Source organism: Streptosporangium sp. NPDC048886 (genome assembly GCF_055586905.1).
Genome location: NZ_JBVJHH010000001.1, coordinates 170,863 through 226,036, shown reverse-complemented (window position 1 = coordinate 226,036; position 55,174 = coordinate 170,863). Strand labels below are relative to the sequence as shown.

Sequence of the window (55,174 nt, the reverse complement as noted above, 5' to 3'; positions counted from 1 at the left end):
CACGTACTGGCCGATCTGGGCTACTTCGACTCCCGCGACGAGCTGTTCAGGATGGGCGGTCAGACCTTGTGCCCGCCGGTCCGTATCGTCGCGGACCTCGTCATGAGCCGTCGGGCGGCCTGAGCGCCGGGTCGGCGGGGGCGGTGCGCGCCCAGGCGTCCTCGGCGGGTCCGTGGCGACGGTCCCTGTCCTGAGCCGTGCCGTCGTCGCCCTGTCGGGAGGATCCGTCAGCGGCCGGGGGGTGCGGGGCGGAGCGGTTATCCGGCGGCCGGGTCGGGTCGGACGCCGAAGGTGACCGAGGCGAGCTCCCGGCCGTCGACCTCCAGGGTCCAGGTGTAGCGGCCGGGCCCGAGCGAGAGCGAGTGCACGTTGATGGCGAAGCTGGAGTGGATGTCGAGGCTCCTGGCCAGTCCGTCGAGCTCGGCGTCGGCCGGGTTGACCGCGAGCTGCCCGCTGAAGCGCAGCGGCCGCTCCTCCTCTGCCGCGGGCACCATGACCGGCTCTCCGTCCTCGTCGACCAGGCCGAGCGTGAAGTCGAGGTCTGCCCCGGCCTCCTCCCAGGGCACGCGGAGGAAGCCCGCGATGGCCGTGGAGGGCAGCTCCGGCCCGGTCAGCGACCATCCGGCGCCCAGCATGCTGATCTTCCCGGTCGCCCGGTCGGTGCTCGCCGAGTCGCAGAGCACCAGGAACCCCTGCATCAGCCGGCCGCCTGCGTGAGGTCCAGGCTGACGACCCCGCCCGTCGCGCCCCGGGCGGCCGTGGTGCCGCCCGCGCCGTCGAGGTGGATCCGGGCGGGGGCGGCCTGGGTCTGCGTCCGCGGACCACCCGGGGTCCGGACGAGGTGGGCGATGTCGGCGCCGACGGCCAGGGCGTAGCGGCGGACCGTGGACAGGTGGGGGTCTCCCCCCAGACGCTCGAAGTCCGAGACCGCCGGCTGGCTGCGGCCCATGCGCTCGGCGACCTGCGCCTGGGTGAGCCCCTGCGCCTTGCGCAGCCGTACCAGGGTCTCGATGAGCCGCATGTCGCGCTCGATGGCCTCGTTCTCGCGCCGCACCTCGGGATCGTCCAGATCGATGCCGAGCAGTTCGGCGACCTGCGGGTCGGTCACGGTGCGCCCCCTCGTATCGGTTCAACCTTATATCCTCCGCAGCCAGTCGGCCAGCCGCCTCCCGGCAAGCTCCTTGGCCCGGTCCTGAGCGCCCCGCCCGCCCTTCTTGTGGAAGGCGAGCCCGAGCAGCACGTGCTCCCGCTGCCGGCCGAGGGCGTAGTAGAGCCGGTATTCCGTCCCCTCGTGGCTCAGCCGGGCCTCGTACAGCCCCCCGCCCAGGGAGCCGGTGTCGCGGGGCAGCGCCCTCCCGAGCTGGATCCGCGTCATCAACGCGCCGAGCTCCTTCAGCGGAGGACCGCCCTCCAGGACCTTGCGGACCTCCTTGCTGACCACGGGCTCGCCGGAGGCGGACGCGTACAGCAGCCAGGTGGCCTCCGGCCTGTCCACACCCACCCCCGCCTCATGGCCGCGCCGATCAAGACCGAGGTGCCGAATGTAACGCTCCGCTCCGGCCACGGCACGCATCGACGCGTCACCGGCCCGGCAGGCCGACGCGACAGCGGGGACGGCGGCACAGGGCCGGTCACCGGCGGCGGGGCGTCCGCCGGGGGCTACCCCGGCAGTTTGGCGGCGATGACGTTGGTCCTGATGATGTTCGGCGCCTTCTCGAAGAGGTCCGGAGCCTTCTCCATGAGGGCCTTGGCGACCTCGCCGGACAGGTGGGTCTCACGGCCGGACTCGTCGGGGAAGAAGTCGACGATGGCGTAGAGCGACGGGCTCAGACGGATCGCGAACCAGGCGACGGTCTCGGGCTCCGCCTCGGCGAGGTGGAGCGCCTCGTCGAGGAAGCGCTCCACCTCCGCCTCCTTGCCGGGCTTGGCTTCGAGCGGAACGAGAAATCCCAGGCTGACCATGCATCCTCCTGCCGGATCCGGGAAGGTTCGGCTGTCTCCCCTGAGCGTCTCCGGCGCTGGGTCACGGCTACACCGCGCGCTGTCCCGGGACCTCTACGCAAAAGGGCGTGACCGTCCCCGCCAGGTCACGCTCCGGCCCGTGATCGCAAGACTTCCAGGGCCCGGTCGGCGTGGGCCTGCATGCCGGTCTCACTGTGGATCACTTCGAGGAGACGGCGGTCCACATCGACGACGAAGGTCATGCGGCGGGTGAGGAAGGGGCCCACCGCGATGCTGCGCCGGGCGCCGAACCGCCGGGCGACGGTGCCGTCGGGGTCCGACAGCAGGGGGAAGCCCAGCTCGTAGGTCTCGGCGAAACGCCGCTGCCGGTCGACCGCGTCGCGGCTGATCCCGACCCGGACCGCCCCCACCGCGGCGAACTCGTCGGCCAGGTCCCGGAAGTGGCAGCTCTCGGCCGTGCACCCCGACGTCATGGCGGCCGGGTAGAAGAACAGCACCACCGGCCCGTCCGCCAGGAGATCGGTGAGCCTGCGCGGGGTCCCGGTCTGGTCGAGAAGCTCGAAATCCTCGACCACGTCTCCGACCGCGGGACTTCCACTCACGACATTTCCTCCTGTGTCACCGAAGAGCCTCCCCGCCCGGAAACTGCGCGGGCGGCGGGACCGGGGCTGGTGTCCCGACCCCCCATTGTGGGAGAGATCGTCACTCCAGGAACAGTTCTCCGGCGTTCTCACCGCGGCGGGCCCGTCCGGTCGTGCCGTAGGCGGGCATCGCGGCGGACGGCGGCCGGGGCGCGCCGCGCCCGCCGCCGGACCCGGTGCGGGTCCGGCTCAGGCCGTGCCGTCGATGGCGCACGCCCGGCACGGGGGCCGCCCGCAGATGCACTGCATGATGGCGTCGAGGACATCGTGGTCGTGGTACAGGCACTGATCCCTGCAGGTGTGGCGCGGAACGAATCCCGGCTGGATCTCGTCGGGCCACGGCTCCTCACCGTCGCGGCAGCGGACGAACCGCTCGGGATCGGCCGAGTGCAGCCCCTCCATGCTCGTCCGGGCCTGGCTCTCCAGCACCCGCGCCTCCGCCACCATGGTCTTGATCTGAGCGGCGAGGCCGGAGTACCGGTCGTCACCGGTCCGTACGTGCGCGGCCCGCAGCGCCATCACCGCATTGCCGAGAAACCGGCCGGCGTCCTGGAGGTCTGTGGTGTGGTGCAGTTGTATGCCCGTTACGCCCCGTACCCACACGGCGTCGTTGTTCATTGATCGACCTTTCGATGGCAGGCACTGTCACCTGTTTTGATTTGCCCCGATTCGGTTGACATATCAAGATTTTCTAATACACGAAAGCATAACTGCCTTTTGCGTGTTCTTGAGTTTCCGCCGACCCCCACGCCCGGCGGGACCGGGTGGCCGCCGGCGGCACGGCCGCGGGCCGCGAAAACCTCCGATGGAGCCGGACACCGGTCCATTAGGGCTTCTGACCTGGCCCGGAAGGTACTTCGAGCGATCATCCGCCACACCGTCGGGACGGAAGATATTTGACGATGAATTTGCCGGAAAATTAATCAGATAAAACGGTTCCGCGCGCCAGGTGGTCGACACCACTCCGGGTCTCGCACGGTACCCGATCCGGCGGGGCCGTTCTCCGCGGCGGGCCGCCGCCCCGCCCGCGCGCCCAGGCGACGCGGCGCAAAGTGACGAATACATTGATGATCGTTATGATCACTCGCATTGGTCACAGGAGAATCCCGTGCGTCACCAGCTTCTCGCAATCCTTGCCACCACCCCTCTGATCGCCTCCGGCGCCGCCGCCGAACCCGTCGCGGCGGAGCACTACGCGGCTCTGGGAGATTCCTTCTCCTCCGGTTCCGGCGCCGGGGACTACGACCCCGACAGCGGGCTGTGCCGTCGCAGCGCCAACTCCTACCCGGTCCTGTGGGCCCGCGCCCACCGCCCCGACACCTTCGAGTACGGCGCCTGCGGCGGCGCGGTGACCGACGACGTGGTGTACCGGCAGATCCCCGACGCCCTGAGCGATGACACCACTCTGGTGACCCTCACGATCGGCGGCGACGACGCCGGCTTCGAGGCGGCCGTCGTCGACTGCGTCGTGGCCGACGGCGACGCGGAGGACTGCGAGCGCGCCCTCGGCGACGCCGACCGGTTCACCGAGCAGGAGCTCCCCGGCAAACTCGCCTGGACCTACCGGGCCGTCCGTGCGGCCGCCCCGGAGGCGGAGGTCCTCGTCGTCGGCTACCCGCGGCTGTTCGAGCCGGACCACACCCCTGACTGCGCCGTCGCCGAGTGGCGGCGCAGGGGTGTGAACCAGCTCGCCGACCGCGTCAACGCGGTCATCCGGGAGCAGGCCGACAGCGCCGGCTTCCACTACGTCGACGTGCGTGAGGCCTTCGCCGGGCACGGGGTGTGCGCCCTCGGCGGGATCGGCCGGGAGTGGGTCACCCGCATCACGCCGGACGACGCCTGGCAGTCCTACCACCCGAACAAGCGCGGGCAGTCCTCAGGCTACCTGCCGGCCGTCGCCTCCGCGGCGGGCTGACCGGCCCGCCGCGACCGTGGCGAGCGCGAGGAGCGTGAACAGCAGCGGCAGCGCGCCCGCGCAGAGCGGCGCGAGGCGCAGCAGGAGCGCGGCGCAGAGCGCGCCGGCGACGAGGGCCAGGACGACCACCGCGCGGCGCGCGGCGTCGACGGTGCTGCGCCCGGCCAGCGAGCGCATCAGCGAGGTGAGGGTGCCGGTGACGAAGGTGGCGGTGATGCCGGCGACGTCGACGCGCCGGGCCGCGGCCGCCTGCAGGCCCATGGCGCAGGAGGCCACCGCGATCAGCGGGAGCGTCCAGGCCGCTCCGGGTACGGCGTCGCAGAGCATCCAACCGGCGAGGAAGACGGCGTGCAGCGCGAGGCAGGCCCGGAGCAGGACGGTGACGGCCGGCGGCCACGCCTCGCCCGCCCTGCCGCGTCCGGGCGCCGCGAAACCGGCGAGGAGGCCGATACAGAAGATCACGCACGCGGTGCCCGAACGCACCGCGCGGAGCTGCCAGTCCTCGCCGCCGACGAGGGCCACGAGGATCAGGTTGCCGGTCATGTTGGCGGTGAAGACGCCTCCGAGCGCCAGGAAGGCGACCGCGTCCATCGCGCCCGCCGCCAGGGTCAGCAGGACCAGGACGGCGTAGCTCCACCGCCGCGCCGGCGCGGCCGCTCCGCCGCCGATGGTGGTCACCGGGGGTCAGAAGACCGGGATGATGTCCTCGGGGTCGAGGAAGTCGACCTCGACGCCTTCGATGTCGAGCTCGGGGATGGCGGGGAACTCGATGCCCCAGCGCTCCACGATGGCGCGGATCCGGGCCATCGCCACGCGCCAGTTGTCGGCCTGCTCCTCGTAGGAGAGCACGCCGAGTCCGGCGTCGCGGGCGTGGTCCATCAGGACGCGGTGGTTGTGCAGGAAGTAGGGGGGAAGCTCCCAGAAGCCGCCCGGCGGCTCCCAGAGGATCATGGAGAGGAAGACGAACCCGGCGCGGAGCTGGCGGGTGATCAGCGTGCGGGTGTCGTCGGTGAGGCCGGGCCACTCGTTCTCCAGGATGGTCATGCAGATCTGGAGATGGCGCGACTCGTCACGGCCGATGCGCTGGAACATCTCGCCGAAGACCGGGTGGGTGGTGCCGGTGGCCATCCCGCGGAACAGGGTGGAGGCGGCCATCTCGCCCATCATGAAGCTGGTGAACAGCACCGGCAGGGTGTATTTGCCGACCGCGCTGTTGTAGCCCGTCCAGTAGCGGCCGCCGTTGTGGTAGAGCCAGCCGATGTTGTTGTGGGCGGCCCTCTCCAGGTCGGTGGCGGGGCTCCAGTCGAGCGGCCCGCCCGGCCAGAGTTTGGCGATGGTGCGCTGGCAGCACTCCTCGTGGTTCATCTCGTCACGCGTGATCGAGAAGAAGCACTTGCGGACCGGATCCTCCTCGTGCTTCTCGAACGCCTGGATGGTGGCCCGGGCGAAGACGGCCGGGCCCGAGGCGTCGAAGTTGGCCAGCACGGCGAACCAGTACATGATCCCCAGGCGCTGTTCGGGGGTGAAGTCGCTCGGGTCGAGGCCGTCCCAGGGCAGGTCGGCGGGGTTCCAGACCATGCGCTTGGACTTCTCGTAGATGGCCGCCAGCTTGTCCGTCTCGACCCGCCACTCCATCGGGTAGATGTTCGGCTGGGGGATCTCCGGAGCGGGCCAGAAGCCACCTTCGGGAATCGATAGGTCCGCCATGCTTTCACCCCTTTTGTGACAGCTACAGCTCACATCCTGCGCCTGGATGTCACATCCTTCAAGAGCGTGCCCGCTGGCTCATGGCGACACACACGAGCACGGCCAGCGCGGCCGCGACCGTCACCGGGCCGAACCGCTCCTCCAGCAGGAGCCACGCCCACAGCAGCGTCAGCAGCGGCTGCACGAGCTGGGTCTGCCCGGCCCGGGCGATCCCGCCCGCGGCCAGGCCCGCGTACCAGGGGATGAAGCCGAGGAACATCGAGACCAGCCCCACATAAGCGAATCCGGCCAGCGACACCGCGCTGGGCCGCGGGTCCGTGGTCAGCGCCAGCGCGACCGTCAGGGGGACGGTGAGCGGCGCGGCGACGACGAGGGCGTAGGAGATCACCCGCCAGCCGGGGGTCTCGCGGGCCAGGCGGCCGCCCTCGGTGTAGCCGACCGCGGCCGACAGCAGCGCGCCCACCAGGAGCAGGTCGGCCCCGGTGACGTGGCCGCCGCCGCGGCTGACGGTGAAGGCCGTGATCGCCACGGCCCCCAGGCCGCAGGCCACCCAGAACAGCGGCCTGGGCCGCTCCCCGCCCCGCAGGACGGCGCAGGCGGCGGTGGCGGCGGGCAGGAGCCCGATGACCACCGCGGCGTGGGAGGTGCTGGCCCCGGCGTCGAGCGCCAGCCCGCTGAAGACGGGGAAGCCGAACACCACGCCGGCCGCGATGACGAGATAGGACCGCAGGTGGGACCTGGGCGGCAGCAGCGGCCCCCGGGCCACCAGCAGGAAGGCCAGCGCCGCCGCCGCGGCCAGCGCGGCGCGGCCGATCGCCACGAGGTAGGGGTCGAACCCCTCCATCGCGAAGACCGTCGCCGGGAAGGATCCCGAGAACGACAGCACGCCGAGGCCGGCCAGCAGGGTCCCGCGCCACGCCGTACCCGGAGAGGCGGACGGACCGGTCCCGACGCCCGCAACCGGGGCGACCGCTACTCGATTCGGGACAATAGCGCTACTCTTATCCATCATGAATGACGATAGCAGTATCGTCCGTCTGGCGGCCATCATCCGGGAGGTGACGGAGCGTCTGCGGCCCGGGGACAGGCTGCCGTCGAGCCGGGAGCTCATGCGGCTGCACGGCGTGAGCCCGGTGACGGTCTCACGGGCGCTCGGCCAGCTCGCCGCCGAGGGACGGGTGGTCATCAGGCCCGGCAGCGGCACCTACGTCGCCTCCGCGGCCCCCCGCTCCGGCGACACGGCGGACCTGTCCTGGCAGACGGTGGCGCTGGGCGACCGGGTGGTGGACGACGCCACGGTGAGCGGCCTGCTGACTCCCCCGCCGGACGGCGTCATCCCGCTCACCGGCGGCTATCTCACCCCGGCCCTGCGCCCCGCCAGGGCCCTTTCCGCGGCCGCCTCCCGCGCGCTGCGCCGCCCCGGCGCCTGGGAGCTGCCGCCGCTGACCGGCCTGGCCGAGCTGCGCGGGTGGTTCGCCCGGGAGGTGGGCGGCGGCGTCACCGCCTCGGACGTCCTCGTCGTCAGCGGCGGCCAGTCCGCCCTCACCCACGCCTTCCGCGCCCTGGCCGCCCCGGACACCCCCGTCCTCGTCGAGACCCCGACCTACCCGGGCGCGCTCGCCGCCGCCCGGGCGGCCGGACTGCGGGCGACGGCCGTGCCGATGGACCGCGACGGGGTCCGGCCCGAGCTGCTGGCGGAGGCGTTCGCCGTCACGGGCGCGCGGGTCTTCTTCTGCCAGCCGACCCTGCACAACCCCACCGGCGCGACCCTCACGCTCGAACGGCGCCGGCAGGTGCTCGCGATCGCCCGGGCGGCCGGGGCGTTCGTCGTCGAGGACGACTACGCCCGGCACTTCACCGCCGCCCCCGCCCCGCCGCCGATGGTCACGCTGGACGCCCACGGCACGGTCGTGCACGTCAACTCGCTCAGCAAGGTCCTGTCGCCCAGCATGCGGGTCGCCGGGGTCGTCGCCCGGGGCCCGGCGGCGCGGCGGCTGCGGGCGAGCCAGGTGGTGGAGTCGTTCTTCGTGGCCAGGCCGCTGCAGGAGACGGCGCTGGAGTTCGTCGGCTCGCCCGCCTGGCGGCGCCACCTGGCCGCGCTGGGCGCCGAGCTGACGGTCCGCAGGGACGCGCTCGCCACCGCGCTGGCCGCCCGGCTCCCCGCCGCCGAGATCCATCTCGTCCCCAGGGGCGGCCTGCACCTGTGGGTACGGCTGCCGCCCGACCGTGACGAGGACGCCGTGGTGGAGACGGCCCGGCGGGCGGGCGTGCTGGTGAGCCCGGGACGCATCTACTACCCGGCCGAGCCTCCGGGCCCCCACATCCGGGTGACCCACTCCTCGGCCGTCCACCTGGCGGAGCTGGCCGAGGGGGTCCGGCGGCTGGCGACGGCGATCGAGCAGACACCACTCAAAGCATTATGACGGTGTCTCACTGAACACCACCCCCTAATGGCATACAGTGGTTGCGGAGAGGTGACCGAACAGATGAACAGCCCTTCCGACCTGGTGTGCGACTTCGTCAACAGCTACGACGTCGAGAGCGGGGCCGACGCGATCCCGTCCCCCGCCGCGCTGGCCGCGTGGCTCGGCCGGCGGGATCTGATCGGCCCGGGAGAGACGGCCGACGACGCCGACCTCGCCCTGGCCGTCGACCTGCGCGAGGCCCTGCGCGAGGCCCTGCGCCGCAACCACGACGGCCGCGACCGCGCCGACCGCGACCACGAGGGCTCCGAAGGCCACGACCACGGCGCTCGCGCCCGCGACCCCGAGCCGCCCCCCTCCTTCGCCGCCCTCCCCCTGCGGGTCACCCTGACGGCCGCCGGCCCCGTCCTCGAACCGGTCTCGGCCGGGGTCCCCGGCGGGCTGGCCAGGATCGCGGCCGCGGTGATGGGCGCGCACGCCGACGGGATGTGGCCGAGGCTGAAGGTGTGCACCGAGAGCACCTGCCAGTGGGCGTTCGTCGACTCCTCCAAGAACCGCTCGCGGTCCTGGTGTTCCATGAGGGTCTGCGGCAACCGCACCAAGACTCGGGCATATCGGGCTCGCCGTCAGACCGAGACGGGCTCGCGTCATCTCTGAGTCGGATTCCCCGATACGGTGTAGGGGCCTGTCTCGGGGATCCACCCGCCTGATGCCCGCTCGCGTGGCACGAGACCCGCGAGACAGTGCTTCTGAGGCGACGGCAGACGGCAGAGAAGGAGCGGGCCGAGATGGCAGACGTAGGCGTGCGGGCGGCTCGGCACGATGATGTCGCCGCGGTGACGAGCACCCAGATCCGCGCCTGGAAATACGGCTATCGGGACTTCCTGCCCGAGGGGCCGCTGGAGCAGATGACCGGCCCGGCCGCCGAGGAGATGTGGCGGCGCCAGTGGGACGAGGCGATCATCACCCCGCCGTCCTCACGGCACCGTGTGCTGGTCGCGGTGGAGCAGGTCGTCCTCGACACCGACGCCTTCCCCGCCCTCGGCCCCGGCGGGATCGAGGCCGCCGCGGCGATGCGGGGCGCCGAGCGCGTGGTGGGCCTCGCCTCGCACGCCCCCGCCGAGGATCCCGACCTCGACCCGACCACCACCGCCGAGATGCTCACCTTCCTGGTGGACCCCGACCACATCCGGCGCGGGCACGGCAGCCGCCTGCTCAACGCGACGGTCGACTACCTCCGTGACGACGGCTACCACACCATCGTGACGTGGGTGTTCGCCGACAACCACGGCCCGCTCGGCTTCCTGGAGTCGGCGGGTTGGGGCGAAGACGGGGCCGAACGGGTCCTCAACATGGGCCGGCCGGTGCGGATGATCCGCCTGGCCACCGACATCAGCTAGCGCCGCGGCCGTCGGCCGGAGCCAGCGCCATCGGCTGGCCACCGGCCCGGCGGCGGCCGTCCGAGAGGAACCCGCAACACCATGGCCACCCCGAGCCAGTGGATCGCCGGAGCCCGTCCGCGCACCCTCCCCGCCGCCGTCGTCCCCGTCGCCGTCGGCACCGGCCTCGCGGCCGGATACGGCGGGGCGGTCTGGTGGCGGGCCCTGCTCGCCCTGTTCGTGGCGCTCGCCCTGCAGGTCGGCGTCAACTACGCCAACGACTACAGCGACGGCGTGCGCGGCACCGACGACGAGCGGGTCGGCCCGATGCGCCTGGTCGGCTCGGGGGCGGCCGCGCCCCGGGAGGTCCTGACCGCGGCCCTCGGCTGCTTCCTGGCCGCCGCGGCGGCCGGGCTGGTGCTGGTCGTGGCCACCGGCGCGTGGTGGCTGCTGCTGGTCGGCGCGGTGTCGATCGCGGCGGCCTGGTTCTACACCGGCGGCTCCAGGCCCTACGGCTACCGCGCGCTCGGCGAGATCTCGGTGTTCGTCTTCTTCGGCCTGGTCGCGGTGGCGGGCACCGCGTTCGTGCAGCTCGAATGGCTGCCCTGGACGGCTCTGGTGGCCTCGGTCCCGGTGGGTCTGCTGGCCTGCGCGATGCTGGTGGTCAACAACCTGCGCGACATCGTCACCGACGGCCCGGCCGGCAAGCGCACCATGGCCGTGGTGCTCGGCGACAGCCGCACCCGGACGCTCTACACCCTCTGCCTGGTCCTGCCCCTGGTCATCGCGGCGGCCATGACGCCGTGGCAGCCGTTCGCGGCGCTGGCCGTGCTCTCCGCGCCGCTCGCGATCACCCCGGTGCGGGCCGTCAGGCAGGGCGCCACCGGCCCCGCCCTGATCGCCACGCTCCAGCAGACCGGCCGCTTCCAGCTCGTCTACGGCCTGCTGTTCACCGCCGGCCTGGCGCTCCAGGCCCTGTAGAACGATCACCTTGGAGACCGCTACAGACGGGCTCCCCCAGACTCGTGCTCTTCGACAACAGGAGCACGGCCTCCCCTTTGGTTCACTGAATGTGAATGTTCAATGACAAAGTTGGAGGCTCCGTGGCCGTCGAGCAACGCGGGATCGAGCTGGTCTCGCCGTCGGAGAGGTACGGCCGGCCGCGTGATCTGCTCTTCCTCTGGAGCGGCACCACGCTCGGCATCTTCACCCTGGTCTACGGCACCGTCGTCGTCTCCCTGGGCCTGAGCTTCCCGCAGGCCGTCATGGCCATCGTGATCGGCAACCTGCTGGCCTTCCCGCTGGTCGGCCTGACCAGCCTGCAGGGGCCGGAGGTCGGCACCTCCACGATGGCGGTCTCCCGTGCCGCGTTCGGCCCCAAGGGCGCCCGGGCGCTCAGCTTCTTCGGCTGGATCAACATGGTCGGCTTCGAGGCCGGCGGCATGGTGCTGATCACCTTCGCCTCGCTGGCCCTGCTCGACCAGGCCGGGATCACCGACCAGAGCGCCGCCCTGAAGATCGCCGTGATCGTCGTCGCGGCGCTGATCCAGCTCGTGCTGCCGCTCATCGGGCACGCCGCCGTGATGAAGGCGCAGAAATACTTCACCTGGGTGTTCGTCGCGATGTTCGCCGTCATGGGCGTGCTCATCGGGCCGAAGGTGCAGATCGCCCCGGGCGACAGCGCCGACTTCGCCACGTTCACCATCGCGGTGGCGCTGGTCATGTCGGCCGGCGGGCTGTCGTGGGCCCCGCTGGGCAGCGACTACTCGCGCTACCTGCCGGCGGACTCCAGCAAGAAGGCCGTCTTCGGCTACGCGATGTTCGGCGGGCTCGTGCCGTACATCCTGCTGATGACGCTCGGCGCGGCCGTCGCCACCGTGGTCAAGGACGCCGGCGACCCGATCTCCGGCCTGCCCGGCGCGCTGCCGTCCTGGTTCGTGGTTCCCTACCTGCTGCTGGCCATCGTCACGCTGTTCGCGGTCAACACCACCGACCTCTACTCCTCCGGCCTGAACCTGCAGGCCTCCGGGATCAAGCTGAGCCGGTCCGTCGCGGTCGTGCTCGACCTGGTGATCTGTGTCGCGATCACCTGTGTGGCGGTGTTCTCCGACTCCTTCAACACGATGCTCAACACCTTCCTCGGCCTGCTGATCATCTGGCTGGCCCCCTGGGCGGGCATCTACCTGACCGACTGGCTACGGCGCCGGGGCCGCTACGACGCCGAGGGCCTGTTCGCCGACGGCGGGCCGTACCACGGCAGCGGCGGCATCCGCTGGAGCGGCATCGCCGCGCAGGTCACGGGCATGGTCGCGGCGGCGCTCTGGATCAACTCCACGGCCTTCACCGGGCCGCTCTCCCAGGCCACCGGCGGCTCCGACTTCAGCATCTTCGCGGGCTTCCTCGTGGCGGGCCTGGTGTACGCCGCGCTCGACCGCCGTCCCGTCCCCGTCCCCGTCGCCGCCTGACCCGATCCGATCCGAAAGGCATCACAGCCAAAATGGTCGACCGCACCCTGCTCGACGTCGCCTACGGGCGGCGTCCCGCCGACACGATCATCACCAACGGCGTCCTCGTCAACGTGCTGACCGGCGAGACCTACCCCGCCGAGATCGGCATCAGCGGCACCCGCATCGCCGCCGTCGGCCCCGACCTCCCCCGGGGCCCGGAGACGGAGATCATCGACGCCGCGGGCGGCTATCTCGTCCCCGGCCTGATCGACGGCCACCTGCACATCGAGTGCAGCAAGCTCTCGGTGACGAGCTTCGCCGACCTGGTCGTCCCCTACGGCACCACCAGCGTCGTCTCCGGCCTGGACCAGATCCTCGTGGTGGACGGCCTGCCCGGCGTGCGGGGCTTCCTGGACGAGGCCGCCCGGACCGGCATGCGCGTCTGGTGGGGCGCGCCCGCCAAGGCCCCCTACACCGTCCCGGAGTCGACCGTCGGGCACACCTTCGGCCCGGCCGAGCACCGCCAGGCCCACGAATGGCCCGAGTGCGTCGGCATCTGGGAGACCGTGCAGGAGTTCGTCGAGCACGGCGACGAGGCCGTCATGGAGGCGCTCGACCTGGCCGAGCGGCACCGGCTGCCGGTCTTCGGCTGCGCCCCGCTGTCGGACCCGCGCCGCATCAGCGGCCTGGCCGCCGCCGGGATCCGCCTGGACCACGAGTCCTACTCCGCCGAGGAGACGCTCGACAAGCTCCGCCGGGGCATCTACGCCATCGTGCGCGAGTCGAGCGTCGCCCACTTCCTGGAGGAGAACATCAAGGTCGTCTCCCAGGTCGGCGCGCGCCGGGTGGCCTTCTGCACCGACGACGTGCACGCCGCCGACGTGCTCGCCGGGGGCCACCTGGACAAGCTGGTCCGGATGGCGGTCAAGGCGGGCGTGGACCCGGTGACCGCCATCCAGATGGCCACGGTCAACTGCGCGGAGATGTACCGGATCGACCACCTGGTGGGCAGCATCGCCCCCGGCCGGTACGCCGACGTGCTGATCGTGGACGACCTGGCGGACTTCCGGGTGCGCGAGGTCGTGGCGGGCGGCGCCCTGGTCGCCAGGGACGGCGCGATGATCACCCCCTCCACGCCCCCCTCCCGTGGCGAGGTGCGGCCCTTCCCCGTCCCCGAGCTGACCGCCGGCGACATCGTGCTGCGCGCCCCCGAGGGCGCCACCGAGGTCACCGCGCTGACCATGAGGATGACCCCCGAGCAGGTGTTCGTGCGCAAGCGGCACGACGTCACACTCCCGGTCTCCGGCGGGATCGTGGAGCCGTCCGTGGAGCAGGACGCGCTCTACATCACGGTCGTCGAGCGGTACGGCAAGACCGCCAACCGGCCGGTCGCCCTGGTCAGCGGCTACGGCATCACCAGGGGCGCCATCGCGACCAGCGCCGCCCCCGACGACAACAACATCATCTGCGTCGGCGCCTCCCGCTCCGACATGGCCCTGGCCGTCAACACGGTCGCCGGGGCCGGCGGCGGCCAGGCCGTCGTCGTGGACGGCGAGGTCCGGCAGTTGCTGCCGCTGCCGGTCGGCGGCATCGTCTCCGACCTGCCGGCCGTGGAGATGGCCGAGGCCGAGAGCCGGCTGGACGACCTGGCCCGCGAGCTGGGCTGCGCGCTGCCCTCCCCGCTCATGTATCTGTTCTTCCTGTCGATCACCGCGATCCCCGACTACGCCATCACCGACCTCGGCCTGGTGGACTGCGTCAAACTTGAGGTCATCGACCCGATCCTCTCCTGGAGCTGACAATGACGGATTTCATCGCGGGCCTGCCCAAGTGTGAGCTCCACCTGCACATCGAGGGCACCCTGGAACCGGAGCTCAAGTTCGAGCTCGCCGGGCGCAACGGCATCGAGCTGCCCTACGCCTCCGTCGAGGAGATCAAGGCGGCCTACTCCTTCGACGACCTGCCGTCGTTCCTGAAGATCTACTACGAGGGCATGGACGTGCTCCGCACCGAGCCCGACTTCTACGACCTGGCCATGGCCTACCTGCGCAAGGCCGCCTCGCAGAACGTCCGCTACGCGGAGATCTTCTTCGACCCGCAGGCCCACACCTCGCGCGGCGTGCCGTTCGACCTCGTGATCCGCGGCCTGCGCCGGGCGCTGATCGACGCCGAGACCCAGCTCGGGGTGAAGGCGCAGCTCATCATGTGCTTCCTGCGCGACTTCCAGGCGGAGTACGCCATGGCGACGCTGCTGGAGTCCCTTCCCTACCGCGAGTGGATCGTGGGCGTCGGCCTCGACTCCGACGAGAAGGGCAACCCTCCGGTCAAGTTCAAGGCCGTCTACGAGCGGGCCCGGCAGGAGGGCTATCTGCTGACGATGCACTGCGACGTCGACCAGGAGAACTCCACCGAGCACATCCGCCAGGCCATCGAGGAGATCGGCGTCAACCGCATCGACCACGGCGTCAACGCCCTGGAGGACCCCGCGCTCGTCGAGGCGATCAAGGCCAGGGGCCTCGGCCTGACCGTGTGCCCGATCTCCAACGGCTACGTGACCGACTCGATGAAGGCCGACGCCGTCCGCCGGATGCTCGACCTCGGCCTGCGCGTCACGGTCAACTCCGACGACCCGGCCTACTTCACCGGCTACGTCCAGGAGAACCTCATCGCCCTCGCCGACGCGCTCGACCTCTCCCGGGAGGACCTCGTCCAGCTGGAGCGGAACGCCTTCGAGATCACCTGGCTCCCCCGCCACCTGAAGGACGCCTACCTCGCCGAACTCGACGCCTACGCCGCTCCCTGAGGCTCCGGCCCCGCACCCTGGGGTCTGCCCCGCCCCCGCGCCCTGAGCGCCGCCGCCCAGGGCGCTCAGGACGCTCGGGACGCGCCGTGAGCGGCTAGCGCATCCTGAGCGCCAGCAGGAAGTCGACCCGCTCGTCCAGGGCGTTGAGCGAGCGTCCGGTCAGCTCCTCGATCCGCTTCAACCGGTAGCGCAACGTGTTGACGTGGACGTGGAGCCGGTCGGCGGTCGCCGCCCACGAACCCGACTCCTCCAGGAACGTCTCCAGCGTCTCGACCAGGTCCGTCTGGTGGGCCGCGTCATACTCCTCCAGCGGCCCCAGCAGCCGCGTCCGGAACGAGCGGCGCAGCTCCCCCGGGATCGCCGCGATCAGCGAGCGGTGGGAGCTGACATCGGCGCCGGTGATCGCCGACACCCGGCCCTCGCCCAGCTCGGCCAGCGTGCGGGCGTGCCGGGCCTCCTCGATCAGGCTGCTCAGCGCGGCCGGTCCCGTGGTGACGCTGCTGACGCCGATCGTGATCCGGGCCTGGCCCAGCCCTGCCTCCAGCGTGGCCGCCCCGGCCAGCATGTGGGCGGTCAGCTCGGCGGCGGTGTTGCCCGCCAGCGGGACGAGCGCGACCGCCTCCCGGCCCACCGCCGTCGCCACCCCCGGTGCCAGCGGGCGCAGCAGCTCGTCGAGCACGGCGACGCCCACCTCCTCGGCCCGGTCGGCCCCCTCGACCGCGAGCGCCACGGCCAGCAGGCCGTGCTCGGTCTCGATGTGCAGGGTGTGCAGCCGGGAGACCACGCCCGGCAGGTTCGCGTCGCCGGAGGCGAGCAGTCCCAGGAGCTGGTCCAGCACCCGTCGCTCGATCCGCTGCGCCGCCTCCAGCCGGGAGCGTTCCAGGGCCACCAGCGCGGCCAGCTCCACGATCAGGTCCTCGTGCTCGCCGCCCGCCCGCACCTGCTCCCCGGCGTAGGCCAGGAACCAGTTGGCGATCCGGTGCGGCGCCCCCTTGCTGACCGGGAACACCGACAGCACCGTGCCGTCGGCCTGCGCCGCCGTACCGGGCAGGAAGCGCGCGGACAGGAACGCGTGCGCCAGCCGCCCGCCCGCCCCGGCCGGCAGCGGCTGCGAGCCCACGACCACCCGGCCGGTCGCCGACATCACCCAGCAGGGCACGTCCAGCTCCCCCGCCACCGTGGTGACGACCTTGCTCAGGCTCCCGCCGTCCACGAGCGTGCTGGCCAGCCTCCTGCGGGAGCCGTAGGGCCGGGCCGGGGCGGAGCCGAACTCGTCGATCAGGGCGCGCAGCACGTATTCGGTGAGCGCGCTGAAGGAGACGTCGACGCCGAGCGCCAGCATCGGCAGCCCCGCGTCGGCACAGGCGTCGATGAGATCGGCCGGCGGGACCTTCAGCGCGGTGCCGGAGCAGAGCGCGGCGACCCCGGCCTCCACCAGCGCCGCCACGAACCGCCCGGCGGACTCGGGGCCGTCATGCCAGGTCAGCTCGGTCAGGACGAGCTCACCGGCCTTGAGGAAGCGGCCCGGCTCGATCAGGTCGGTGGTCGCGACGCCACGGACCCGGCGGTCGAGCAGATCGTGGCCGCTGAGCACCTTCAGCCCCAGGTGATCGACCTGGCACAGGTCCCGCAGGCGCATACCAGTAGGTTAGCCGCGGCTCAGACCGGCCAGGACTCCCGTCGCCAGGCCGCGTCCCAGAACAGCCACTCGTAGCGCGCGGTGGTCAGCGCGTGCTCGCACAGCCTCCCCCGGTCGGTCTCGGGCAGCTCCGCGGCGACCCCGTCGAGCAGGTCCAGCACCCCGGCGACGGTCTCCTGGTAGTGCTCGTTGCCGTAGGTCTCGATCCACCACGCGTAGAGCGGGTCGGGCGACGACTGCTTCAGCAGCTCCTCGCCGACCTTCGCGTAGATCCAGTAGCAGGGCACGATCGCGCCCAGCGCCTCGGGGAAGGTGCCCAGGTGGCAGGCTCGCAGCAGGTAGGAGCCGTAGCCGATGGTGGTGGGGGTGGCCCCCTCGCCGAGCGCGTCGCCCTCGTCCATCCCGAACGCGGCCAGCAGCTCGACGTGGAGGCTGTGCTCCACCTCGACCGTGCGCGCCGCGTCCGCGGCGAAGCGCTGCACCACGGCCGGGTCGGCGGCCCGCGCCCCGCAGGCCGCCAGCGCCCGCGCGTAGTCGGGCAGGAAATGCGTCTCCTGCACCACGAAGTGCCGGAAGACCTCGCGCGGCAGTGTCCCGTCGGTCAGCCCCGTGAGAAACGGGTGGACCAGGATCTCGCCGTAGACACCCTCGACGACCTGCCACAACTCATCACGGAACCGGCTCACGCCAGCGATGCTACCGGCATCGCCGCCGCGGGGTTGACTTAACCAATACGGTCGTCCATATTGGAGGGGTGGCCAGACCATCGAAGAAGGAACAGATCCTGCGCGAGGGCCTTGAGGTGGTGCGCCGCCGGGGGTTCAACGCCGCCGGAGTGCGCGACATCACCTCCGCGGCGGGCGTACCGCAGGGCTCATTCACCAATCACTTCACCTCCAAGGAGGCGTTCGGGCTGGAGATTCTCGACCGCTACTTCGCCGACGTGCACACGACCATGACGGCGACCGTGGAGGGGGCCGGCAGCTCGCCGCTGGAACGGCTGCGGGCCTACTTCGACGCGATCAGCGACCGGCTGGAGGACCGCGGCTGGCACCACGGCTGCCTGATCGGGAACATGAGCCTGGAGGCGACCGAGCACAGCGAGGCGATCCGCGCCAGGCTCACCGAGATCTTCACCCAGTGGCGGGAGCCTTTCGCGCGGTGCCTGCTGGAGGCCGAGGCCGCCGGTCAGATCCGGCTCGACGTGCCGGCCGTGGAGCTGGCGGACTTCCTGATCACCTCATGGCAGGGCGCCATCCTCCGCATGAAGGTCGAGCGGACCCCCGAACCCCTGGAGCGGTTCAAGCGCATCGTGTTCGCCACAGTGATCCATCCCTGACGAGCACGGTCACCCCTCCCCGAGAACGAGAGAAGAGAGCTCGATGACATCCCCCCAGACTCCGCGGATCGACGCCGCCGACCCCCATCCCCGCAGGCGGATCCGCGTCCTGGACACCGAGATGAGCCACGTCGACACGGGCGACGGCGACCCGATCGTGTTCCTGCACGGGAACCCGACCTCCGCCTACCTCTGGCGCAACATCATCCCCGCCGTCCACGACCTCGGCCGGTGCCTGGCCCCGGACCTGGTCGGCATGGGCCGCTCCGGCCCGGCACCCGACGGCGGCTACCGGTTCGGCGACCACGCACGCTATCTCGACGCGTGGTTCGACGCCCTGGGCCTGACGGAGAACGTCACGCTGGTCCTGCACGACTGGGGATCGGCGCTCGGTTTCCACTGGGCGGCCCGTCACCCGGAGCGGGTCAAGGCGATCGCCTACATGGAGGCGATCGTCCAGCCCCGGCTCTGGTCGGACTTCCCGCACGGCCGCGAGGAGCTGTTCCGCGCGCTCCGGTCCGACCGGGGAGAACACCTGGTCATGGAGGAGAACTTCTTCGTCGAGACGGTCCTGCCCAAGAGCGTCATGCGCACGCTGACCGACGAGGAGATGGCGGCCTACCGCGCGCCGTTCCGGACGCCCGCCTCCCGCCTGCCGACGCTGGTGCTCGCCCGTGAGCTGCCGATCGACGGGACTCCCGACGACGTCGCCGAGATCGTCGAACAGTACGGACGCCATCTCTCGCGGAGTCCCGTCCCCAAGCTGTTCGTGGCGGCCGAGCCCGGGGCCCTGCTCGTCGGCCGGGCCGCGGAGTACGCCCGGAGCTGGCCGAACCAGCGTGAGGTGACCGTCAAGGGGGTCCACTACATCCAGGAGGATTCCCCCGTCGAGATCGGAACCGCTCTCCGCGACTTCCTCAACGATCTCTGACGCCTCCCCGGCGGTTTCTGGCCCGCGGGCGCGGACGGCCTCGCACGGCCTCGCGCGGCTCCCGCGCGGCGGGACGGGCGGGGCGGGCACACCGCCGCTCAGAGGGCGCGGCGCATCACGACGCGGGGCGCGAGCTCGATGCCCAGCTCCCGCTCGTGGGCCACCAGCGCGGCCAGCTCCGGCCCCCACTCGGCCGGATCGAGCACGGCGAAGCCCCGCCGGGCGTACCACGGCCCGTTCCAGGGCACGTCCCGGAAGGTCGTCAGCGTCACGGCCGCCGAGCCCACCGAGGCCGCGTGGTCGCAGACCGCCTCCAGCAGGCGCCCGCCGATGCCCTGCCGCCCGTGGTCGGGGTGGACGGCGAGCTGGTCGAGGTGGACCAGTCCGTCCACCCAGCCGATCATCGCGAACCCGACCGGCGGGGTCCCGGCGACCAGGACCCGCGACGGGTCGTCGGTCTCCTCGACCATCGTGGTCCCCTCCGGGAAGGTGATGCCCACCTGGGCGAACACCCCGTCGGCGGCGACCTCCACCGCCGCGAGGCCGGGCAGCTCCCCGGCCACGGCCCAGCGGACCTCAGTCGAAATCGAAGATCGAGTGCTTGTCATAGAACTGGAGGATATAGCGGCACCGCACGCAGATCATCAGGGTTATCCGGTGGGAGGTGATCCCCCACCGGCTGTCGACCCTGCCGTGCTCCTGCTGGAACTCCGTGCCCTGACAGAGGGGACAGACGAGCTCGGATCGCGTCATATCCGATAGACGGACAGGCCGCCTCCGGAGTTCCTCGGCCAGTCCGGAATATCTCGGCTACAGGTCGAGCAGGGGCTCCAGGCCGACGGTCAGTCCGGGTGTCTCCCCGACCCGGCGCACGCCCAGCAGCACGCCCGGCGTGAACGACGAGCGGCTCATGGTGTCGTGGCGGATGGTGAGCGTCTCCCCGTCGCCGCCCATGAGCACCTCCTGGTGGGCGACCAGCCCGGCCAGCCGCACGGAGTGCACGCGGACCCCGTCCACCTCCGCGCCCCGCGCCCCCTCCAGCTCGGCGCTGGTGGCGTCGGGCATCGGCCCCACCCCGGCCTTGTTCCGCGCCTCGGCGACCAGCTCCGCCGTACGGCGGGCGGTGCCGGAGGGCGCGTCGGCCTTGTTCGGGTGGTGCAGCTCGACGATCTCGACGGAGTCGAAGTATCGGGCGGCCTGCTGGGCGAAGTGCATCATCAGCACGGCGGCGATGCCGAAGTTGGGAGCGATCAGCGCGTTGACGCCGGGGTTGTCGTCCAGCCAGCCCCTGACGGTCGCCAGCCGCCCGGCGTCGAAGCCGGTGGTGCCGACCACCGGGTGGATGCCGTGGGAGATGCACCATTCGAGGTTGCCCATGACCACGTCGGGGTGGGTGAAGTCGACCACCACCTCCGAGCCCGCGAGACCCTCGATCGGGTCGCCCTTGTCGACCGCCGCGACCAGCTCCAGGTCGTCGGCCGCCTCGACGGCCCTGCACACTTCGATACCGACACGCCCGCGGGCGCCGAGAACTCCAACCCTGATCACGGCCCAAGGCTATACCGTCCGCCTCCGCGCGGACCCGCCAGCCATGCCCTGACCTCGCACGCCGCACCCGGAGGCCCGGTGAGCCCCGCACCGGCCCGCCGGGTTCCGGCCGCGGGCCGCGCCCCCGGGTCTCCGGGACGGTCGTGGGCCGCCTCCGGAGGTCCCCGCCGGCCACGCCCGGACGGACAACGGCCCCGGCGCACGGGGCGCCGGGGCCGTTGGCGACAGGACGGCTAGCCGTTCACGGCCCAGCTGAAGTCCTTGTCCTCGTAGGGGCCGATCACCGCGAGGGTCATCGGGCGGTTGAGGACGTCGCGGGCGACCTCGGTGATCTCCTCCGGCGTCACCGCCTCGATCCTGGCCAGGACGTCGTCGACCGAGAGCAGTTCGTCGTAGACGAGCTCGCCCTTGCCGATCCTGGACATCCTGGAGCCGGTGTCCTCCAGCCCGAGCACCAGACCGCCGCGCATCTGTCCCTTGCCACGGACGATCTCCTCCTCGGTGATGCCGTCGGCGATCACCCGGAGGACCTCCTCACGGCAGATCTTCAGCACGTCGTCGGTCTTCGACGGCAGGCAGCCGACGTAGATGCCGAACTGGCCGGTGTCGGCGTGGGCGGAGGTGTAGGAGTAGGCGGAGTAGGCCAGCCCCCGCTTCTCCCTGATCTCCTGGAACAGCCGCGAGGACATGCCGCCGCCCAGGGCCGCGTTGAACACGCCCAGCGCGAAGCGGCGCTCGTCGGTGCGGGTGAGGCCGGTCGTGCCGAGGACCAGGTTGGCCTGCTCGGTCGGCCGGTGCACCACCCGGACCCCGGAGCGGGTCCCGACGCCGGGGCCGGACAGGCGCGGAGGGATGGGCGAGGCGTCCCCGCCGAGCGCTCCGGCCCGCTCGTAGGCCGCGGCGACCAGCGCGACGACCTGCTCGTGGCTGACGTTGCCGGCCACCGACACCACGGTGTGCGTCGGCAGGTAGTAGCGGCGGTAGTACTCGGCGATCCGGTCACGGCTGACGGCGTTGATCGACTCGACCGTGCCGAGGATCGGCCGGCCGATGGGCGTGTCGCCGTACAGCTCGGCGGAGAACTGCTCGTGCACCATGTCGGAGGGGTCGTCGTCGTGCATGGCGATCTCCTCCAGGATCACGCCACGCTCGGCCTCGACGTCCTCCGGGGTGATGAGCGAGGAGGTCACCACGTCGGCGAGCACGTCGATCGCCACCCGCAGGTCCTCGTCGAGGACCCGCGCGTAGTAGCAGGTGTATTCCTTGGCGGTGAAGGCGTTGATCTCACCGCCGATGCCCTCGATCGCCGCGGAGATCTCCAGTGCGTCCCGCGTGGGGGTGCCCTTGAACAGCAGGTGCTCAAGGAAGTGGGAGGCCCCCATGTGCTCGGGAGCCTCGTCCCGCGATCCGATGCCGACCCACATGCCGACCGCGACGGAACGCACGGTCGGCATGGACTCGGTCACCACCCGGAGCCCACCGGGGAGGACGGTGCGCTGCACCACCCCGGCACCGTCCTTGCCGGGGTGCAGAGTGGTGGTCATCACGAGTTGCGGTCTTCTCCCCCACGGCCGCCGCCGCTGGTGCGGGTGCGGGTGCGACGGGGCCGCTCCTCGCGGGGCCGCTCGTCGGCGGCGGGCGCCGCGGGCTCCTCCTCGGGGGCGCCGCCCTCGGCCTTGGCCGCGGCCTCCTTCTCGATGACCTCGACGGGCACCAGGGAGAGCTTGCCGCGCGAGTCGATCTCGGCGATCTCCACCTGGACCTTCTCGCCGACGTTCATGACGTCCTCGACGTTCTCGATGCGCTTGCCGCCGTGCAGCTTGCGGATCTGGGAGACGTGCAGCAGGCCGTCCTTGCCCGGCATGAGGGAGATGAAGGCGCCGAAGGCGGCGATCTTGACGACCGTGCCCAGGTAGCGCTCGCCGACCTCCGGCATGTGCGGGTTGGCGATGGCGTTGATCGCCGACCGGGCCGCCTCGGCGGACGGGCCGTCGGTGGCGCCGATGTAGATGGTCCCGTCGTCCTCGATCGTGATCTCGGCGCCGGTGTCGTCCTGGATCTGGTTGATCATCTTGCCCTTCGGGCCGATGACCTCGCCGATCTTGTCCACCGGGACCTTGATCGTGATGATGCGCGGGGCCGTCGCGTTCATCTCCGCCGGGGAGTCGATGGCCTCCTGCATCACGTCGATGATGGCCAGGCGGGCGCCCTTGGCCTGCTTCAGCGCGGCGGCCAGGACCGAGGCGGGGATGCCGTCGAGCTTGGTGTCGAGCTGGAGGGCGGTGATGACATCCTTGGTGCCGGCGACCTTGAAGTCCATGTCGCCCATGGCGTCCTCGGCGCCGAGGATGTCGGTCAGCGTGACGTACTGGTCGCCCTCGTTGATCAGGCCCATCGCGATGCCCGCGACGATGCCCTTGAGGGGGACGCCCGCGTCGAGCAGCGCCATGGTCGAGGCGCAGACCGAGCCCATGGAGGTCGAGCCGTTGGAGCCCAGCGCCTCGGAGACCTGGCGGATCGCGTAGGGGAACTCCTCGCGGGCCGGCAGGACCGGGACGAGCGCCCGCTCGGCGAGCGCGCCGTGGCCGATCTCGCGGCGCTTGGGCGAGCCCACCCGGCCGGTCTCACCGGTGGAGTAGGGCGGGAAGTTGTAGTTGTGCATGTAGCGCTTGGTGCGCTCCGGGTTGAGCGTGTCGATCATCTGCTCCATGCGGAGCATGTTCAGCGTGGTGATGCCCAGGATCTGGGTCTCGCCGCGCTCGAACAGGGCCGAGCCGTGCACCCGGGGCACGACGTGGACCTCGGCGTTGAGCTGCCGGATGTCCTTGACGCCGCGGCCGTCGATGCGGACGCCCTCGGAGATGACCCGCTCGCGCATGAGCTTCTTGGTCAGCGAGCGGAACGCCGCGCCGATCTCCTTCTCGCGGCCTTCGAACTCGGAGCCGACCTTCTCGGCGGCCAGGGCCTTGACGCGGTCGAGCTCGGTCTCGCGCTCCTGCTTGCCGGCGATGGTCAGCGCCGCGGCCAGCTCGCTCTTGACCGCGCCGGTCACCGCCTCCAGGACGTCGTCCTGGTAGTCGAGGAACAGCGGGTATTCGGCGGTCTCCTTGGCGGCGACCTTGGCGACCTTGGACTGCGCCTCGCACAGGACCTTGATGAACGGCTTGGAGGCCTCCAGGCCCTGGGCGACGGTCTCCTCGGTCGGAGCCACGGCGCCGTCGGCGACGAGCTTGAGCGTGTCGCGGGTGGACTCGGCCTCGACCATCATGATCGCGACGTCGCCGTCCTCCAGGACGCGGCCGGCGACCACCATGTCGAAGGTGGCGTTGGCCAGCTCCGCGTGGGTCGGGAAGGCGACCCACTGGCCCTCGATCAGCGCGACGCGGACGCCGCCGATCGGGCCGGAGAAGGGCAGCCCGGCGAGCTGGGTGGACAGGGACGCGGCGTTGATCGCGACCACGTCGTAGAGGTGGTCGGGGTTGAGCGCCATGACGGTCGCGACGACCTGGATCTCGTTGCGCAGCCCCTTGACGAACGACGGGCGCAGCGGCCGGTCGATCAGCCGGCAGGTGAGGATGGCGTCCTCGGAGGGACGGCCCTCACGGCGGAAGAAGGAGCCGGGGATGCGGCCCGCGGCGTACATCCGCTCCTCGACGTCCACCGTGAGGGGGAAGAAGTCGAGGTTCTCCTTGGGATTCTTGGAGGCGGTGGTCGCGGACAGGACCATCGTCTCGTCGTCCAGGTAGACGACGGCGGAACCCGCCGCCTGGCGTGCGAGCCGGCCGGTCTCGAACCGGATGGTACGCGTGCCGAAAGAGCCGTTGTCGATGACGGCTTCACTGCTGTGGACACCCTCCACGGGGGACCTCCTTGTAACTCGGTCGCCCGCGCCCACTCAGGCACGCGTCTCGCGCCTGAGTCGTCTGCTTGCCGGCTCCCCGTAGGTGCAGCGCCGGTCTTCGATCGAAGCGCCCGGTTCCGTACGGCTCACGCCATGATGACCGGGGGCCACTACCGAGGACCGGCCCTCCGACGCCGTGGGGCGCGCTTGCTGGCGGACGCGGGGCACTGTCTCGGCTATTCAGTTTGCTCACTGGGACGGCGTCTGCATGGCGCGACGCGCCGACACCGGCCCATATGAGATCCATATGAGATGAGGGAGCGGCGCGGACGCCACTCCCTCACAACTCTATCGGCGCAGGCCGAGCCGCTCGATGAGCGAACGGTAGCGCGCGATGTCCTTGCTCTGCAGGTACTTGAGCAGACGGCGGCGGCGACCCACGAGCAGCAGCAGGCCGCGGCGGCTGTGGTGGTCGTGCTTGTGCGTCTTCAGGTGCTCGGTGAGCTCGCTGATGCGCTTGCTCAGCAGCGCGATCTGCACCTCGGGGGAACCGGTGTCGGTCTCACCCTTGGCGTACTCACCGATGATCTGCTTCTTGGCGGCGGTGTCGAGCGACACGTCTCTCCTTGAACTCCTACGGGCACGCGTGATGTACAAGATGCCCGAGCGACCGTGCGTGCCTACAGTCGCCGTGGCGGGATCAGCGCCGGGGCTGTGACACCGCCGGTTACAGAGCTGACATGCCAGGTTACCATCAGCCCTCCCGTCATCGCACATCCACGGGAGCGCCGGGGCCGTCAGCCCCTCCGGTGGACGGTCCGGCCGTCGACGATCACCGTCTCGGCCCGGACCTCGGGGATGCGGGCGGCCGGGATCTCGAAGAGGTCCTCGGACAGGATCACCAGGTCGGCGAGCTTGCCCGCGGTCAGCGAGCCCCGGTCGTGGTCGCAGAAGTTGGCGTAGGCCGAGCCGAGGGTGTAGGCGCGGACGGCGGTCTCCAGATCCACGCACTCCTGCGGCATCCAGGCCGGGCCGCCGGCGAGGCCCTGCCGGGTGACGGCGGTGTAGATGCCGACCATCGGGTCCATCTCGGCCACGTTCCAGTCGCTGGAGAAGGCCAGCACCGCTCCCGCCTCGTGCAGCGAGCGCATCGGCCAGGCCTTGCCCCACCGCTCCGGGCCGACCGCCGAGGCCCAGTCGTGGCCGGGACCGGCGATGTCGGGCGAGCAGTGCCGGGGCTGCATGCAGGCCACCACGCCCAGCGAGGCGAAGCGCGGCACGTCCGCCGGGTCGAGGCACTCCACGTGGACGACCTGGTGGCGGGCGTCACGGCGGCCATTGACCCGGAAGGCGTGCTCGACGGCGTCCAGCACGGTGCGGATGCCCCGGTCGCCGGTGGCGTGCACGAACGCCTGGAAGCCCGCGGCGTCCAGCTTGGCCAGCAGGCCGGCGAACTCCTCCGGCGGGTAGAAGGTCTCGCCGCGGTGCGAGTGCCCGCAGTAGGGCTCCAGGAGCGCGGCGGTGTGCGGCTCCACCACGTCGTCGATGTAGAGCTTGAGGGGCCCGACCCGGAACCACTCGTCGTCGTGCTCGGCCGCCGCGGCGGCGAAGTCCGCCAGGTCCGCCTCGCCGGTCCCGCGGGGGTGGAACAGCGCCGCGATCACCCGGGAGCGGAGCCGTCCCTCGGCCCTGGCCCGCCGGAACAGGGCCAGGTCGTCCAGCGAGTTCTGCGGTTCGACGATCGTGGTGACGCCCAGGGCGGTGGCCATGTCGAGGCTGGCCAGCAGGCGGGGGTAGGCGCGGTCCTGGCCGGCCCACGGCACGCCGAGATCGGCCAGCGCCCGCTGCCCGGCGCGGGAGAGCCCGCGCACCGCGAACTCGGTGACGAATCCGGTCGGCTCTCCCGACCCGTCGGTCTGGGCCACCCCGAACGGCAGGTCCGTGTGGTCGCGGTCGATGCCGAGCACGCCCATCGCGGCGGTGTTCAACCACATGGTGTGCACGTCGTAGCTGAACACGAAGGCGGGCAGGCCCTCGGTGAGCGGGTCCAGGTCGGCGGCGCGGGGCATCCGGCCGCCGGGGATGGCGGAGTACTCGAACGCCTCGCACTCGATCCACCGGGCCCGCGGGTTGGCCCGCCGCCACCGCGCGATCCGCCGGCCGACCTCCTCCAGCGAGCCGGCGCCGGCGAGCTGGACGCACGCCTCGTCCGAGCCCAGCCGGACGTGGTTGTGCGCGTCCACGAAACCGGGCAGGACCAGCCGGCCGCCGGCGTCGAGCGTCTCGGCGGCGGCGGGGGCGTCGGCGTCGGCCCCCACCCAGGTGATCCGCCCGTCCCGCACGGCCAGCGCCTGCGCCCGCGGCAGCGCGGGGTCGACGGTGTGGACACGGGCGTTCCGCACGACCAGATCGTTCATCGCTCAGTCCTCGGTGGTCGTCACGACCCAGCGGGTCAGCGGGCGGGGGCGCAGGTAGAACAGGTAGTAGGCGGTGAAGAGCACCACGATGACACCCGCGATGGCCAGGTCGGCCCACGACTGCTCGGCCAGGGCGTAGGCCAGGGCGGCGATCACCGCGACCGGGATCGCCGGCCACAGCGGCATCCGCCACGCGGCGACCCCGCGGTGCCCGGCCGACCGGGCGCGCAGCGCCGCCACCGCGATCAGCAGGGAGACGACCGTCAGGACGACCGACGTCACCCCGAGCAGCCCTTCGATGTCGAACAGCGCGGCCATGAGCGCGCCGGGCAGGCCGATGGCCAGGGTGCTCACCCAGGGGGATCCCCACCGGGGGTGGAGCCTGGTCAGGGCCCGGTTGACCGGCTCGGGCCAGGCCCGGTCGCGGCCGGAGGCGAAGATGACCCGGCCGTTCTGCAGGGCCATGACCAGCACCGCGTTCAGGATGGCGATGGCGATGCCCAGGTTGATGAAGACCGCGAAGCCGGGGCCGGCCCAGGCCCGCACGTAGTCGGGGAAGGTGCCGTCGACCAGGTCGCCGAGCGAGCCGACGCCGAGCACGGCGGCCGCCGTGGGCACGATGATGACGACGCCGGCCAGGCCGAGCGCCCAGAAGACCGTGCGCGGCACGTTCCGGCGCGGCTGCTTGATCTCCTCGGTGAGGTAGACGGCGGACCCGAAGCCGTTGAAGGAGAACATCGTGACGGTGAGCCCGGCCATCAGGATCGCCAGGGAGAACGCCGACAGGCCGCCCTGTCCGTCCGGCACCACCGGGGAGACGAGCACCGACACGTCACGCTGGGCGTGGGCGAAGCCGAGCCCGGCGACCACCATGGCGGCGACCACCTCGATGGCCAGGAAGACCCCGGTGATGAAGGCGTTGGAGCGCACGTCGAGCACCGCGAACAGGGTGGCCAGCAGCATGACGACCGCACCGGCCAGCGAGCGGTCCACGGCGAACAGGTCGGAGAGGTAGTCGGCGGTCCCCAGCGCGATGATCGGCGGAATGATGATCAGCAGGACGGCCGACAGGCCGAAGGTGAGCCATCCGGCGAAACGTCCCAGAAGCGTGGTGACCATGGCGTACTCGCCGCCGGAGCTCGGCGCGAGCGTGCCCAGCTCGGCGTAGCAGAAGGCGATGCCGACCGAGACCACCAGGCCGGCGATGAGCGCGATGACCGCTCCGCTTCCCTGACCTGCGAGAACCTCGGGGACGATGATGAACAGCGATGAGGTGGGCGTGATGCACGACAGGGTCAGCATGACCGCGCCGAAGAGGCCTAGCACCCGGGGCAGGGAGGGTGCCACTTGTTGCTTGAGCACGGGGGACATTCCTCACATGGCGATCATTTGAACGGCATTCAAATATTTGAATGCCATTCAAAATGCACTGCCGTACAGTCGGACGTCAAGAGTGCGCCAGGACCCTTTACCGGAACGGGGCGAAATGGCACGACGGCGGCTGGAACGTCCACGCGAGCAGATGCTCGAGGCGGCGATGGAGGCGATCACCGAACACGGGCTGGCCGAGCTGACGATGGCGGCGCTGGCCCGGCGGCTGGGCACCAGCGGCGGCCACGTCCTCTACTACTTCGGCAGCAAGGACCAGGTCCTGCTGGAGACCCTGCGCTGGAGCGAGGACAGGCACACGAGATCCAGGGCGGCGCTGCTCACCGCCGGAGGCGGCGCGCTGGAGCGGCTCGGCGACTACGTGTCGATCTACCTGCCGGAGGGGGCGGGCGACCCGCGCTGGCTGCTCTGGGTGGACGTCTGGAGCCGCACCCCGGCGGTGCCCGCGCTGCGCGAGGGCCAGGTGGAGATCGACCTGGGCTGGCACCGCGACCTGGTCGCGCTGCTGGAGCAGGGCGCGCGCGGGGGCGAGTTCGCCGGCGTCGACCTGGAGTCCTTCTCGGTACGGCTCCGCGCCATGCTGGACGGCTTCAGCACCCAGATCGTGATCGGCGTGCCCGGGGTGAGCCGGGAGGGGGCCACCGCCCACGCCCTGGCCTACGCCCGGCAGGCGCTCGGAGCCGCCCCCGCGCCCACCGGCTGAGCCGCCTGCGGCCCCGGGGGCGCAGGGGCGGCCCGTCCGGGCCGTCCGGGCCCTCCGGGCCGGGGCAGCGGGTTCAGGAGGTGAGGCGGCGGGCCTCGTCGACGTCGGCGCGCATCTGGTCGATGAGCGCCTCGACCGAGTCGAACCTGACGTTGCCGCGGAGCCGGGGTCCGAAGTCCACGGCCATGTGGGCGCCGTAGAGGTCGAGGTCGTCACGGTCGAGCGCGTAGGCCTCGACGGTGCGCGGCACCCCCTCGAAGGTGGGGTTGGTGCCCACCGAGATGGCCGCGGGCCAGCGCTCGCCGCCGTAGACGGCCGGCAGGTTGCCCGTCGAGATGCCCTGCAGCCAGCCGGCGTAGACGCCGTCGGCGGGGATCGCGGTGAAGTCGGGGGACTCCACGTTGGCCGTCGGGAAGCCCAGCTGACGGCCGCGCTGGTAGCCGCGGACGACCACGCCCTCGACCCGGTGCGGGCGGCCCAGCGCCGCGGCGACGGCCTCCATGTCCCCGGCGGCGAGCCGCTCGCGGATGAGGGTGGAGGAGATTGTCTCCCCGTTGCTCACCAGCGGGACCGCCTCCGCCACGAAGTCGTACTTCTCGCCGAGGGTCTGCAACGTCTCGACGTCACCGGACGCCTTGTGCCCGAAGCGGAAGTTCTCCCCCACCACGACCCCGCCCGCGTGGAGCCGGTCGACCAGCACGGTCTGCACGAACTCGTCCGGGGTCATCCGGGAGAACTCCAGCGTGAACGGCAGCACGCACACCGCGTCCACGCCGAGCGCGGCGAGCAGCTCGGTGCGGTGCCGGGCCGTCGTCAGCCGGGGCGGGTGCGTGCCGGGCCGCACCACCTCCTCCGGATGCGGGTCGAAGGTCACCACGACCGAGAGCAGCCCGAGCTCGTCGGCCATCTCGACGGCACGGGCCACCATCTGCTGGTGGCCGCGGTGAACCCCGTCGAAGACGCCGATCGTGATGACGGACCTGCCCCAGTCTTCGGGCACGTCGTCCAATCCGTGCCAGCCTCGCACCGCAGCCTCTTCCCCTTGTAGCGGATCGACCCCTAAAGCCTGCCATGCTTGCCCGCCATCTCTCCAATCGGGGAGCTCATTGGAAAGTGACAGGCCACCTGACGTCCCCCGACGCGGCCCAGCGCGGGACGTTCGGTACGGCAGCGCTCCTGGGCGATCGGGCAGCGGGGATGGAAGGAGCACCCCGTGGGCCGGTCGATCGGGCTGGGCACGTCGCCGGTCAGCACGACGCGCTCGCGGCGCGGCGCCCCGGACCCGTCGTCGATCTCCGGGACCGCCGACAGCAGCGCGTGGGTGTAGGGATGCGAGGGCGCGGCGTACAGCGCCTCGGCCTCGGCGACCTCGACGATCTCCCCCAGATACATCACCGCGATCCGGTCCGACACGTGCCGCACCACGCCCAGGTCGTGCGCGATGAAGACGTAGGTGAGCCCGAGCTCGTCCTGCAGGTCCGCGAAGAGGTTGAGCACCTGCGCCTGCACCGACACGTCGAGCGCCGAGACCGGTTCGTCGGCCACCACGAGCTTGGGCGACAGGGCGATGGCCCGGGCGATGCCGATCCGCTGGCGCTGGCCGCCGGAGAACTCGTGCGGGTAGCGGTCCAGGTGGGTCCTGGCCAGCCCGACCAGGTCGAACAGCTCGCCGACCCGCCTCCGGACCGCGGCGGCGTCGCCGTGGCCGTGGATCCTGAGCGGCTCGGCGACCGCGTCGCCGGCCGTGCGGCGCGGGTTGAGCGAGGCGTAGGGGTCCTGGAAGACGAGCTGCAGGCCCCTGCGGACCGGGCGGAGGGCGCGCCGGGACAGGGCGGTGATGTCCTGCCCGTCGAACTCCACCCGGCCGGTGGTGACGTCGGTCAGCCGGACCAGGCAGCGGCCGAGCGTGGACTTGCCGCACCCGGACTCGCCGACCACGCCGAGGGTCTCCCCGGTCCTGACCTCCAGCGAGACCCCGTTGACGGCCTGCACGCCGCGGCCGCCGCGCGCCTTGAAGTGCTTGACCACATCGGTGGCCCGCAGCAGGGTGCTCATCGTCGTGTCCGCTGTGTTCACGGGTCGCTCACCGCTCCTCATCCGCCGCGTGGGCGGTCCGTCGTGCCGGGGTCGTCTCCGGGGCGCTCCGGTCACCACGCCGGATCCGCTCCCGGTCCTCCCCGGGCAGCCAGCAGGCGTCCAGGTGACCGGCGCCGCCGGTGAGCGGGGGGACCTCGTCGCAGGCCGCGTGCCGGTGGGAGCAGCGGCCGGCGAAGGGACAGCCGCCGCCCGAGGCGCCGGGGGTGCCCGGGATCGTGGGCAGCCGCCGGACGCGCGGCCCGCCCACCCGGGGCACCGAGTCGAGCAGGCCCCAGGTGTAGGGATGGCGGGGAGTGCGGAAGACGTCCCCGCGGGGGCCGCGCTCGACCGCGCGCCCGCCGTACATGACCAGGACCTCGTCCGCGATCTCGGAGACCACGCCCATGTCATGGGTGATCATGACGATGGCCGAGCCGTGGTCGGCGCGCAGGCGGCGCATCAGGTCCAGGATCTGCGCCTGGGTGGTGACGTCGAGCGCGGTGGTGGGCTCGTCGGCGATCAGCAGCCCGGGGTTGCACGACAGCGCCATGGCGATGACCACGCGCTGGCGCATGCCGCCGGAGAACTCGTGCGGGTAGGAGTCGACCCGCCTGCCCGGCGCCGGGATGCCGACCTCGTCGAGCAGCCGGACCGCGCGGTCGCGGGCGGCCTTCCTCGAGATCCTCTCGTGGGCGCGGATCTGCTCGGCGATCTGCCAGCCGACCGTGTAGACGGGGGTGAGGGCGGTCATCGGGTCCTGGAAGATCATGGCGATCTCCCGGCCCCGCACGGCCCGCATCTCCCGGTCCTTCAGGGCCAGCAGATCCCGCCCTCGAAAGATTACTTTTCCGGAAATTTCAGCATTAGGGGTGCGGATCAGGCGGAGCACGCCGAGCATCGACACGCTCTTGCCCGAACCCGACTCCCCCACCACGCCCAGCACCTCGCCCGGCCGTACCGAGAACGACAGGCCGTCGACGGCGGTGAAGTGGCCGGTGCCGGAGCGGAAACGCACCCGCAGGTCGCTGACTTCGAGGAGGGGCTCGGCGGGCGGTTCGGAAAGGGATCGGTCAGGCACGGCGCACCCTCGGGTCGAGCCGGGCGTACAGGACGTCCACCACGGCGTTGGCCAGCACGACGAAGAAGGCGGCGTAGAGGACCGTGCCCATGATCACGGGCAGGTCGAGGTTCTGCAGCGCCTGGTAGGTGAGCTTGCCCACGCCCGGCAGGCCGAAGACCACCTCGGTCAGCAGCGCCGCGCCGCCGACGAGGGCGCCGAAGTCCAGTCCGAACAGCGACACGATCGGGATCAGCGAGCAGCGCAGGGCGTGCCTGATCAGAATGCGCCGCTCCGACAGGCCCTTGGCGCGGGCGGTGCGCACGTAGTCCTCGTTCAGTGCCTGGATCAGCTCGCCGCGCAGCAGCCTGGCGTAGATCCCCGCGTACAGCAGGGCCAGGGTGAGCCAGGGCAGCAGCAGGTGCAGCGCCCACTGGCCGGGGCTCTGCGAGAACGGCACGTAGCCGAGCGGCGGCACCCACGAGAAGACAGACCCGTGCAACTCCTTCTGGGTGATCAGGTTGACCACCTCGCCCAGCCAGTAGACCGGCAGCGAGACGCCGAAGACGCCCAGCAGCATGACCAGCGGGTCGACCAGGGTGCCGCGCATGGCCCCGGCGAGAGTGCCCATCGCCACGCCCAGCACCATCCAGATCACCGCCGCGCCCACCACGAGCGAGAGCGTGACCGGGACCGCCTCCATGATCTGCGGGATCACCAGCGTGCCCCGGTTCACGAACGAGGTCAGGTCATGGCTGACGAACAGGTGCTTCATCATCATCAGGTACTGCACGGGCAGCGGCCGGTCGAAGCCGAACGACGCGCGCACCTGCTCCAGCGTGGCCGGGTCGGCGTTCTTGCCCGCGATGCGGGCCGCCGGGTCCACGCCGGGGGTGGCGAAGAAGATCAGGAAGACCAGCACGCTGATCGCGAACAGGACGAGCAGCGCGGCGCCGAGCCGCCGCAGGATGTATCCGGCCATCAGGCGCCTCCCCGCAGCCGGGCGTTCGGGTCGAGCGCGTCGCGCACGCCGTCGCCGAACACGTTGAGCGCGACCGCGGTCAGCGCGACGGAGAGTCCGGCCGCGATCGTGATCATCGGCCGGGTGTAGAGCAGGGCCAGGCCGTCGTTGATGATCGTGCCCCAGCTCGCGTCGGGCGACTGGACGCCGACCGACAGGAACGACAGCGCCGACTCGGTGAGCATGTTGAGCGCGGTCATCAGCGGCAGGAAGACCACCACGGTCGGCAGGACGTTCGGCAGGACCTCGCGGCGCATGATCCGCAGGTCGCTCGCGCCCAGCCCGACGGCGGCGTGCAGGAACTCCTTGCCGCGCAGCGCCATCACCTGGCCCCGCAACGGCCTGGCCACGTAGGGGACGTAGATGAGCGCGATGATGACGACCGGCAGCGCGAGACTGCCCGCGTCGATGTGGACGGGTCCCAGGTGCAGGCCGCTGGTCAGCAGCACGACCGACAGGCAGATGGCCAGCAGGTAGACCGGGAAGGCCCAGACGACGTCGAACAGGCGGGAGAGCACGGCGTCGATCCAGCCGCCGAAGTATCCGGCGACCACGCCGAGGACCGTCGCCAGCGCGCAGCACAGCAGCGCCGAGGAGACGCCGATCAGCAGGCTGTTGCGCCCGCCGTACAGGATCCTGGCCATGACGTCGCGGCCCTGGTTGTCGGCGCCGAGCAGATAGTGGCCGGGGTCGCCGGTGGGGCCGATCGGGGTGACGCCGAGGCCGAGGCCCTCGGTGCTCTGCTGCAGGACCTGGACCTCCTGGCCGCCCACGACCGTGGTGCCGGAGACGTTGGAGACGAACGGGTCGGTGTGCGCGATCGAGCCCGCGTAGACCGGGGCCAGCAGGCAGACGAGCACGATGAGCAGCAGCCCGGCCCCTGCGGCCATCGCCGAGCGGTTGCGCAGGATCCGGGTGGCGGCCTGCCGCCACGGACTGGCACCGGGCCGGACCGGGGCGGCGACGACGGGGATGGGTCCGGCCCCGTTCACCGTGCTCATCTACTTGACCCAGAGCTGGGAGATGAGCATGAAGAACTGCTTGTGGAACTGGTAGTTGCCGACCCGGCTGGAGACGAAGTCCACCTGCTTGGGGGTGAACAGCGGGATGATCGGGCTCGCCTTGGTCAGGTCGCGGTCGATCTCGCCCCACTTGGCGTTCGCGGCGTCCTTGTCCGTCCGGTCCAGCGTCATCGCCTCGGCCATCCGGGCGTCGACGTCCTTGTCGCAGTAGCCGGAGATGTTGATGCTGGAGTCGCTGCCGGGCCGGAAGGACGCGCAGGACAGCAGCACGTGCAGGAAGTCCGAGGCGGCGGGGTAGTCGGCGTACCACTGGGAGACGCTGACCTGGACCTTGTTCTTGTCGTTCTGGATGTAGGTGAAGTGGATGTTCGTCGAGATGACCTTGAGCTTGGCCCGGTAGCCGATCTGCTCCAGGGTGCTGCGGACGTACTCGCCGATCTGCTTGCTCACCTCGTCGTCGGCGACGACCACGGAGACCTCCTGGCCCGCGGTCCCCGACTGCTGGACGAGGTCCTTGGCCCTGGCCAGGTCCGGCTTGGGGAAGTCGCAGAAGTCGGCGTGGCCGGGGATGCCGGGCGGCAGGAGCGTGCAGGCGGGCTGGGCCACGTTGGCCCCGCCGAACATCTTCACCACGGCCTGGCGGTCGATCGCCCAGTTGAGCGCCTGGCGGGCCTCGGGCCTGTCGAAGGGGGCGAGGTTGACGTTGAGCGGCAGGTACCAGAAGGCCGACAGCTGGTTCACGTGCGCCTGGGAGGCGTAGTTGGCGCCGATCTCGCCGAGCCGGTCGGCGGGCAGCGGATCGAAGACCCAGTCGGCCTGGCCGTTCTGGACCGCGGTGACCGCGGCCTCCGCGGTGAGGCCGTAGGAGTAGACGATCTCGTCCGGGTAGCCCTGCGGCTGCGCCTCGCGCGACCACTCGGTGAAGTCGGGGTTGCGGACGAGCTTGAGCTCCTTGTTGGGGTCGTAGGAGACCGCCGTGTAGGGGCCGGTGCCGCCGATCGGCTTGGTGCCCTGGTCCTTGTCCGGGGTGTCCTTGGGCAGCACGACCGCGTGCGGCAGGGCGAGCTTGAGCGGGAACTCCGAGTCCGGCTCGACCAGGTTGACCGTCACCGTGTTCTTGGCCCTGTCGGCGACCACGCCCTTGTCGAGCGTGCACTCCCCGGGCTTCTTGACGCAGGCGGCGGCGCCGACGATCCCGGCGTAGAAGGTGCCGGAGGTGGGCCCGGAGACCTTGTAGATCCGCTGGAAGGAGGCCACCACGTCGTCGACGGTGACCTCGGCTCCGCCGGCGAACTTCACGCCCTTGCGGAGGGTGAAGGTGTAGGACCTGCCGTCCGCGCTGACCTCGGGCATGGCCTCGGCCAGGTCGGGGACCAGGTCGTAGGACGCCTCGCCGCCGACCTTCTTGAAGGCCAGCAGCCCGTCGTACATGGCCTGGAAGACCTGCCAGTTGCCGTTGCTGTAGTTGATGTGCGGGTCGAGCGTGCCGTCGCCGGCCTTGGCCTGCAGGCGGAGCGTGCCCCCCTTGTGCTGCTCCTGGAATCCCGCGCCGGCCGCCTGGGAGGTTCCGGCCGGCCCGGCCGGCCCGGCCGGCGCGGTCTGGGGGGAGCCGCCGGAACAGGCCGCGACGGACAGGGCGAGCAGGGCCGCGCCCGCCGCGATCGGGATGTTGCGCTTCATGGTGGTCCTAGTCCGTGGAGTCGAGGAAGGAGCCGACCACCTGCAGGAAGAGCTCCTCTTCCTCGATGTGCGGCATGTGGCTGGAGTGCTCGAAGATCTGCCATCGGACGTCGGGGATGTGGTCCGCGAAGGGCTGCACGGTGCGAGGGGTGGCCTCGTCATGGCGCCCGGAGACGAGCAGGGTCGGCGCCGTCACCTGGTGCAGCCGGTCGACGACCGACCAGTCCCGCAGGGTGCCGACGACGTGGAACTCGGTCGGTCCGTTCATCGTGTGGTACACGGTCGGGTCCTCGGCGGTCTTGGCGTCGCTGGCCAGGACCTCCGGCGGGTTCGGCACGATCATGCAGACGTGGCGGGCGTTGAACACCTTCTCCGCCGCCCGGTATTCGCCGCTGTCGGTCGTCCCGGCGGCCTCGTGCTCGCGGAGCGTCCGCTCGACCTCGGGCGGCAGCTCGGCGCGCAGCCGGTCGCATTCCTCGCGCCAGAGCTTCATCGAGGCGGGCGAGTCGGCGATGACCAGGCCCCTGAGCCCGCGGGGCCGCAGTACGGCGTGCTCGGCGGCGAGCATGCCGCCCCACGACTGGCCGATCAGGTGGTAGCGGCCGTCGATGCCCAGGTGGGCGAGCAGGTTGTCCAACTCGTCGAGGAAGAGCTCGACGGTCCAGAAGTCGGCGCCGCGTTCGGGCAGGTGGGTGGAGAGCCCCACGCCGAGCTGGTCGTAGTGGACGACGGCCCGGCCCTGTTCGGCCAGCCGCGCCATGCGCAGCGTGTAGTCGTGGGCCGCGCCGGGGCCGCCGTGCAGCACGACGAGGGGGGTCTTGTCCGCGTTCAGGTCGCCCGTCACGCGGTACCAGGTACGCCAGTCCTTGAAGGGGGCGAGACCCTGGGTGGTCGGTTCGGGGATGGCCACCACAGTCCTCCATATGACGATTGGGGACACATGCCACCAGATGAGACGAATGTCCGTGTTGTGGACATCTTAAGGATTAATGGCCTGAACACAAGACCTTTTTTGAAACCGGGAGTTTGGGTAACGTTCCAGGTGTGCACCCCGACGCGACGCCCCCCACTACCGACGACCTCTCCCGGATGCTGGGCCAGGTGCTGGACGACGTCGCCCAGCCCGCCGCGCTCGGCCCCGTCCGGGTGCAGTCGGTGGCCACCGAGGTGGCCGACCGGCTGATGACCGCCGTCGCGATAGGCGACTACCTGCCGGGCGAACGCCTGCCCGGCGAGCGCGAGCTGGCCACGATCCTCGACGTGAGCCGCGCGACGGTGCGCGAGGCCATCGGCCGGCTGCAGGCGGTGGGCATCGTGGAGATCAAACGCGGCCGGACCGGCGGGGCCTATGTCAGGGCGAGCTGGACCGAGGCCACCGCCTCAGCCGTGCGCCGGACGCTCCTGCCCCGCTGGCCCGAGCTGGAGCAGCTGTTCGACCTGCGCTGCCTGGTGGAGGGGCTGGTCGCGCGGACCGCCGCGCTCCGCCGTACGGACGAGGACCTGGCGGCCATGCGCGTAGCGCTGGAGGGCTACGCAGCGGCCGGCACGCTGGGCCAGGAGCAGGCCGCCGACGCGGCCTTCCATAACGCCGTGCTGGCCGCGACGGGCAACCCGAAGATCAACGCGCTGAGCCGGGACCTGCTGACGCGGGTGAGCCTGGGCTTCCCGGTCGAGCCGTACGGCGAGGACGACCCGGACGCCTACCAGCGGGCGCTGATCGAGCACCGGAAGATCTACGAGGCCATCGAGGCGGGCGACGCCGAGCAGGCGGGCTCCCTGGCGGAGGAGCACTTCACGCTCACCTCCGACATGATGCGCACCATGCTCGAACGCGCCCAGGGCCGGGTCCCCGGGCAGCCCGGCCCGGCCGGGGAGCCGGACTCCGGGATCGGGCCCGCCTACTAGGTGCGCCGACCACGGGCTAGGTGCGCCACCCACGGGCGTTGCCGGCGGCGGGGCCATGGCGGAGAGCACCGGTGAGGCGGAGGCGTCGAGCCCGCACCTCACCGGAGCTCTCCGGACCGCCCTGGAAGTGGGTCTCCGGGCGCCGTCTAGGAGCGGGTCTCCGGACCGCCCTGGGAGCGGGTCTCCAGATAGCCGATCAGCGTGCGGACCATCGCGCCGGTCGCCCCGGCCGGGCCCAGGTCGGTGGCCTTGTCCAGGTAGGCGGTGGTGGCGAAATCCAGGTGCGCCCAGGGCAGCCCGGCGGTGAACGGGCGCAGGAACAGCGCGGCGATCGTCGCGTCGGCCAGGCTGCCGCCCTCGTTCCTCGCGTCGGCGATCTCGGAGCTGAGCCTGTCGGCGTAGGGCTCCCACAGCGGCAGCTCCCACATCGGCTCGCCGGCCCGCGTCCCGGCCGCGATCAGCTCGCCGACCAGCCGCCGGTCACTGCCGATCACCCCGGTGATGTCCTCCCCGAGCGCGTGCATCACCGAGTAGGTCAGCGTGGCCGCGTCGATGAGCACGTCCGGAGAGCTCTCGGCAAGGTAGGCGAGCGCGTCGGCCAGCACCAGGCGGCCCTCGCTGTCGGTGTCGGTCACCTCGGTGGTCCGCCCGTTGCGATGTGTGAGCACGTCCCCGGGACGGATCGCGGAGCCGCTGACCATGTTCTCGGCGGCGGGCACCACGGCGGTGACCCCGACCGGCAGCTCCAGCCGGGCGGCGGCCTGGACGACCGCGAGCATGGTCGCGCCGCCCGCCATGTCGCACTTCATGGTGGACATCGCCCCCGGGCCCTTGATGGCGAGACCGCCGGAGTCGAAGGTGATGCCCTTGCCCGCGAGGCCGACCGTGCCGTGGGCGCCGTCGCCGGGGTGGCTGACCTCGATCAGGCACGGCGGGTTGGCACTGGCCGCGCCCACGCCGAGGATGCCGCCGAAGCCGCCCGCACCGAGCGCGGCGGCCTCCAGCACCCGCACGCCCAGCCCGTACGTCTCGGCCATCGCCCGCGCCCGCTCGGCCAGGTCCATCGGGACCAGGTCACCGGCCGGAGTGTTGACCAGGTCCCGGGCGAAGGTCACCGCGTCGGCGACGATCCCGGCCCGCGCGACCCCCCGCGGGTCCTCGCCGGCCAGAACGATCAGCTCCCGTACGGCGTGCCCGCGCGGCTCGCTCTTGTAGCCGTCGAACCGGTAGCCGCCCAGCCGCACACCCTCGATGACCGCCTGGGCGTCGGGGAAGGCGACCGCCACCGTGGGGAAGTCGGCCAGCCGGGGCGCGACCCGGCCCACCGCCCGCCGCACCGCGTGCCCGTCGTCGTCGGCGCCGAGCCCGACGAGCAGGACCGCGGCCGCCCGGAAGGCGTCGCCGTCCCGGCGCGGCAGCAGCAGGTCCTGACCGGCCCGGCCGGTGAACCTGACCTGGCCGAGCACGCCGCCCAGGCCCAGCCCGGGGTCGCACCCCTCGCGCACCGGCAGGACGAGCAGGTCCGCGGCGACCTCGGCGGCGGGACGGGAGGAGAGGGACACCTCCATGAGGCGACTCCTAACAGAGCTAAAAGGTCCAGTCCACGAACCTTAAAGCACTGTCATGTCACACGGGACACCGGGTCAGGAGACGAACACCGCCAGCGATTTGGTGATCTTTCCGTGCTCCTCGACCAGCGCCAGCAGCGTGCCGTCCGGGCCGAACACCCCGATCGGGCCCTTGCCCAGCCCCAGCGAGGGCAGCCGCCCACCGTGCGCGACGGTGCCCGCCTCCTCGGCGGTCACGTCGCGGCGCGGGAAGGCCGCCGCGACCGCGTCGGCCATCGGCAGGATCGTGCACTCGGCGGAGAGCTGCTCGACGGTGCGCGCCATCGACAGGTCGTAGGGGCCGACCCGGGTGCGGCGCAGGTAGGTCAGGTGACCGCCGGTGCCCAGGTCGGCGCCCAGGTCACGCGCCAGCGCGCGGATGTAGGTGCCGCTGGAGCAGGTCACCGAGGCGTCGACGTCGATCAGGTCGCCCGCGCGGCGGATGCCGGTGATCTCGAAGCCCGACACCGTCACCGGCCGTGCCTGGAGCTCGACCTCCTCTCCCGCCCTGGCCCGCTTGTAGGCGCGCTCGCCGTTCACCTTGATGGCGCTGACCTGGGGCGGGACCTGCATGATCCGGCCGGTGAGGGCGGCGACGCCCTTCCTGAGGTCCTCCTCGGCGATCCCGGCGGCCGGAGCCGTCGCGATGATCTCCCCCTCGGCGTCGTCGGTGTTGGTGGACTGGCCGAGCCGGATCGTGGCGTCGTAGCCCTTCTCGGTGAGGGCGAGGTGGCCCAGGAGGCGGGTGGCCTTCTCCACGCCGACCACCAGCACCCCGGTGGCCATCGGGTCCAGGGTGCCGGCGTGGCCGACCTTGCGGGTGCCCGCGATGCCGCGGAGCTTGCCGACGACGTCGTGCGAGGTCCAGTCGGCGGGCTTGTCCACGATGATCAGCCCGCTCGGCGGCGGGGTGCGCTTGGCGCGAGCCGTGCTCATTCGAACAGTCCTTCTACAGAAAGTGCGCGGAGACTACAGGAGTGCGCGCAGACCGGCCATCGTCTGCTCGACGGGCAGATGGGAGGTGAAGCCCGCCGCCTTGGCGTGCCCGCCGCCGCCCAGCGCGGCGCAGACGCGGGAGACGTCCACCGCGCCCTTGGAACGGGTGGAGACCTGCCAGGCGCCGTCGTCGTCCTCCTTGAGGATCACCGCGACGTCGGCCTCATCGGTGCGCCGGATCACGTCGATGATCCCCTCCACCTCGTCGTACGGCAGGCCGTGGGCGGCCCGGTCGGCCCGGGTGACGAACGTCCAGACCAGTCCCCGGCCCACCTCCGGCTCCAGCGTCACCCGGTCGAGGACGGCGCCGAGCACCTTGAGGTAGCCGAACGGGGAACGGTCCCACAGCTCCCGGGCGATCTCCTCCGGGTTCAGCCCGGTGTCGAGCAGCCTGGCGGCCATGAGGTGCACCCCGGCAGTGGTGGAGGAGTGCCGGAACGAGCCGGTGTCGGTGACCAGCCCGGCGTACAGGCAGGTCGCGATGGCCCTGTCGAGCGGCAGGCCGAGCCGGTTGATCAGCTCCTCGGCGAGCACCGCGGTCGCCGCGGCGGCGGGGTCGACGAGGTTGAGCGTGCCGAACCCGGTGTTGGACGGGTGATGGTCCACCACGATCAGCTCGCGGGCCTTGAGCGCGTTGTCGGCGAGCAGGCCGAGCCGGTCGACGATGGGGACGTCGAAGGTGATCATCAGATCGGGGACGGCCGGGTAGTCGCCGGGCTCGACCAGCAGCTCCTGCCCGGGCAGGAAGCGCAGCAGCCGGGGGACCCTGAAGCGGCGCTCCCCGAAGGAGGCCGTGACCCGCTTGCCCGCCGCGCGCAGCGCCAGCCCGAGCGCCAGCGTCGAGCCGAGCGCGTCGCCGTCCGGCGAGATGTGGCAGGCCAGCGCGATCTCGTCGGCGGACGAGATCAGGCCGACGGCCCGATCCCAGTCGCTGACCGGGATCGGGGCGCCGCCGCGCAGGTCGGGCGTCACGTTGCGGGGTATCCCGCGCGCTGTGACGGCTCCTCGTCGTTCTCCTCGGATCCGTCGTTCTCCTCGCCGGGCTTGCGGTAGGGGTCGGCGTCCCCGGCGTGCTGCGCGCCCTCGGCCCGCTTGGCGATCTCGGCGTCCCGGGCCTTCGCCTCGGCCAGCAGGCCGTCGAGGTGGCGGGCGCTGTCAGGGAGCGGGTCGTGGGTGAACGTCAGCGTCGGGGTGTGGCGCAGACCCGTCTGGCGGCCCACCTCCGAGCGGATGAGCCCCTTGGCGCTCTCCAGGGCCGCGGCCGAGTCGGCCCGCTCGGCCTCCGAGCCGAACACGGTGTAGAAGACCGTGGCCTCGCTCAGGTCATTGGTGATCCGCGTGTCCGTCACGGTCACGAACCCCAGCCGCGGGTCCTTGATCCGACGCTCCAGCATCTCGGCCACGACCTGCTGAATCCGGTCGGCGATCTTACGTGCGCGTGCGGCGTCCATATTCACTCCCCCCTTCTCACAGTAACGACCGGGCACGGAGGGCGGCTCCGCGACCGGTCATCCCTGTGACTAGTCCTCGTCCTCGTTGTAGAGCCGCTGCCGGGCGGACAGCAGCTCGATCTCCGGATGGAAGGCGACCAGGCGCTCGCAGTCGTCCAGCACCGTGCCGCAGTTCGCGGCGGTGGCCGAGACGACCGCGATCCCGATCTCGGTACGGCGGTGCAGATCGAGATGGCCGGTCTCGGCGACGGCCACGCCCGGGAACCGTCGCTGCACCTCGGCGATGATGGGACGCACCACAGAGCGCTTCTGCTTCAGCGAGTGAACGTCGCCGAGCAGGATGTCCAATGTCAGGGCACCTACATACATATTGAGTCACTCGCCACGGGTCACCGTGCGCCGGCGGCGCGGGGCCACCCGCCGGCCGGAGGCGGCCCACCCATGGGGTGGAGGCCGCCTCCGGCCGGGCGAGCGGTCCCGCGCCGGACCAGAGCATCAGACGCGCGGCTTCTCCCGCATCTCGAACGTCTCGATGACGTCGTCGATCTTGATGTCGTTGTAGCCGACACCGATACCGCACTCGTAGCCCTCGCGGACCTCGGTCGCGTCGTCCTTGAAGCGACGCAGCGACGAAACGGTGAGGTTGTCGGAGATGACGACACCACCACGGATGATCCGGGCCTTGCTGTTGCGGACGATCGTGCCCGAGCGGACCAGCGCACCGGCGATGTTGCCGATCTTCGGCACCTTGAAGACCTCGCGGACTTCGGCGGTGCCCATCTGGACCTCTTCGAACTCCGGCTTGAGCATGCCCTTGAGGGCCGCCTCGATCTCCTCGATCGCCTGGTAGATGACCGAGTAGTAGCGGATGTCGACGCCCTCGCGCTCGGCCAGGTCGCGCGCCCGGACTTCGGGGCGCACGTTGAAGCCGATGATGACGGCGTTGTCGTCGGCGACCGCCAGGTTGACGTCGTACTCGGTGATCGCACCGACGGCGCGGTGGAGCACCCGCAGGCGCACCTCGTCACCGACGTCGATCTTGAGCAGCGCGTCCTCGAGGGCTTCGACCGAACCGGAGACGTCACCCTTGATGATGAGCTTGAGCTCGTCGACCTGGCCCTTCTCCATCTCGCTGAAGAGCTCTTCGAGGGTGCGGCGACGGCCGGACCTGGCCATGTCCGCGATGCGCTTGCGGGCCGCACGCTGCTGGGCGATCTGGCGCGCCATCCGGTCGTCGGTGACGACGATGAAGTTGTCACCGGCACCCGGGACCGCGGTCAGACCGAGGACCAGCACCGGACGCGACGGGTCGGCTTCCTGAATCGCCTCGCCGTTGTCGTCCAGCATCGCCCGGACGCGGCCGAAGGCCTCGCCACAGACGATCGAGTCGCCGACGCGGAGCGTGCCGCGCTGGACCAGCACGGTCGCGACCGGGCCGCGGCCCTTGTCGAGGTGCGCCTCGATGGCGACGCCCTGGGCGTCCATCGTGGCGTTGGCCCGCAGGTCGAGCTCGGCGTCCGCGGTGAGCAGGATGGCCTCGAGCAGGTTCTCGATGCCGATCCCGTTCTTGGCGGAGATGTCGACGAACATCGTGGTGCCGCCGTACTCCTCGGCGACCAGGCCGTACTCGGTGAGCTGGGCCCGGACCTTGTTGGGGTCGGCGCCCTCCTTGTCGACCTTGTTGACCGCGACCACGATCGGCACGTCCGCCGCCTGGGCGTGGTTCAGCGCCTCGATGGTCTGCGGCTTCACACCGTCGTCGGCCGCGACCACCAGGACGGCGATGTCGGTGACCTTGGCACCACGGGCACGCATGGCGGTGAACGCCTCGTGACCCGGGGTGTCGATGAAGGTGATCTTCCGGTCTTCGCCCTCGTGCTCGGTGGCGATCTGGTAGGCACCGATGTGCTGGGTGATGCCACCCGCCTCGCGCGCCACCTCGTTGGTGTTACGGATGGCGTCGAGCAGCTTGGTCTTACCGTGGTCGACGTGACCCATGACGGTCACCACCGGCGGACGCGCGACGAGGTCGGACTCGTCGCCCTCGTCCTCGCCGAACTCGATGTCGAAGGTCTCGAGAAGCTCGCGGTCCTCCTCCTCCGGGCTGACCACAAGCAGGTTGTAGTCGAGCTCGGCGGCCAGGAGCTGGAGCGTCTCCTCGTTGACCGACTGCGTGGCGGTCACCATCTCGCCCAGGTGCAGCATGATCTGCACCAGGGACGCCGGGTTCGCACCGATCTTGTCGGCGAAGTCCGCCAGGGAGGCGCCACGCGACAGCCGGATCGTCTGACCGTTGCCGCGGGGAGCCTGCACGCCGCCGATCGCCGGGGCCTGCATGTTGTCGAACTCTTGACGCCGCTGGCGCTTGGACTTGCGCCCACGGGTCGGGCGTCCGCCCGGACGGCCGAAGGCGCCCGCCGTGCCGCCACCGCGGCCACGGCCACCGCCGCCGCCGGGACGGCCGGCGAAACCGCCGCCACCGCCACCGGGACCACCGGTTCCGGTGCCGGGACGGCCCGCGCCGCCGCCACCACCGGGACGGCCGGCGAAACCGCCGCCACCACCGGGACGGCCACCGCCGCCACCGGGACGACCGCCGCCACCGCCACCGGGACGGCCGGCGCCGCCCGGACCGGGACGGCCCGCGCCGCCGCCGGGACCGGCGGGACGGCCCTGGGGCATCATCATCGGGCTGGGACGGGGACCTCCGGGACGCGGACCACCCGCACCGGCGCCGGGGCCGGGGCGCGGACCACCCGCACCGGGACCCGGACGCGGACCCGCCGCACCGGGCGGGCCCGGACGGGCCGCGGGCGGACGGGGACCGGCGCCGTCGCGCTGCCCCTGGTCGCGGGGGCCGCGGTCCTCACGAGGACCGGGACGCGGGCCCCTGTCGCCGGGGCCGCCGTCACGGCCGCCGGGACGCGGCGGACGGGCCTGGCCCATGCCGCTGGCGTTCGACGAGAACGGGTTGTTGCCGGGGCGCGGCCCACGCGGGCCCGGCCGCGGGCCGGGCTTGGGGCCGGGCGCCGCACCGGGACGGGGGCCCGAAGGGGCTCCACCCGGGCCGCCGGAGGGGCGACCCTCCGGACGCGCGGCCTCCGGACGGGGCGCCGGTCCCGGACGCGGAGCCGGGCGAGGACCCGGCTTGGGGCCGGGGGTCGCGGGGCGTCCGGCGTCGGGGCGCGGAGCCTCGAAACGCGGCGGCTGAACCGGCGAGGGCTGCTGCTGCTGCTGCTGAGGCGGCGCCTGCGGAGGCTGGGGAACCACGGGCGGGGCCTGCGGCGCGGGGGCCGCGGGACGGGCCGCTGCGGGCCCAGGCCTCGGACCCGGCTTGGGGGCCGGTCCCGGCTTGGGAATCGAGGACGGCGCCGCGGGGGCGCCGCTTCCGGCCTGGCTCTCAGCCGGCCGGGGTGCCGCCTGAGGCGGCCTGGGCGACCTGTTGCCGCCCCTGTCGGACGAGCCCCTGGGGGGACCGCCCAAAGCTTCCGTGAGCCTACGGACTACCGGTGCTTCGATAGTCGAGGACGCCGAACGCACGAACTCGCCCATCTCCTGGAGCTTGGCCATGACGACCTTGCTCTCTACACCGAACTCCTTGGCGAGCTCGTATACCCGGACCTTCGCCACTGCACTCCCTTACTCGGCCCGGGAGGCAGTGCCGCCGGACCGTCGTTACGTAGACGTACTCATCGCCGCATGCTCATCAGGCGCTCATAGCTATCTGACCAGCCCATCAACTCGGCGTCCTACATGACAGTTGGCAACCATTTCACCCGATCCTTTCAGCGTGGACCTCTTCCAGGTGGGCCCGTACGCGCGACGGGTCGAGCGGGCCCGCGACACGAAACGCGCGCGGAAACGCTCGGCGACGCTCGGCGAGCTCGAGACAGCTCAGGGAGGGATGCAGTGAAGCACCACGACCCTGGAGCCGTCGTCGCAGGTCAGGGACTATAACGCCCTCGACCACCACCAGGCGGAGCAGCTCGGAGGAGACCGTGCGAACCCGGCACCCCACACACATTCTCAGCGGGGCGGCCTGGCCACCATATTCCAGCTTACCGTGTGGACGCATCTGCGGAACCGGCCGCATCCCCTGCTTGTGTGTCCGGACGGATGTCGATGCGCCATCCGGTGAGGCGATTGGCCAGCCGGGCGTTCTGCCCCTCCTTGCCGATCGCCAGGGAGAGCTGGTAGTCCGGCACGGTCACCCGCGCGGCGCGCCCCTCGGCGTCGATCACCTCGACATGGGAAACACGGGAGGGCGAGAGGGCATTCCCGACGAACTCCGCGGGATCCTCCGACCAGTCGATGATGTCGATCTTCTCGCCGTGCAGCTCCGCCATCACGTTGCGCACCCGCGAGCCCATCGGGCCGATGCAGGCGCCCTTGGCGTTCACGCCGGGACGCCGCGACCGCACAGCGATCTTGGTCCGGTGGCCGGCCTCGCGCGCGATGGCGGCGATCTCGACCGTCCCGTCGGCGATCTCCGGGACCTCCAGGGCGAAGAGCTTCTTCACCAGACCGGGGTGGGTGCGCGACAGGGTCACCGACGGGCCCTTGTGGCCCTTCTTGACCTGGACCACGTAGCAGCGGATGCGCTCGCCGTGGACGTATTCCTCGCCGGGGACCTGCTCGTTGTGCGGGAGCACTGCCTCGATCTTGCCGAGGTCCACCAGGACGACCCTCGGGTCCTTGCCCTGCTGGATGACGCCGGCCACGAGCTCGCCCTCACGGCTGGCGAACTCACCGAAGTTGATCTCGTCCTCGGCGTCCCTGAGCTGCTGCAGGATGACCTGCTTGGCGGTGGTCGCGGCGATGCGGCTGAAGTTGCCCGGGGTGTCGTCGAACTCCCTGAGCACCTCCCCGCTCTCGTCGTCGATCTCGGCGGCGAAAATGGTCACGTGCCCGGACTGCCGGTCGAGCTGGGCCCGCGCCTTGGCGGCCGCGCCCTCGCTCCGGAAGTATGCGATCAGTAGCGCGTCCTCGATCGCCTTGACGACCAGGTCGAAGGAGATGTCCTTCTCCCGCTCCAGGCTGCGCAGGACGCTCATGTCGATGTCCACGAGGCTCCCCCTTAGCCTTCGTCGCCGTCTTCGCCGTCGTCTTCGGCGTCGTCTAGCCGGCGGAATTCCACCTGCACCCGTCCTCGGGTCAGGTCCTGATAATCGATGCGGTGCGGTGCGCCCGCAACGTCCAGCTCCACGCCGGTCTCGTCGGTGGCGACGATCCGGCCCTCCACGGAGGTGCCGTCCCTCAGGTCGGCCTTGACCAGCCGCTTCACCGCCCGGCGCCAGTGGCGCGGCTCGGTGAGCGGGCGGTCGACCCCCGGAGAGGAGACCTCCAGCACGTAGGGGGTGTTCCCCATGGCGTCGTCGGCGTCCAGCGTGGCGGAGACGGCGAGGCTGACCTCGGCGACGTCGTCCAGGCTCACGCCGCCGTCACGGTCGACGACGACGCGCAGCAACCGCCGCTTGCCCGCCGGCGTGACCGTGACGTCCTCCAAGTCGAGCCCTTCGGCTCCGACGACAGGTTCCAGAAGCTTTATCAGGCGGTCGCGGGATGTGGCGCTGCCCATGCCGACCTCCTATTGTCACGATCTCAAGCCGGGCGGACCTCGCCCATGTGGTTCACAAGCCTATCCACACCGGGGTGTGGAAAGAGCGCCACTCGGTACGGCGAGCCCGTCCGAGAAGCGCGGTGAATGTGATTCCAAGCCCGTACGATGCTAGAGCGTCAGCAGCCCACCCATAACCGGAGGTCGTCCGTGCGTTCCCTGTCCCGGCGCGCCCTGTTGCGGGGCGGCGCTCTCGGGGTGGCCGCCGCGGCGGTCGCGGGGTGCGCCGCCGAGGAGCCGGAGCCCCCGCGGGCCGAGCCTCCCGACCCGGAGACCGTGCTGCTCAAGCAGCTGATCGCGGGCAAGGAGCAGACCATCGCGCGCTACGCGTCGGCCGCCTCCGCCAAGCTCGCCCCCTTCAGGGAGCGGCACGAGGCCCACCTCGCCGAGCTCCGCAGACGGCTGCCGCCCGAGGCCGCGGCCACCCCGGCGCCGTCCGGGAGCGCCCCGTCCCCCGCGCCCTCCGGCACCCCCGCGCCGGCCCGGAAGGCGTCCCTGCGGAGCCTGCAGACGCTGGAGCGGAAGGCCGCCGCGCTCCGCCCCCGCCAGCTCGACGGGGCCTCCCCCGCCCTGGCCCAGTTGATCGCCTCCATCGGCGCCTGTGAGGCCGCCCACGCCCTGGCCCTGTCGAGGCCGCTGTGAGGGCCGAACGGGGGCTCGACACGGCCCTGGCGGCCGAGCACGCGGCCGTCTACGCCTACGGGGTCATCGCCGCCAGGTCCACGGGCGCGCTGCGCACCGTCGCGACCGACGCCTTCGACGCCCACCGCGCCCGCCGCGACCGGCTCCGCGCCCTGATCGTCGCCCGCGGCGGCGCCCCCGCCGAGCCGGCCGCGAGCTACCGGCTGCCGCTCACCCCGTCCGGCGCGGCCCAGGCCGTGGAGCTGGCCGTGACGGTCGAACGGGGGGTGACGGGCGCCTATCTGGAGCTGGCCGCCTCCGACGACCCGGCCCTGCGGAAGATGGCCGCGCTGGCCATGCAGGAGTGCGCCGTCCGCTCCTACGGCCTGCGCCCGGACATCGAGGCGTTCCCGGGGATGCCCGCGCGTCCCGGGCCCACCCCCACCGCGACGACCCCGCCGCCGTGAACGGGTGAGCCGCCGCCCGCCCGCGTTTGGAGCGGCGCAGGCGGGTAGCTGAACCTCCCTGCCGACACGTCAAGGGAGGAAGCAATGGGCTGGGGATACAGGAAGTCGCTGAAGTTCGGTCCGTTCCGTCTCAACCTGTCGCGGAGCGGGGTCGGCCACAGCTGGGGCAACCGCGCGTTCCGGGTCACCAAGACGGCCGACGGCCGCCGCACCCTGAGCGTGAACCTGCCCGGGGGCTTCCACTGGCGCAAGACCCTCGGCAGCAACTCCCGGTAACCGGCGCCGCGCGGGGGACCCGCCCGGCGGGTCTCCCGGGCGCGGCGCCGCGGGCTCCGCGCGCCGGTCCGCGGGCCGGACGTGACCCGACCGCGCACGGCCCGCGGGGGCCGATCACGCGGGCCGCGGCCGGATGGTTTCTCACCGGACCCATCGGGCACAAACTTCACATGCCGCGTGAAACGGACAGTTCGGTCACAGTGACCCCCTGCGAGGACGGGCCGTTGCTGCTGCGGGGGCCGTTCACGCTGACGACTCAGGACGGTGTCCCCATCGCCCCCGGCAGGGCCACGGTGGCACTGTGCCGCTGCGGGCGCTCGTCCGCCAAGCCCTTCTGCGACGGCTCGCACCGGCCCGCCGGGTTCCGGGCCCCGAGCGAGCCCGACCCGCCGGCCTGACCGCGCGTCCTGAGCCGCCGGCTCGAATGCGCGGCCGTCCGCATCCGGCGACCCGAGTAGGCGACCCCTCCCCGGAGGAACCGGGCCCCCAGCGCCAGCCAGCTGCAGACCGCCCGCTCCAACACCCACACCGGGGCGAACAGCGCGGTGACGAAGGGGAAGACCCGCCGCCCGCCGGCCCGGCGGCGGCCGATCTCGGCCAGCCCCACCACCAGCCCGGCACCGGCCAGGACCGCCCCGCGCCGCCGCAGCAGCACCCCGGCGGCCAGCGCGGGCAGGACGGCGAGGAAGAGCGCCATCCGGGCGGGCTGCGCCAGATCGTCGTAGGCCTGGCGTACGCGCTGGGACCAGAACCTCGCCGGATCGGGCGGCAGGCGGCGGACATAGAGGTCGAGCGGGCGGCGTTCGCGCCCGCCGTGGGCGCGGACGGTCCGGATGAGCTCCAGGTTCTCGAACAGCACGTCCCCGTCGTAGCCCCCCATCCTCAGGAAGGTCGACCGTCGCACGCCGAACGTGCCCGGATAGTCCGCGCCGAAGCAGCGGTTGAGCAGCGCCCTGGCGGTGTCCCAGCGGGCGTGCCAGGGCAGCGGGTCGAAGTAGTTCTGCGGTCGCACCAGGTCGGCCGTCCGCAGCAGGGCGTCGACCCCGGCCAGCTCGGCCTCGCCGTAGCGGACGTCGTCGTCGGCGATGACCACGTGCTCCGCCCGGGCCCGGCGCATCCCGGTGATCACCCCGGCGACCTTGCCGTTGGCGGACCCGAGGTCGCCGTCGGGCCGCACGTGCAGGACGAGCCCGCCCCAGAGGGCGGCGTGCCGGTCGAAGACCGTCTGCGGGGAGCCGTCGACGACGATGACCCGCGCGCTCCGCCCGAGCCGGCGCAGGTAGGCCGTCAGCTCCGCCAGGCCCGAGTCGTCGTCCCAGCGCAGCGGCAGCACGTAGTCGAGATCCATCACCGGCCGCCCACCGCCTGCCCCGCCTCGCGCAGCGACGTGGCCCCGCGCTCCCAGCGGTCCAGGACGTGCTCGGCGAAGAGACGGTCGAGCGTGAGGGCGCAGGCGGCCCCGTACAGGACGTCACCGGCCAGGGCGGGGTGCGCGGCGGCGAACCCGCCGCACATGTCGTGCCCGGCGATCTGCTCGTGGACGGCGTCGGCCTGCACGTGCTCGTCGTAGAAGCGGCAGGCCGCGGCGTCGCCGCCCAGCCGCCTCAGGCCCCGGCCGTATTTGCGGTTGGGCAGGGAGGAGGTCATCTCGAAGGCCGCGAGGTGCCCCAGCAGGGCGCCCCGGTGCCGCCGGTGGAGGCCGAACAGCGACATGGCGTTGCCGACCGCCAGGGTGGTCGCCGGGACCCGGTCGAGGTAGGCCCCGTAGGAGTCGTCGAGTCCCAGCCCGCGCATCGTGGCCCGGAACAGCTCCGAGTGCATGCGTTCGAGCCGGCCCCCGCCGTACTCGTCGGCCTGGATCTCCACCAGGGCCGCCTTGGCGCGGCCGCGCAGCCGGGGGATCGCCCATGTGTGCGGGTCGGCCTCTTTCAGGTGGTAGATCGAACGGTGCGCGACGAACTCGCGGAACTGCCCGAGGTCCGCCTTCTTCTCCAGGAACGCCGCCAGGGACGGGCCCTCGTCGGCGGCGGCCACCAGCTCCGCCAGGGCCCGGCGCATGCGCGCGGGCGGCGTGGGCGGCGCGGGGAGCGGGCGCGGCACGGCCTCCACCAGGCCGCCCTCGAACCGCCGTTCCAGCACCTGCCTGGCGGCCAGCAGCGACGGGTCCCACTCCCACCTGTCGTCCACCCCGTCGAAGCCCTGATAGTGCAGCTCGTAGCAGGAGAAGAGCGCGAGCTGGAGGTCTTCGTCCTCGACCGCCGGCCCGCCGGCGGGCGCGGGCAGCGGGCCGAGCTCGCGGGGCGGACCCGCCAGCCCGTCGAAGAGCAGGGCGGTGACGGGCCCTCGGGGCGCAGGTAGCTGCATCGCGGCCTCCCGGACGGGGTCAGGGCTCGGCGGGCGGGTCAGAGGCGGTAGACCGACACGTGCGCCCGGCTGTCGTCGGCGAAGGGGGCACCCCGCCAGTCGGCCCATCGGTGCTCGCGCTCCATGCCCGCCAGGCGTGCCATCAGGTCGAGCTCGGCTGGCCAGGCGTAGCGGTGGTTGGCGGGCAGGAGCCGCAGGCCGCCGGAGGTCAGGTCGATCTTGGTCGTGTACATCATCTGATCGGCCGGAGACAGCCGCGCCGCCTCCACGAAGACCCTGTCCTCGCCCAGCGACAGCAGGCGCAGCGCCGTGCCGTCCCGGAACGCCGCCAGATCGGGCGTCCACGCCTCGACCACGAACCGGCCGCCCGGCCTCAGGTGGGCCGCCGCGTTGCGGAAGCAGGAGACCTGGGCCTCCTGCGAGGGCAGCGCGAAGATCGTGTTTACGGCCAGCACGACCAGGCTGAACTCGCCCTCGACCCGGGTGCCGGCGAAGTCGCCCACCGTCACCGGGATGCGGTCGCCTCCGGGTTTGGCGCGCAGCACCTCCACCATCTCCGGGGAGCCGTCGACCCCCGCGACGGTCAGCCCCCGCGCCGCCAGGGGCAGCGCCAGCCGGCCAGTGCCGATGCCGAACTCCAGAACGGGACCGCCCGCGGCGAGCTCCTGGAGCCGCTCCACGGCGGGCTCCGTGGGGGCGTCCGCCATGGTCATGTCATAAATGTCCGCGATGGCGCGCCCGTACGCGGACGCGTCGAACTCCTGCGCCATGGGCCCCCGTCCCCCGATCCCCCGCACGCTCACTGTCCGCATGCGAGGGATGACCGTCGGTATCAGTGACTGGACTGCCCACCTGGCCGACGGGGGAAACGTGCGCGGTCCGGGGCCGCGGCGTCAGACCGGCGGGTCAGCCGCGGCAGGCGGCCAGGACCCGCTCGGCGGCCTCGGCGACGGGGATCTCCTCCTTGACGCCGGTGGCGCGGTCGCGCAGCTCGACGACGCCCTGGGCGAGGCCCCGGCCGACGACCAGGATCGTGGGCATGCCGAGCAGCTCGGCGTCCTTGAACTTCACGCCCGGGGAGACCCCGGGGCGGTCGTCCACCAGCACGCGCAGGCCACGGGCCTGGAGCTCCTCGGCGAGCTGGGAGGCGACCTCGATCTGGTTGTCCTTGCCGGTGCCCACGACGTGGACGTCCACCGGGGCGACCTCACGGGGCCAGACCAGGCCGAGCTCGTCGTGCCTCTGCTCGGCCAGCACGGCCACGGCGCGGGAGACGCCGACGCCGTAGGAGCCCATGGTGACGCGGATCGGCTTGCCGTCGGGGCCCAGGGCGTCCAGCTTCGCGGCGTCGGCGTATTTGCGGCCGAGCTGGAAGATGTGGCCGATCTCGATGCCCCGGTCGATGGAGAGGCCGGAGCCGCAGACCGGGCAGGCGTCGCCGGCGCGGACCTCGGCCGCCTCGATCGTGCCGTCGGCGACGAAGTCACGGCCGGCGACCACGCCGGCGGCGTGCCTGCCGGGCTCGTTGGCGCCCGTCACCCAGGCGCTGCCGTCGACCACGCGGGGGTCGACGAGGTAGCGGATGCCGAGGTCCTTGAGCACCTGCGGGCCGATGTAGCCGCGGACCAGCCCGGGGTGCTTGGCGAAGTCATCGGCCTCGAAGATGGCGGGCTCACCGGGGGCCAGCGCGGCCTCCAGCCGCTTGAAGTCGACCTCGCGGTCGCCCGGCACGCCGATGACCAGCGTCTCGGTCTTGCCGGAGCCGGGGGTCGCGACCTTGACCACGACGTTCTTGAGCGTCTCGGCGGCGGTGATGCCCAGGCCGTGGTGCTCGTTGACGTGGTTGACCAGCGACTCGATGGTCGGGGTGTCGGGGGTGTCGAGGACCCGCAGGGCCGGCCGCTCCCCGGTGATCGCGGCGGGGGCGGGGGTGGTGACCGCCTCGGCGTTGGCGGCGTAGCCGCACCGGTGGCAGGCGACGAAGGTGTCCTCGCCCGTCGGGGCGGGCGCGAGGAACTCCTCGGAGGCGGAGCCGCCCATCGCGCCGGAGGTGGCGAAGCAGATCTTGTAGTTGATGCCCAGGCGGTCGAAGGTCCTGATGTAGGTCTCGCGGTGCTGCTCGTAGGAGCGCTTGAGACCGTCGTCGTCCAGGTCGAAGGAGTAGGAGTCCTTCATGACGAACTCGCGGCCGCGCAGGATGCCGGCCCGGGGGCGGGCCTCGTCGCGGTATTTCGTCTGGATCTGGTAGAGCGTCACCGGGTAGTCCTTGTAGGAGGAGTATTCCCCCTTGACCATGTCGGTGAACATCTCCTCGTGGGTGGGGCCGAGCAGGTAGTCGGCGCCCTTGCGGTCCTTGAGGCGGAAGAGCGTGTCGCCGTATTCCGTCCAGCGGCCGGTCGCCTCGTAGTAGTCGCGGGGCAGGAGGGCGGGGAAGAGCACCTCCTGGCCGCCCATGCGGTCCATCTCTTCGCGCACGATGCGCGTGACGTTCTCCAGGACCATCTTGCCGAGCGGCAGCCAGGAGTAGATACCGGGTGCGACACGACGGACATAACCGGCGCGGACGAGCAGCTTGTGGCTCGGGACTTCCGCGTCTGCCGGGTCGTCCCTCAGCGTTCGAAGAAACAACGACGACATTCGCAGCAGCACGGCTACTCCTAGCTAGCAGGGATCGATGGCTACAGGCTATCGACTCGCGCAAGCCGGTCGCCTGTCTTTAAAGGCCGACGACGAACACGAAGTAGGTGGAAGCGATGATCAGCACCACCAGCGCCGAGCGGAGCCACCCCGCGCCCCGCCGCAGCCACAGCAGCAGCCCCACCACGAGCGCGGTCACCATCAGGACACTCCACGGCCAGAATCCGGCGACGTGCTCCGGCCCGGTGGGCAGCGCCTTGTCCATGGCGTCGAGCGCGAAGACCCCGCCCAGCACCCCGCTCGCGAGGTCTCCCCACAGGTCCTTGCGCCTGGTGAAGTAGGACAGCATGCCGAAGGAGGCGAGGGTCAGGAGCGTGAGGTTCAGCGTGGCGCCGTGGCTGCCGAGACTCAGGGACTCGCCGCCCGACCTGAAGATCGAGGCGGCCAGCAGCGAGATTATCGGACCGAAGGTGGCCAGCGCGCTGGTCAGCGCCGCCCAGCCGAAGCTGGCGGCGGTGCGTCCCACGACGACGACGAACAGCACGTAGGCATAGGGCTCGTAGATCGCGTACAGCAGGTCCGACTTGGAGGAGAGCACCGCGCCGAAGGCGCCCAGCACCATTCCCCCGACGAACGAGAGCACCATGTGGAGCACGATCGCCCGCTCCTGGCGATCGTCGGCGAGGAAGGCGGCCGTGTAGTTCTGGTCGAACGTGTAGTTCCGGTCAAGCGAAGCCACTGATCCCCCGATCCGCATTACCTTGTGGCCATGTGAAGCATATCTGACCTGCAAGAATGCACAAAATGCGGCAAATATTCCATAACAAGCAATCGCTTGTTTATGCTGGCCGGATGAGCCTGACCCAAGAGCAGTCCGAACTCCGTGAGGCCGTCCGGTCCTTCCTCGCCGAACGGCCCGGAGCCCCCTGGAGCCGGTTCGCCGCCGAACTCGGCGTCGCGGGCCTGGCCGTCCCCGAGGAATACGGCGGGGCGGGGTGCGGGATGGCGGAGGTCGCCGTCGTCTGCGAGGAACTGGGCCGCGTCCTGGCGCCCTACCCCTATCTGTCAACCGCGGTGCTGGCCGCGGAGGCGGTCAGGACCGCCGGGGACCGCTGCGCCATGGCCCGGCTGCTGCCGGGCATGGCGGATGGCTCAATCACCGCAACTGTGCTGTTCCCCGATGACGCGGATCTAACCTTCAGTGACGGAAAGCTCACCGGGGCCGCCCGTTACGCGCTGGACGCCGAGGTGGTGCTCGCCTACGTCGACGGCGAGCTGGTCGAGGCCGTCCCC

57 protein-coding genes and 1 pseudogene (2 of these 58 running past the window's edge) are annotated in these 55,174 nt (G+C 71.7%); 18 read left to right on the top strand and 40 right to left on the bottom strand.

Features of this window, described 5'->3' with window-relative positions; all coding sequences use genetic code 11:
• On the top strand, positions 1 to 123 hold the end of the coding sequence (locus ACZ6R6_RS00995) for a transglutaminase domain-containing protein (RefSeq protein WP_470089105.1). It extends 588 nt beyond the left edge of the window; the window shows 123 of its 711 coding nt (coding positions 589-711); the start codon falls outside the window, past its left edge; the stop codon is at positions 121 to 123.
• 134 nt (positions 124 to 257) lie between these two features.
• On the opposite strand, the gene ACZ6R6_RS00990 is transcribed toward ACZ6R6_RS00995, so the two are convergent.
• The 6 genes from ACZ6R6_RS00990 to ACZ6R6_RS00965 all read right to left on the bottom strand — a co-directional run bounded on the left by ACZ6R6_RS00990 (position 258) and on the right by ACZ6R6_RS00965 (position 3,221).
• Complete coding sequence (locus tag ACZ6R6_RS00990) at positions 258 to 698, bottom strand: DUF6941 family protein (RefSeq protein ID WP_470089104.1); 441 nt, start codon at positions 696 to 698, stop codon at positions 258 to 260.
• On the bottom strand, positions 698 to 1,108 hold the full coding sequence (locus ACZ6R6_RS00985) for a helix-turn-helix domain-containing protein (protein ID WP_470089102.1): 411 nt from the start codon (positions 1,106 to 1,108) through the stop codon (positions 698 to 700). The genes ACZ6R6_RS00990 and ACZ6R6_RS00985 overlap by 1 nt, the downstream gene beginning before the upstream one ends.
• A gap of 27 nt (positions 1,109 to 1,135) precedes the next feature.
• Positions 1,136 to 1,501, bottom strand: coding sequence for a type II toxin-antitoxin system RelE/ParE family toxin (locus ACZ6R6_RS00980; RefSeq protein WP_470089100.1), 366 nt, complete (start codon positions 1,499 to 1,501; stop codon positions 1,136 to 1,138).
• A gap of 158 nt (positions 1,502 to 1,659) precedes the next feature.
• Positions 1,660 to 1,962, bottom strand: coding sequence for a putative quinol monooxygenase (locus ACZ6R6_RS00975; protein ID WP_306856963.1), 303 nt, complete (start codon positions 1,960 to 1,962; stop codon positions 1,660 to 1,662).
• A gap of 125 nt (positions 1,963 to 2,087) precedes the next feature.
• A complete protein-coding gene (locus ACZ6R6_RS00970) occupies positions 2,088 to 2,564 on the bottom strand; it encodes a peroxiredoxin (protein WP_470089098.1) in 477 nt (158 codons plus the stop codon).
• A 228-nt stretch (positions 2,565 to 2,792) separates the two neighbouring features.
• Entirely contained in the window at positions 2,793 to 3,221 is a 429-nt protein-coding gene (locus tag ACZ6R6_RS00965) for a hypothetical protein (RefSeq protein WP_470089097.1), read from the bottom strand.
• Between the two features lie 490 nt (positions 3,222 to 3,711).
• On the opposite strand from ACZ6R6_RS00965, the gene ACZ6R6_RS00960 reads away from it, so the two are divergent.
• Positions 3,712 to 4,518, top strand: a complete 807-nt coding sequence (locus ACZ6R6_RS00960; RefSeq protein ID WP_470089095.1) for an SGNH/GDSL hydrolase family protein — start codon at positions 3,712 to 3,714, stop codon at positions 4,516 to 4,518.
• On the opposite strand, the gene ACZ6R6_RS00955 is transcribed toward ACZ6R6_RS00960, so the two are convergent.
• The 3 genes from ACZ6R6_RS00955 to ACZ6R6_RS00945 are packed head-to-tail and all read right to left on the bottom strand — an operon-like array spanning position 4,480 to position 7,237.
• Entirely contained in the window at positions 4,480 to 5,196 is a 717-nt protein-coding gene (locus ACZ6R6_RS00955) for a YoaK family protein (protein ID WP_470089093.1), read from the bottom strand. The genes ACZ6R6_RS00960 and ACZ6R6_RS00955 overlap by 39 nt on opposite strands.
• Positions 5,197 to 5,202: 6 nt before the next feature.
• Complete coding sequence (locus tag ACZ6R6_RS00950) at positions 5,203 to 6,225, bottom strand: hypothetical protein (protein ID WP_470089091.1); 1,023 nt, start codon at positions 6,223 to 6,225, stop codon at positions 5,203 to 5,205.
• A 58-nt stretch (positions 6,226 to 6,283) separates the two neighbouring features.
• Positions 6,284 to 7,237, bottom strand: coding sequence for a DMT family transporter (locus ACZ6R6_RS00945; protein WP_470089090.1), 954 nt, complete (start codon positions 7,235 to 7,237; stop codon positions 6,284 to 6,286).
• Between ACZ6R6_RS00945 and ACZ6R6_RS00940 the strand changes: the two genes are divergently transcribed.
• The 7 genes from ACZ6R6_RS00940 (at position 7,236) to ACZ6R6_RS00910 (ending at position 15,277) form a co-directional block, all read left to right on the top strand.
• Positions 7,236 to 8,648, top strand: a complete 1,413-nt coding sequence (locus ACZ6R6_RS00940) for an aminotransferase-like domain-containing protein (RefSeq protein WP_470089089.1) — start codon at positions 7,236 to 7,238, stop codon at positions 8,646 to 8,648. The genes ACZ6R6_RS00945 and ACZ6R6_RS00940 overlap by 2 nt on opposite strands.
• 63 nt (positions 8,649 to 8,711) lie before the next feature.
• Entirely contained in the window at positions 8,712 to 9,305 is a 594-nt protein-coding gene (locus ACZ6R6_RS00935; protein ID WP_470089087.1) for a CGNR zinc finger domain-containing protein, read from the top strand.
• A 131-nt stretch (positions 9,306 to 9,436) separates the two neighbouring features.
• Positions 9,437 to 10,048 carry a GNAT family N-acetyltransferase gene (locus ACZ6R6_RS00930; protein ID WP_306856950.1) on the top strand — a complete coding sequence of 204 codons (612 nt, stop codon included), beginning with the start codon at positions 9,437 to 9,439 and terminating at the stop codon, positions 10,046 to 10,048.
• Positions 10,049 to 10,129: 81 nt separating this feature from the next.
• Complete coding sequence (locus ACZ6R6_RS00925) at positions 10,130 to 11,008, top strand: 1,4-dihydroxy-2-naphthoate polyprenyltransferase (RefSeq protein WP_470089086.1); 879 nt, start codon at positions 10,130 to 10,132, stop codon at positions 11,006 to 11,008.
• A gap of 122 nt (positions 11,009 to 11,130) precedes the next feature.
• Entirely contained in the window at positions 11,131 to 12,492 is a 1,362-nt protein-coding gene (locus tag ACZ6R6_RS00920) for a purine-cytosine permease family protein (RefSeq protein ID WP_470089084.1), read from the top strand.
• Positions 12,493 to 12,524: 32 nt separating this feature from the next.
• Positions 12,525 to 14,273, top strand: coding sequence for an adenine deaminase (locus ACZ6R6_RS00915; RefSeq protein ID WP_470089083.1), 1,749 nt, complete (start codon positions 12,525 to 12,527; stop codon positions 14,271 to 14,273).
• Between the two features lie 2 nt (positions 14,274 to 14,275).
• Positions 14,276 to 15,277 (top strand): adenosine deaminase, encoded by a 1,002-nt coding sequence (locus tag ACZ6R6_RS00910; RefSeq protein WP_470089081.1) that lies wholly within the window; start codon positions 14,276 to 14,278, stop codon positions 15,275 to 15,277.
• Positions 15,278 to 15,371: 94 nt separating this feature from the next.
• Here the strand turns inward: ACZ6R6_RS00910 and ACZ6R6_RS00905 are convergent, their stop codons facing one another.
• On the bottom strand, positions 15,372 to 16,916 hold the full coding sequence (locus tag ACZ6R6_RS00905; protein WP_470089079.1) for a PucR family transcriptional regulator: 1,545 nt from the start codon (positions 16,914 to 16,916) through the stop codon (positions 15,372 to 15,374).
• Positions 16,917 to 16,936: 20 nt separating this feature from the next.
• On the bottom strand, positions 16,937 to 17,602 hold the full coding sequence (gene tenA, locus ACZ6R6_RS00900) for a thiaminase II (protein ID WP_470089077.1): 666 nt from the start codon (positions 17,600 to 17,602) through the stop codon (positions 16,937 to 16,939).
• 68 nt (positions 17,603 to 17,670) lie between these two features.
• On the opposite strand from tenA, the gene ACZ6R6_RS00895 reads away from it, so the two are divergent.
• Positions 17,671 to 18,255: a TetR/AcrR family transcriptional regulator gene (locus ACZ6R6_RS00895; RefSeq protein WP_470089076.1), complete on the top strand. Its 585-nt coding sequence runs from the start codon at positions 17,671 to 17,673 to the stop codon at positions 18,253 to 18,255.
• Between the two features lie 43 nt (positions 18,256 to 18,298).
• Positions 18,299 to 19,186, top strand: a complete 888-nt coding sequence (locus tag ACZ6R6_RS00890) for a haloalkane dehalogenase (protein WP_470089075.1) — start codon at positions 18,299 to 18,301, stop codon at positions 19,184 to 19,186.
• Positions 19,187 to 19,284: 98 nt separating this feature from the next.
• Here the strand turns inward: ACZ6R6_RS00890 and ACZ6R6_RS00885 are convergent, their stop codons facing one another.
• The 8 genes from ACZ6R6_RS00885 to ACZ6R6_RS00850 all read right to left on the bottom strand — a co-directional run bounded on the left by ACZ6R6_RS00885 (position 19,285) and on the right by ACZ6R6_RS00850 (position 28,354).
• Complete coding sequence (locus ACZ6R6_RS00885; protein WP_470089073.1) at positions 19,285 to 19,794, bottom strand: GNAT family N-acetyltransferase; 510 nt, start codon at positions 19,792 to 19,794, stop codon at positions 19,285 to 19,287.
• Positions 19,763 to 19,939: a hypothetical protein gene (locus tag ACZ6R6_RS00880; protein WP_306856938.1), complete on the bottom strand. Its 177-nt coding sequence runs from the start codon at positions 19,937 to 19,939 to the stop codon at positions 19,763 to 19,765. The genes ACZ6R6_RS00885 and ACZ6R6_RS00880 overlap by 32 nt, the downstream gene beginning before the upstream one ends.
• A gap of 57 nt (positions 19,940 to 19,996) precedes the next feature.
• Positions 19,997 to 20,734, bottom strand: coding sequence for a 4-hydroxy-tetrahydrodipicolinate reductase (gene dapB / locus ACZ6R6_RS00875; protein WP_451934231.1), 738 nt, complete (start codon positions 20,732 to 20,734; stop codon positions 19,997 to 19,999).
• A gap of 233 nt (positions 20,735 to 20,967) precedes the next feature.
• The gene (locus ACZ6R6_RS00870; RefSeq protein WP_470089071.1) at positions 20,968 to 22,278 is read right to left on the bottom strand and encodes a M16 family metallopeptidase; all 1,311 of its coding nucleotides are present in this window, start codon (positions 22,276 to 22,278) and stop codon (positions 20,968 to 20,970) included.
• A complete protein-coding gene (locus tag ACZ6R6_RS00865; RefSeq protein WP_306856936.1) occupies positions 22,278 to 24,593 on the bottom strand; it encodes a polyribonucleotide nucleotidyltransferase in 2,316 nt (771 codons plus the stop codon). The genes ACZ6R6_RS00870 and ACZ6R6_RS00865 overlap by 1 nt, the downstream gene beginning before the upstream one ends.
• 330 nt (positions 24,594 to 24,923) lie before the next feature.
• The gene (gene rpsO / locus ACZ6R6_RS00860; RefSeq protein WP_012888860.1) at positions 24,924 to 25,193 is read right to left on the bottom strand and encodes a 30S ribosomal protein S15; all 270 of its coding nucleotides are present in this window, start codon (positions 25,191 to 25,193) and stop codon (positions 24,924 to 24,926) included.
• Positions 25,194 to 25,372: 179 nt separating this feature from the next.
• The gene (locus ACZ6R6_RS00855) at positions 25,373 to 26,992 is read right to left on the bottom strand and encodes an amidohydrolase (RefSeq protein WP_470089070.1); all 1,620 of its coding nucleotides are present in this window, start codon (positions 26,990 to 26,992) and stop codon (positions 25,373 to 25,375) included.
• 3 nt (positions 26,993 to 26,995) lie between these two features.
• Complete coding sequence (locus tag ACZ6R6_RS00850) at positions 26,996 to 28,354, bottom strand: APC family permease (RefSeq protein WP_470089068.1); 1,359 nt, start codon at positions 28,352 to 28,354, stop codon at positions 26,996 to 26,998.
• A gap of 124 nt (positions 28,355 to 28,478) precedes the next feature.
• On the opposite strand from ACZ6R6_RS00850, the gene ACZ6R6_RS00845 reads away from it, so the two are divergent.
• Complete coding sequence (locus tag ACZ6R6_RS00845; RefSeq protein ID WP_470089067.1) at positions 28,479 to 29,084, top strand: TetR/AcrR family transcriptional regulator; 606 nt, start codon at positions 28,479 to 28,481, stop codon at positions 29,082 to 29,084.
• 73 nt (positions 29,085 to 29,157) lie between these two features.
• Here the strand turns inward: ACZ6R6_RS00845 and ACZ6R6_RS00840 are convergent, their stop codons facing one another.
• Genes ACZ6R6_RS00840 through ACZ6R6_RS00810 form a run of 7 tightly spaced genes read right to left on the bottom strand, consistent with a single transcriptional unit; the run spans position 29,158 to position 36,850 of the window.
• Complete coding sequence (locus ACZ6R6_RS00840; protein ID WP_470089066.1) at positions 29,158 to 30,111, bottom strand: bifunctional riboflavin kinase/FAD synthetase; 954 nt, start codon at positions 30,109 to 30,111, stop codon at positions 29,158 to 29,160.
• A 32-nt stretch (positions 30,112 to 30,143) separates the two neighbouring features.
• A complete protein-coding gene (locus tag ACZ6R6_RS00835) occupies positions 30,144 to 31,181 on the bottom strand; it encodes an ABC transporter ATP-binding protein (protein WP_470089064.1) in 1,038 nt (345 codons plus the stop codon).
• Entirely contained in the window at positions 31,168 to 32,238 is a 1,071-nt protein-coding gene (locus ACZ6R6_RS00830) for an ABC transporter ATP-binding protein (RefSeq protein ID WP_470089062.1), read from the bottom strand. The genes ACZ6R6_RS00835 and ACZ6R6_RS00830 overlap by 14 nt, the downstream gene beginning before the upstream one ends.
• A complete protein-coding gene (locus tag ACZ6R6_RS00825) occupies positions 32,231 to 33,199 on the bottom strand; it encodes an ABC transporter permease (protein ID WP_470089061.1) in 969 nt (322 codons plus the stop codon). Before ACZ6R6_RS00825 ends, ACZ6R6_RS00830 begins: the two co-directional genes overlap by 8 nt.
• Positions 33,199 to 34,239: an ABC transporter permease gene (locus ACZ6R6_RS00820; protein ID WP_470089059.1), complete on the bottom strand. Its 1,041-nt coding sequence runs from the start codon at positions 34,237 to 34,239 to the stop codon at positions 33,199 to 33,201. The genes ACZ6R6_RS00825 and ACZ6R6_RS00820 overlap by 1 nt, the downstream gene beginning before the upstream one ends.
• Positions 34,240 to 35,940: an ABC transporter substrate-binding protein gene (locus ACZ6R6_RS00815; protein ID WP_470089057.1), complete on the bottom strand. Its 1,701-nt coding sequence runs from the start codon at positions 35,938 to 35,940 to the stop codon at positions 34,240 to 34,242.
• 7 nt (positions 35,941 to 35,947) lie between these two features.
• Positions 35,948 to 36,850: a proline iminopeptidase-family hydrolase gene (locus ACZ6R6_RS00810; protein WP_470089056.1), complete on the bottom strand. Its 903-nt coding sequence runs from the start codon at positions 36,848 to 36,850 to the stop codon at positions 35,948 to 35,950.
• A gap of 134 nt (positions 36,851 to 36,984) precedes the next feature.
• Here ACZ6R6_RS00810 and ACZ6R6_RS00805 point away from each other — a divergent pair, with 134 nt between their 5' ends.
• Positions 36,985 to 37,845, top strand: coding sequence for a FadR/GntR family transcriptional regulator (locus tag ACZ6R6_RS00805; RefSeq protein WP_470089055.1), 861 nt, complete (start codon positions 36,985 to 36,987; stop codon positions 37,843 to 37,845).
• A gap of 146 nt (positions 37,846 to 37,991) precedes the next feature.
• On the opposite strand, the gene ACZ6R6_RS00800 is transcribed toward ACZ6R6_RS00805, so the two are convergent.
• The 9 genes from ACZ6R6_RS00800 to rimP all read right to left on the bottom strand — a co-directional run bounded on the left by ACZ6R6_RS00800 (position 37,992) and on the right by rimP (position 47,477).
• Positions 37,992 to 39,413 carry a leucyl aminopeptidase gene (locus ACZ6R6_RS00800; protein ID WP_470089053.1) on the bottom strand — a complete coding sequence of 474 codons (1,422 nt, stop codon included), beginning with the start codon at positions 39,411 to 39,413 and terminating at the stop codon, positions 37,992 to 37,994.
• Positions 39,414 to 39,488: 75 nt separating this feature from the next.
• Positions 39,489 to 40,388, bottom strand: coding sequence for a tRNA pseudouridine(55) synthase TruB (truB, locus tag ACZ6R6_RS00795; RefSeq protein ID WP_470089052.1), 900 nt, complete (start codon positions 40,386 to 40,388; stop codon positions 39,489 to 39,491).
• 33 nt (positions 40,389 to 40,421) lie between these two features.
• Entirely contained in the window at positions 40,422 to 41,420 is a 999-nt protein-coding gene (locus ACZ6R6_RS00790; RefSeq protein WP_470089050.1) for a DHH family phosphoesterase, read from the bottom strand.
• Positions 41,417 to 41,899 (bottom strand): 30S ribosome-binding factor RbfA, encoded by a 483-nt coding sequence (gene rbfA, locus ACZ6R6_RS00785; RefSeq protein WP_470089049.1) that lies wholly within the window; start codon positions 41,897 to 41,899, stop codon positions 41,417 to 41,419. The genes ACZ6R6_RS00790 and rbfA overlap by 4 nt, the downstream gene beginning before the upstream one ends.
• A 69-nt stretch (positions 41,900 to 41,968) precedes the next feature.
• Entirely contained in the window at positions 41,969 to 42,268 is a 300-nt protein-coding gene (locus tag ACZ6R6_RS00780) for a DUF503 domain-containing protein (RefSeq protein ID WP_470089047.1), read from the bottom strand.
• 126 nt (positions 42,269 to 42,394) lie between these two features.
• Entirely contained in the window at positions 42,395 to 45,529 is a 3,135-nt protein-coding gene (gene infB, locus ACZ6R6_RS00775; RefSeq protein WP_470089046.1) for a translation initiation factor IF-2, read from the bottom strand.
• A 142-nt stretch (positions 45,530 to 45,671) separates the two neighbouring features.
• A complete protein-coding gene (locus ACZ6R6_RS00770) occupies positions 45,672 to 45,923 on the bottom strand; it encodes a YlxR family protein (RefSeq protein WP_306858544.1) in 252 nt (83 codons plus the stop codon).
• A 34-nt stretch (positions 45,924 to 45,957) separates the two neighbouring features.
• The gene (nusA, locus tag ACZ6R6_RS00765) at positions 45,958 to 46,953 is read right to left on the bottom strand and encodes a transcription termination factor NusA (RefSeq protein WP_306858543.1); all 996 of its coding nucleotides are present in this window, start codon (positions 46,951 to 46,953) and stop codon (positions 45,958 to 45,960) included.
• 23 nt (positions 46,954 to 46,976) lie between these two features.
• Complete coding sequence (rimP, locus tag ACZ6R6_RS00760; RefSeq protein WP_470089045.1) at positions 46,977 to 47,477, bottom strand: ribosome maturation factor RimP; 501 nt, start codon at positions 47,475 to 47,477, stop codon at positions 46,977 to 46,979.
• Between the two features lie 189 nt (positions 47,478 to 47,666).
• Here rimP and ACZ6R6_RS00755 point away from each other — a divergent pair, with 189 nt between their 5' ends.
• From ACZ6R6_RS00755 to ACZ6R6_RS00740, 4 genes and pseudogenes are all read left to right on the top strand, one after another.
• Complete coding sequence (locus tag ACZ6R6_RS00755; RefSeq protein ID WP_470089043.1) at positions 47,667 to 48,158, top strand: hypothetical protein; 492 nt, start codon at positions 47,667 to 47,669, stop codon at positions 48,156 to 48,158.
• Positions 48,155 to 48,604 (top strand): ferritin-like domain-containing protein, encoded by a 450-nt coding sequence (locus ACZ6R6_RS00750; RefSeq protein WP_470089042.1) that lies wholly within the window; start codon positions 48,155 to 48,157, stop codon positions 48,602 to 48,604. Before ACZ6R6_RS00755 ends, ACZ6R6_RS00750 begins: the two co-directional genes overlap by 4 nt.
• Positions 48,605 to 48,688: 84 nt before the next feature.
• Complete coding sequence (locus ACZ6R6_RS00745; RefSeq protein ID WP_470089041.1) at positions 48,689 to 48,880, top strand: DUF4236 domain-containing protein; 192 nt, start codon at positions 48,689 to 48,691, stop codon at positions 48,878 to 48,880.
• Positions 48,881 to 49,050: 170 nt separating this feature from the next.
• Positions 49,051 to 49,173: pseudogene (locus tag ACZ6R6_RS00740) on the top strand (hypothetical protein); the annotation flags it as partial.
• On the opposite strand, the gene ACZ6R6_RS00735 reads toward ACZ6R6_RS00740, so the two are convergent.
• The 5 genes from ACZ6R6_RS00735 to ACZ6R6_RS00715 form a co-directional block, all read right to left on the bottom strand.
• Positions 49,137 to 50,228, bottom strand: a complete 1,092-nt coding sequence (locus ACZ6R6_RS00735) for a glycosyltransferase family 2 protein (RefSeq protein ID WP_470089039.1) — start codon at positions 50,226 to 50,228, stop codon at positions 49,137 to 49,139. The pseudogene ACZ6R6_RS00740 and the gene ACZ6R6_RS00735 sit on opposite strands and share 37 nt — an antisense overlap.
• Positions 50,228 to 51,244 carry an iron-containing redox enzyme family protein gene (locus tag ACZ6R6_RS00730; RefSeq protein ID WP_470089038.1) on the bottom strand — a complete coding sequence of 339 codons (1,017 nt, stop codon included), beginning with the start codon at positions 51,242 to 51,244 and terminating at the stop codon, positions 50,228 to 50,230. The genes ACZ6R6_RS00735 and ACZ6R6_RS00730 overlap by 1 nt, the downstream gene beginning before the upstream one ends.
• Positions 51,245 to 51,282: 38 nt before the next feature.
• A complete protein-coding gene (locus tag ACZ6R6_RS00725) occupies positions 51,283 to 52,056 on the bottom strand; it encodes a class I SAM-dependent DNA methyltransferase (RefSeq protein ID WP_470089036.1) in 774 nt (257 codons plus the stop codon).
• 94 nt (positions 52,057 to 52,150) lie between these two features.
• The gene (locus ACZ6R6_RS00720) at positions 52,151 to 53,893 is read right to left on the bottom strand and encodes a proline--tRNA ligase (RefSeq protein WP_470089035.1); all 1,743 of its coding nucleotides are present in this window, start codon (positions 53,891 to 53,893) and stop codon (positions 52,151 to 52,153) included.
• Positions 53,894 to 53,960: 67 nt separating this feature from the next.
• The gene (locus ACZ6R6_RS00715) at positions 53,961 to 54,620 is read right to left on the bottom strand and encodes a hypothetical protein (protein WP_470089034.1); all 660 of its coding nucleotides are present in this window, start codon (positions 54,618 to 54,620) and stop codon (positions 53,961 to 53,963) included.
• Positions 54,621 to 54,733: 113 nt separating this feature from the next.
• Here ACZ6R6_RS00715 and ACZ6R6_RS00710 point away from each other — a divergent pair, with 113 nt between their 5' ends.
• Positions 54,734 to 55,174 carry the beginning of an acyl-CoA dehydrogenase family protein gene (locus ACZ6R6_RS00710; RefSeq protein ID WP_470089032.1) on the top strand. 531 nt of this gene lie beyond the right edge of the window, so only the first 441 of its 972 coding nucleotides appear in the window; it begins with the start codon at positions 54,734 to 54,736; its stop codon lies off the right edge, out of view.

Excerpts from the sequence above, each read along its gene's own strand:
- ACZ6R6_RS00990 (WP_470089104.1), bottom strand. The coding sequence starts at position 698 with ATGCAGGGGTTCCTGGTGCTCTGCGACTCGGCGAGCACCGACCGGGCG.
- ACZ6R6_RS00975 (WP_306856963.1), bottom strand. The coding sequence starts at position 1,962 with ATGGTCAGCCTGGGATTTCTCGTTCCGCTCGAAGCCAAGCCCGGCAAG.
- ACZ6R6_RS00965 (WP_470089097.1), bottom strand. The coding sequence starts at position 3,221 with ATGAACAACGACGCCGTGTGGGTACGGGGCGTAACGGGCATACAACTG.
- ACZ6R6_RS00950 (WP_470089091.1), bottom strand. The coding sequence starts at position 6,225 with ATGGCGGACCTATCGATTCCCGAAGGTGGCTTCTGGCCCGCTCCGGAG.
- ACZ6R6_RS00940 (WP_470089089.1), top strand. The coding sequence starts at position 7,236 with ATGAATGACGATAGCAGTATCGTCCGTCTGGCGGCCATCATCCGGGAG.
- ACZ6R6_RS00945 (WP_470089090.1), bottom strand. The coding sequence starts at position 7,237 with ATGATGGATAAGAGTAGCGCTATTGTCCCGAATCGAGTAGCGGTCGCC.
- ACZ6R6_RS00935 (WP_470089087.1), top strand. The coding sequence starts at position 8,712 with ATGAACAGCCCTTCCGACCTGGTGTGCGACTTCGTCAACAGCTACGAC.
- ACZ6R6_RS00930 (WP_306856950.1), top strand. The coding sequence starts at position 9,437 with ATGGCAGACGTAGGCGTGCGGGCGGCTCGGCACGATGATGTCGCCGCG.
- ACZ6R6_RS00925 (WP_470089086.1), top strand. The coding sequence starts at position 10,130 with ATGGCCACCCCGAGCCAGTGGATCGCCGGAGCCCGTCCGCGCACCCTC.
- ACZ6R6_RS00915 (WP_470089083.1), top strand. The coding sequence starts at position 12,525 with ATGGTCGACCGCACCCTGCTCGACGTCGCCTACGGGCGGCGTCCCGCC.
- ACZ6R6_RS00910 (WP_470089081.1), top strand. The coding sequence starts at position 14,276 with ATGACGGATTTCATCGCGGGCCTGCCCAAGTGTGAGCTCCACCTGCAC.
- ACZ6R6_RS00905 (WP_470089079.1), bottom strand. The coding sequence starts at position 16,916 with ATGCGCCTGCGGGACCTGTGCCAGGTCGATCACCTGGGGCTGAAGGTG.
- ACZ6R6_RS00890 (WP_470089075.1), top strand. The coding sequence starts at position 18,299 with ATGACATCCCCCCAGACTCCGCGGATCGACGCCGCCGACCCCCATCCC.
- ACZ6R6_RS00885 (WP_470089073.1), bottom strand. The coding sequence starts at position 19,794 with ATGACAAGCACTCGATCTTCGATTTCGACTGAGGTCCGCTGGGCCGTG.
- ACZ6R6_RS00880 (WP_306856938.1), bottom strand. The coding sequence starts at position 19,939 with ATGACGCGATCCGAGCTCGTCTGTCCCCTCTGTCAGGGCACGGAGTTC.
- ACZ6R6_RS00870 (WP_470089071.1), bottom strand. The coding sequence starts at position 22,278 with ATGACCACCACTCTGCACCCCGGCAAGGACGGTGCCGGGGTGGTGCAG.
- ACZ6R6_RS00855 (WP_470089070.1), bottom strand. The coding sequence starts at position 26,992 with ATGAACGATCTGGTCGTGCGGAACGCCCGTGTCCACACCGTCGACCCC.
- ACZ6R6_RS00845 (WP_470089067.1), top strand. The coding sequence starts at position 28,479 with ATGGCACGACGGCGGCTGGAACGTCCACGCGAGCAGATGCTCGAGGCG.
- ACZ6R6_RS00835 (WP_470089064.1), bottom strand. The coding sequence starts at position 31,181 with ATGAGGAGCGGTGAGCGACCCGTGAACACAGCGGACACGACGATGAGC.
- ACZ6R6_RS00825 (WP_470089061.1), bottom strand. The coding sequence starts at position 33,199 with ATGGCCGGATACATCCTGCGGCGGCTCGGCGCCGCGCTGCTCGTCCTG.
- ACZ6R6_RS00820 (WP_470089059.1), bottom strand. The coding sequence starts at position 34,239 with ATGAGCACGGTGAACGGGGCCGGACCCATCCCCGTCGTCGCCGCCCCG.
- ACZ6R6_RS00815 (WP_470089057.1), bottom strand. The coding sequence starts at position 35,940 with ATGAAGCGCAACATCCCGATCGCGGCGGGCGCGGCCCTGCTCGCCCTG.
- ACZ6R6_RS00800 (WP_470089053.1), bottom strand. The coding sequence starts at position 39,413 with ATGGAGGTGTCCCTCTCCTCCCGTCCCGCCGCCGAGGTCGCCGCGGAC.
- truB (WP_470089052.1), bottom strand. The coding sequence starts at position 40,388 with ATGAGCACGGCTCGCGCCAAGCGCACCCCGCCGCCGAGCGGGCTGATC.
- rbfA (WP_470089049.1), bottom strand. The coding sequence starts at position 41,899 with ATGGACGCCGCACGCGCACGTAAGATCGCCGACCGGATTCAGCAGGTC.
- ACZ6R6_RS00780 (WP_470089047.1), bottom strand. The coding sequence starts at position 42,268 with ATGTATGTAGGTGCCCTGACATTGGACATCCTGCTCGGCGACGTTCAC.
- ACZ6R6_RS00770 (WP_306858544.1), bottom strand. The coding sequence starts at position 45,923 with ATGTGTGTGGGGTGCCGGGTTCGCACGGTCTCCTCCGAGCTGCTCCGC.
- nusA (WP_306858543.1), bottom strand. The coding sequence starts at position 46,953 with ATGAGCGTCCTGCGCAGCCTGGAGCGGGAGAAGGACATCTCCTTCGAC.
- rimP (WP_470089045.1), bottom strand. The coding sequence starts at position 47,477 with ATGGGCAGCGCCACATCCCGCGACCGCCTGATAAAGCTTCTGGAACCT.
- ACZ6R6_RS00745 (WP_470089041.1), top strand. The coding sequence starts at position 48,689 with ATGGGCTGGGGATACAGGAAGTCGCTGAAGTTCGGTCCGTTCCGTCTC.
- ACZ6R6_RS00735 (WP_470089039.1), bottom strand. The coding sequence starts at position 50,228 with ATGGATCTCGACTACGTGCTGCCGCTGCGCTGGGACGACGACTCGGGC.
- ACZ6R6_RS00730 (WP_470089038.1), bottom strand. The coding sequence starts at position 51,244 with ATGCAGCTACCTGCGCCCCGAGGGCCCGTCACCGCCCTGCTCTTCGAC.
- ACZ6R6_RS00725 (WP_470089036.1), bottom strand. The coding sequence starts at position 52,056 with ATGCGGACAGTGAGCGTGCGGGGGATCGGGGGACGGGGGCCCATGGCG.